This window comes from Edaphobacter sp. FHG110511_03 (assembly GCF_059115365.1).
This window is the reverse complement of sequence record NZ_JBZYWL010000013.1, coordinates 1-57,671: the sequence shown is the minus strand read 5'-3', so window position 1 is coordinate 57,671 and position 57,671 is coordinate 1. Positions and strand designations below refer to the sequence as shown.

Sequence of the window (57,671 nt, the reverse complement as noted above, 5' to 3'; positions counted from 1 at the left end):
CATGAATTCAAGCCGCACATTGAGTGAGGGCTAGGCGTCCAACAAGTTTTACACTTTGAGCTTTTGAAGATGAACCGAAGAGGGTGCAGGGAGAAACCGAAGCGGTGTCTTCCTGCGCGATTTTTGCAAGCAAACGAGGACGAGAGGCGGCAGGTTCGCCGCCCTCGCTGAACGGAGACTTAGGCTGCTTTCTTTGCGGTCTTGGTGGCTGGCTGTGCCGTCTTCTTGGCCTTCTCTTTGGCCGCGAACTCCTGCTGTACCTTCGTCGTGATGGCATCGGTATCGACTTTGTAGGTCACGGCTGCTTCCTTGAGGATGGTGGTGGGATTGCCGCGTGAAGCTGCCAGCAGGATGCTGGTTTCTACCAAGAGCCGGGAAAGCGTTCCTTCATCGGCACGGCGTACAAAGGCCGTGAAGGTCTTCTTCAAGCCGCCATCGTCTCGCTTCTGCCGGATGCCGTGCTGCCGCGCCAGCATCTCGACACGGCCCTCATCCATGAGGAATAACAGCCGCTCGATGACTGAAAGCAGGTCACGCTTCATCAGGCGCACCGGGACAGCAGAGCCGATGGCTGTAAGGACACGCAGCCCAACGGTATTCGCGATGGCCTGTTCCTTGCGCTGCTTCTCCTGTTCGGCCTTCCACTTGGCATCGTCACGGTTGGGGGCTTGCTTCGGATGATGCACCGGGCAAGAGAGATTGGCGCACACCTTATGGATGGTGCCGATGTCGGTTCCCTCGGTGATGATGGCCTCAGTGGTGTACCTGCACTCCTTGAACTCGGGACGCTTGGCTTCGTCTTTGGACTTGGGCCTGTCATCCCGAATCGCGGTGTACTTGTTGCGCGGCAACACCGGGCTACCTTCCTTCTGTGCGCCGAATCCCGTACTGATCTGCACCAACTCCGGCTTGGCGGCGATGCTCTTCGCAACGTGCGCGTCCACCTTCGACTGATAGCAGGTTGGATCGGTGCATTGGTCGCCCTGTCTGCCGAGGTCATCACCAAAGAGCAGCTTGTTATGTCCTGTGCGCTTGGGACAATCGGCGCAACTTCCGGCGGTCGGCACAAGGTGCGCGTCCCGCTTGTTGAAGGGTGCATCTTTGAGCAATAGCAGAATGTTCGAATCAATCCAGAATTGCAGGTTGCGGACTGGCAGCAGTATCCGCGCTGGTTTGTCGTCGCTAGATGTGTACATCTCTTTGAAGCAAGCCTTGAGTCCTGCGTGTTGCTGGTCGGGTGGAGCTTTGCCAGTAAGAGGGCGTGGCCGACGCCGATATGGTTCTGATAGAACGCTGCGGCAACCTCATCGCACAATTCGGTGAGTTTGAGCCGGGTGGTGATGTAGGCGGGTGTCTTCCCTACTTTGGCAGCGATTTGCTCGACGGTATAGATCGGTTCCGTCAGCAGGAGGAGGCGCTTGTAGCCTTCCGCTTCCTCCATCGGGTGAACGTCGCGGCGTTGAAGATTCTCAACAAGCTGTGCCTCCAAGACTTCGACATCGCTCATCTCGCGGACAAGTGTGGGAATGGTTTCCTTCCCGGCGAGAAGCGAGGCACGATACCGCCGTGCACCGAAGACGATTTCCAGCCTCTCTTCCTTGGGACGGGCAAGGATGGCTTGAAAGACGCCAGACTTGCGGATCGTTTCAGCAAGCTCGTTGAGGTCATCCTCTGCGAAGTGCTGGCGCGGATTGGTGGACGACTCCATCAGGAGCGAGAGCGGAATCTCCTGCGGTGCTGCGTTGGGCTTGATAGCTGTGGTCTGCATCACGATGTGCTCCTTTCGAGCGGTTGAAGGTGAGGTCACGGAGCGGCACACGTCGGGCATGGTTCCGCTCCAAGAGAGAGTGGACTAGCCGAGAATGCACTTTTCCGAGAAGACTTCCGCGAACCCCTGCAAGCGCAAGTTCTTGTCCCACGTCTTGGCGAAGCGCTCATGCTCTGCGTGAAGCGCAACGAGAAACACGTAGTTCCCGCGAATGATGTTGCGGCTCCATTGCTCGACGGCCACGTAGTCATTGCGCCAGTAGTACGGATTCAGGTGTGCGCCTCCCGCGAAGCCAAGCTCGAAGCACATCTCCGGGTCACGCATGGCGTCGCCATTCTGGAGGCCGTAGTGACACACGGAGAGCGAAGGCAAACCACACGGCCCGGACTCATCGACGGCCTCGATGACAAGCTCTATATAGGGCGGGTTCTCGATTTTGAGATAGAGGTTGTGCCGCCAACCTCCCGCTTTGTGCAAGATGTCGAGGATGGTCTTCATGCTGCCACCTCCGCAGGCTGTGTGCCGATGGCGGGTGAGCTGTCTTCGGCCTCGACGGGAGGCTCCAGCGCGGAGAGAATCAGGCTGGCGGTCTGCTGGATGACTTCCAAGCTCTCGGCCAACAAAGAGGCGTTGCCCTGATAAAGCTGGATGTAATCGGCGGAGGCGTTTTCGTTCTTGAGTCCAACTGCTTTCCCTACGACGAAGGCCACGGCCTCGGCCTCCAACTCACGCACGGTCTTGGTGGTGGCGGTGCGCCGTTCTGCCTTGTGCAGGAGTTCATGCGCTGTTTCGTGCACCAGCGTTGAAAACTCTTCGGCCTTAGACTGACCGGGCAGGATGGCGATGCGTCCGCCGTAGCTCATGCCAAGCGCGGGGGCGATGTTGGCGTTATAGAGAAGCGCGATGCCTTTGCTCTTCACAAAAGCGGCTAGACGATGGATGTTCTCGCCGGGGTCGCCGCTTACCTCGTGCATGGATGGAAGCTCTACGCCGTTGGTCTGGGAGACGTCGAAGACATACGCATTACGGAAGCCAAGCAAAACCCGCGTGTTTTGTTTGGTGATGTCCTTCTCGGCCTCCTCATCCTTCTTGCGGCGAACGCCAATGATGGGAGCAAGGATGCGGATGCCTTTCGCTCCTGCGTTGACGCTGCGGCCCATGTTCTTCCACCTCCAGAACCCGGTAACGCGGGTTGCCGTGGGCATCTGCCGGGCAATCTCCAGCACATTCCCAAAGCTGTAGTTATGGAAGCGGCTCATGGCTGTGAGGTAGTTGGTGAGGGCGTCGGACTTTCCGGCTTCAAGCTGCTCAATGAGTAGCTTGATGTTGGCCGCGATAAGTTCCTGTTTGGTGGCGGGCTTCTTGCCGTCGATGGTGGTGATGTTGGCGGTGGTGGCGGTGCTGCTCATGGTGTGTCTCTCCTTGGCTTTTGCCTTTGCTTTTCATGCCGTGCGCGGCATGTACCTACATGCCGAACGCCTCCTGGCGAAGGCGGGGGTAGCAAGTGCAAGGAGAGGGGAATCACCCACCCGGAGCGGAGCGAAGGGCAAGGGGCTGCACAAGCGGAGCGCGGAAGCCTGGGGAGACTCCTTGCGCGCGCGAGGGGCGGAGCCCCTTCCATGTCTTTTGTCAATGGTTAGGCGCAGGGGGCGTCAGCCCCTGCATCCGTAGAGGTGTGTTCTTCTCGAATTCCTATGGACTGGGGAACCGGGCAACATTCAGCGACAGTCGCTCAAACTTCCATACGCGGGTTGGATACCGCACGAAGGTGTGTCGTCGCAGGCTTGCCTCGGACTTAGCGCGGGCGTCGGAAGGTACTCCGGCCCAAGGGGCTCTCGAGGATCACCATGACCGGTTGCCCGGCTCCCCACTCCATAGGCTGAACTAACTCCTTTCTGCCGTGGGCCTGATATCTTTCTTGCATGGTCGCGTTGTTACTTACCCTTGCGTTCGTTGGGCAAACCGCTCCATCGACGCCGTGCGATCTGCGCGTGCAGGTTGTCGACAACGCAACTGGCAAGCCTCTTCCCAAGATCGCCATCAATCTGAGACTTGGTCTTGAAAATCGACGAACGGTGCAGCAGGAAACCGATTCCCAAGGATCCACTTGCTTTACAGTCGCAGCCTTGGCGCATCCCGTAACTTCAGTTGACGCATTTTCGACCCATTACCTCAGTGTTGCCGCAGACCCGCAGATCACCCATCTTCCGGAAAGCGTAACAATCCGGATGCGTCACCTGAGCTGGTTAGAATCTCTTCGCTATATATTCCAAGGCGACTAGGTTGTGAGAGCTGCCGTACTGCATCAGCTGGCTAATGACCTCATCTCCTGACCGATGGCCCATATGAAACCGGCAAGCTCTCTCGCGATCGCAGCAACGACAACAGTTGGCTTCTTACCTCTGGCAACCATAGAACGATAGCGGGTACACAGCCTGGTCTGTGCCTTCCAAGCGATATCTCGGACGTTCTTGGGCAGGCGTACTAGGATCTCGGCTTTTTCCTTCGCAACGCGAGCCGGATACTGATAGCTCCATGCTGCTTCAATCAGCATCCGCCGAGCCTCACGGTTGCCAGTCTTGGTGATGCCTCCGCGACGGATCGTCCCGCCGCTGGAGTGCTCAGAAGGAACGAGACCGAGATAACCCATCAACAGGCGCGGGGACTCGAAACGGCTGAGGTCGCCGGTAGAAGCGATGAAAGTAGCTGCGGAGATCATGTCTATGCCACGCAGTCCCCGCAACGCCTGAACAAGCGGTCCGAGGGACCAGCTTCCGACCATCGCAGAGATCCTCTCGATCAGGGCATCTCTTCTCTGTTGCGCGGTCCACACCGTATCCAAGTAGTCCTGAAATACGATGCCGTGGGCGTACTCCTGGAAGGTCTGCCCTGCAAGCCAACTGCGATGGCGTTGTGTCCAGTGCTTCCCGGTCGGGTAGCTGCGGCCATGCCGAAGCAGGAAGGCTAGCAACTGCTGGCGTGCACGCATCAGGTGCATCGATGCATCCACTCTCGCTCTGACCAGATCACGAAGCGCCTCGTGAGTAGTGTCTGGAACCCAGACTGGTGTCAGGTCCCCGGAGCGGTGCAGGATGGCCAGCTTCTCTGAATCGCGCCGGTCGGTCTTGATCCGTTCCCCTGGCTTGCGCGGGATCATCGACGGCGCGGCTACTGTGCACTTGTGTCCAAGTCGCCACGGGCCAACCTGGTCCGTCTGTGGATACTGCTGGAGCGATTCAGCCTTTACCCATCCGAAGCGCTGGTTCGCCGGGTCCTTCGCCTCGGCGTTAACAAAGGAGAGGTCTGTGGCATGAGGAACTTCCTCGAAGAACCAGCTCTTCGACGGATCGTCCTTGCCCACAGTAAAAGTAAGATCGTTGGGAAAAAGTAGCGCGTAGCGCAGATTCCATCCCCAGAGCCAGCTATTATCGCCGTCCCCTTTCAAAAACTCACGGGCACTCCGGTCGGGAAAGCCGATCTCCCATAACTGCTTTCCGAAGCGCACCGGTTTCCACTCCAGCTTGCCCAGATCAACTTTCCTGCCCGGCTCGACAGTTACATATGTCTTCTCGAACTCACCCAAAACACCATCGGCATAGGCATGTAACGTATACTTGCCCGGACGGATCTTAGAGATGGTGAATTTCCCATCCTTCGAGCCGTCCGCGATGAACTGGTAGAAGCGTGCTTCGTGAATCCAACTTCCAGCTCCTCCCGTTGTGCGCGGGCCAAAGACACGAGCGCCCATTCCTTTGTCAGCAGATCTCGCAACTACGCCGGAAGCCATCCTCATAGGTGGGAGTTCCCTGAGTGGCTCATCGGGGCAAGAGAGGATTACGGTCAAATGCTGAAGCTTCGTCGAGGATCCTTTCGGCGCCATGGGGTCATTCAGCACGATGCGTCCACTAACAGTGCCGCGCTCCGCCAGTGGCGGGTAGTCCACGCCTTTAACCCAGTCATAGGGCCACTTCGAGTTCTCCTTCTTTGCCTGCGCCAGTGCGTCCTCCCACAGCGCGTTTGCGTTTTCGTACCAGCTGGCAGGGACTCTTGGATTGCCTTCTGTCGCTTTCAGTTTGTCGAGCGCTGCCACCGAAGCCGCCTTGGGATGCTCCAGATGATTTACGTAAACAAAGATCGGCCCAATCACCTTGGTCCACTCTTCACCAGCCGAGATGTTGGCTCGGGTTCCGCTGGCGTAATGCCCGCTGTGCCAGTAGTCGAGAATGATAGGCGGCGGATTGTTGTCCGCACCGAAGTGCGCATCGAGATCTAGACGACTTGCGCCGCCGCTCAGATATTCAACTGTAGGATTGATGAACCATACCCCATAGTGCGTCTGCGTACTAGACCAGCCATACGCCGGAGTGTGGTATTGCTCACCGGAGTAGCTGTACTTGTGCTCGACAGAGTTCTTGTAGATCCCCTTGTCCATGATGCGTTGCTCTTTGGCATGCACCACGACACCCGTACCCCAATCGATAGGTCTAGCCTCAAGCATATTGCGGTCTCTGTCGACCGTGATCCAGTCGAAACTCCGGTCCAGATAGTCGATGAAGCGGTCTTCCGCGCCGGTACCCGTCGCGGGGTAGCTGGCGGGATGGCTGAAGATCGAATAGGTATAGATGCCATGATCGCCGCGGCCCAGAGAATAGCGCAGTTCGATGTCGCAGGTTGTGCCGCCACCGGGGGCGCCTGCCGTGAAAGTGAATGTGCCTCGGCCTACTCCCTTGATCGAGACTTCCGCACGCTCGCCCTTGTTATTTGCAGGATCGATCGTAACGGAGTTCGTCACCTGTGGCGCTCCCTGTGGAGTGTGCTCCCATACGCCGCGGCTTCCGGTGTCGAACCCGTTATAGACCAGCGAGGTGAGAAACCCATTTTCTTTGCTGATCGTGGCCTTCACGATGCTATTCTCCAACGTCCAGGATTTGCCGTTGTCCGTTAACGTCACGTGCGCCCCCGCAGTCGTTGCGGATGCGGAAAAGCATGTGTGAGCGATGCCTACTGCACCAACAAGCACAACCGATCGGATCAAAAAATGCAGACGAAGCATCTTCATAACAATCTCCAAGTGAACGAGGGGCCAACGTAAGGTCTGACGAAGGTTGTCGGGCTGAGGTTTCACTTCACTCTCAGCAAAGTTCGAGAGATCACCGCCCTTTGGGCAAGTGGCTAGTTCGTCAGACAGCAGCTGAGAGCGTGGCTCAGTTTATTTGCACAGCGAGGTGGAGTCGAACGCCTTCGCTCGTTTCGGCAAAGAGAGTTCCTGAGCCTTGGCTACCGAGGGCAACGACTCTGGTTTCGCTAGAAGTGATCGATCGAACGTCCTACTATTGATAAACTCGAAGCGTTTTTTTCTTATAGGGGGAATGAATAAAATAGCACGACAGTGTGCCAAGTCTTCCAGATCTCATCTCCATCAGATCTGGAAGAGGAAGACATAAGTGGGGGGCGGCCGCCCCCACTTACATGTCTAGAATGTGATGCGGCCGGACAACTGGAACCTTCGGTTGCCGCCCGCGCTAGTAAGTTTTCCGAAAGAGGTCGATCCAGGATTTGTTGCGTCCGCAACTGACCACGTTTGATTCTGCCCCATTGAGAAGCTGACCTTGTTCGTGACGTTGAGGCAGTCGGCACGAAAGACGAATTTGACCCTCTCCGTCCCAAGATCAAAAGAACGTTGCAGCGACGCATCGAGGTTATAGCGACTGGGGTTCCTTATCCCTAAGAAGCGCGGAGCCGTACCGATTTTCGTGACCGGCACTGCACCAGTCTTTGCCCCAGAAGGGAGGGCAAAGCTGTTTGGTAGTGAGAAAGCGGTTCCATCCAGATAGGACGTCTGCGAATAATTCTTGTACGTTGTTCCCGCACCCGCCCAGTCGCCATTCTTACCAATCGTGTCCTTGCGGCCTTGTACAAGATCTGGCATGCACTGTCCTGTTGACGGGAATGTACATCCGGAACCGATGATGTAGATCGGGGAACCCGAGGTGAAGCTGAATATCTCAGAAAACTGCCAGTCGCTTGCGAGATCGCGAACAAGCCAGTTATCGCCCCCGATCTTGTTTTTGCCAAATGGGGACCTGAACACTCCATAGAGGTTCATGTTGTGAGTGATATCCGTTGCGACGACATCGCGGTCGGCACGATTATTGCCCGGAATCGCTAGACCTGTTGACGAAGCCGAAGCTGGTACAGGGAATGCACTCCGAGTCGTTCCATCATCTCCGATGTTTCGTGACCAGGTGTAGTTCATCGTAAAGTTCATGCCCTTGTATTGGCGCTGTTTCACGGTGACCTGAAGCGCGTTGTAACTGATGTTGCCAATGTTGGCGAAGGATGAACTGGGAGCGCTCGAGTATTGCGGGAACGGCTGCAACATACGACCGATCGTCGGCCTGGTATTGATGGCAGCAGCCGCAGCATACCCAGGATAAGGCACAGTGACACTCGCATCCGCCTTTTGCGCAATTGCGATGTTAGCCGGAGTTGCCTGAGCGGTCAGGATATTTGTGGCTCCGTCACTTGCCAAGGTTGATCCCAATGTCGCGACGTACTTAGGATCCAACTGTCCTGACCAAACACCCGGGACCAGAGCGCCGTCTACGAAGTGGGACTGGCTTCCCGAATAGTTGATGGTCAAGGTCAGATCCTTGGTGAGTGCCCGCTGCACCCCGAAGTTATAGAAGACGAACTCAGGAGCACGACTTGCCAGATACGGGTCAACGTAAGGAGGTGCAGAGCCCGGAGTCACATATTTTCCACTCGCGTTCACATAGTTGCCAGTACTTAAGGTTAGAGCGGATGCGTTCGGCGAAGACGGTGCTGGAATGGAGTATCCCGGTCCGCCGAAGTTCGTGTTTGCAAGGCCTGCAGTCTGGAACTGCGAGCTATTGTTCAAGTAGTACGACGGGCCTGCGTCGACACCAGTGTTTACTGCAGCGGGCAGAACAATGTTAGAACCGAAGCCGAGAAGGCTGGGACCGCCTGAACCGCGCCCTCCTACGCCACCGGCGTGGGAGTAAGCGACAGCAAAGCCAGCCTTGAAGACAGTGTTTTCGTCGGGAGCATATTCAATGCCAAGCCGTGGCCCAAAGTTCTTCATGTAAGTGTCGGCCGGAGTGTGGCATTGGCAACTGATATCCGCTCCCCGAAAACCAGCAAATTGAAGCTGCCCTGGACTGCCGGTGAGTGGGTTGGTCGCCGTCGGATTGAAGAAACTAAAGCGGTCCTGCACTTCTTGATAAGGGGGAAGGTAGTCCCAGCGCAGGCCGACATTCAGGGTCAGCTTTGGCGTGATCCGCCAATCGTCTTGGATGTAGGGTGAGATCGGATGGAACCGGCTCCCAGTTTCACTGACCAAAGGCACACTAGTCGAACCGCTGTTAACGGCTCCAAGAAGGAAACTCGCATAGGCAAATCCGGTTGGAGCGCCCGCCGTCCCCACGTTCAGCGTGTTGCCAACAAAGTTGGCAGTGGAGATCGGAGAGAACGACTGCGTATAGATTCCCGAAGGACTGGTCTGCGATGTGGCATTACTTTGCAGCCACTGTGTCATAAATCCGATCGTGACATTGTGCTTCCCTTTTGTCCAAACAAAGTTATCGACGAGGGTGTAGGCATTGGGAACGGTGAGATAAGAACGCGAACCATCTACCCAGGGAGAGATCGCCGTTGAGAATCCCGCAGACGTTGCGAAGGATGACCCCGGGAAATTTCCCGAAGCTTGACCCGCCGGTAACCCTGCAATGCCAACGTCTGGTCCGCCCCGGTAGGGCGCGAGGTTATCAGTTGGCGCATTCACAGGCATCGGAAACCGCGTGAAGCCGTACGTGACCTGATTTACCATCCTCGGGGTTAGAGTCCAGCTATGCTCCGCCAAGATGAAGGTCGGGGAGATCGCCGAGTTCGTCGAACCGGTATACGGCATTGGGAGGTTGGCCCCGTATCCTGCCGTTTGGCGTGTACCGTGAATGTATGCAAACGACAAACGCTGCGAAGGGGTCACATCATAAGTGAACTTCATCACATACTCGTGGTTGTCGTAACCAGAGATTCCGCCGGTGATGAAGTTGTTCACGATACCAGGAAGGTTCGGATCTGGCATGAACTTTTGTTGATACTGCGAGATCGTAGAAATGTAGCCCTGTGGGATCACATTCGCAGTTGGAATACCATTCTTGAGTTCGCGGAACGCCTGACGAGTGCAGGTTGAACCGGCGCACGAGGTCGTGAGTGGATTGTAGATGTATGTACCGCTTCCCAGTTCCGTGAAATCGCCGGCTTTCATGAGGGCCGTTGGAACAGTAAAGATCGAGGGATTTACACCCTGCCGTCCGTGAAATCGGTCATAGTTGAAGAAAAAGAATGCCTTTTTCATAAATGGGATTGGACCTCCCACAGATGCTGAAATCTCTACTTGGCGCTCGATATTTTTGCCTGCGGGGACCTGCGTCGCTTTATCGTTCACGATCTGGGTCTTCGTCAATTGATTACCAGGAAATCCCCATGTATCGAATACCGTATTCCTGACGACTGAAACCAGTTGGCCATGATAAGCGCTTCCGCCCGTCTTGATGGCAAAATTGATCGCACCCGCACCTTGATATTCCGCCGAAGGCGCACTGGAGACGATGTGGAGTTGTTCCACCGATTCGACGGGAACAGCATTGCTGACGACACGATTGTCGCCCTGCTGATTGATGGTCGTCGTTGGAACACCATCGATGTAAACCTCCGCGAGATAATCACCCGTGCCGGAGAAGATCGGCGCACGGGCTCCGGATTGTGCACCTGGAGCGAGTGTTGCGAAGGCGGTGGGATCGCGCTGTTGATTATTCATTACGAGCGGTAAGGACTCATAGGTCTCATTCGTAATGACAGCGCCCACAGTCGGACTGGTGGTCTGCAAGAGTGGAGGAGCATCGCTCACCGTGATGACCTCGGACGTACTACCGAGTCGCAATGTCAGGTTGAGGCCTGTCACAGTAAGGCCGTTCACTTCAATATTCTCTTGCGTGAGCTTCTGGAATCCTTGCGCCACAACCGTCACGGAATAGATGCCCGGGATGAGCGGAGTCACGCTATAGAGCCCCGCTCCGGAGCTCTTTCGAATAGTGGAGGTGCCATTCGCCCGGTTAGTTGCCGTCACCATTGCATCGGGAATAACCGCCCCGGAAGAATCTAAGATGGTCCCCTCCAGAGCTCCCTGGCCGGTAGTCTGTCCGGGAGAGGCGACGCAGCAGAACAAAAGCGAAAATAAGAGGAGAATTTTAGACTGACTTAGTACCGTATCTTCGACATGCTTTGACGCCACTTATGCCTCCGAATCACACTGCACCCGAAACATGACCTCTGGACACGGCTCGTTCTTCGAGCTGACGTCGTCAGGTTTGCTTCTGTACTTGTTTGCTTGCGAAGAGAAGTCTAGGGAATCGAAGATACGATTGTGATCTGACTAAAGTCAGATTGTGAAAAGTTTTCTTATTGAATCTCACAGACGAACATACCCTCGTCGTAGTGCGGCCAGCACGGCCTGAGTACGGTCTTTGACGCCAAAATGGGAGAGGATCACCCCGACATGGCATTTGACTGTACCCTCTGTGATACTAAGCTTCATGGCTATATCGCGGTTGCTCATACCCTCTGCCATCAGTGTCAGAACTTCTCTTTCTCGCGAACTTAGATCGACTACCGGCCGCTCACTGACCGTACGAGATACTTCCGGCGGGACATAGGTCTTTCCAGCGTGGACTCGGCGGATCCCCTGAATCAGTCGATCGTAGTTCATCCCCTTGATGATGTAGGCGGCGGCTCCGGCCTCCATGGCCTGATGGATATCCTCATCTCCCTCATACGTGGTGAGCACCAAAATTCGTGGTTTTTTAAGGCGATTTTGCAATACTCGAATGGCGTCCAGACCGCTGATTCCCCCGGGCAAGCGAAGATCCATCAGGACAACATCAGGACACTCCCGATCGAAGCTGTCGAGGGCCTCTCTGGCATTTCCGTGTTGACCAACCACCTCCATATCAGGTTGCGAACTGATAATTGCGCTGATTCCGGCGCGAACTACAGGGTGATCGTCAACCACCATAATCTGAATACGATCGTCCATCCTCGTCGCTGCTCCCTTCTAGCTGCACACCATCGCCGACGTTAGGTGTAAGAACAGTTCCACCGAAGTTCCGGAATCGGCAGATGATTCGATTTTCCAGACTCCGCCAGCTTTATTCATCCGCTCGTCAATGCTTGAAAGTCCGAAATGTAACCCAAGCCCATTGCGGGCTGCAGCATCAAACCCGACCCCGTCATCCACAATCGTGATTGTTAGCTTGCCCGGGCTTATTCCAACTCTCATTGTTATGTGTCTTGCGCGAGCGTGCGATATGGCATTCAGCAAAGCCTCACGTGAAGCCATAACGATCTCATGTTGGATCCGGGGTTGCAATCTCCGAGATAGCCCCGTATGTTCGAAGAGAACTTGCGCTGTGCTCTTCGGTCTCAGCAGCTTTATTTGCTCTGCAAGAGCATCTTCCAACGTGTTCTGTTGCTCAGGGTTTCGCAAGTCCCAAATCGCTCCACGGGCGTCATGAATCGTTTGAGCAATTTGTTCGCGGGCATACTGCAACACAGGAAACCATGGCTCAGCATCAAAAATTTCTTTCTTCAAGACCTGCTGTTCCTGGCTGCTCGCCACAGCCTCAAGAAGTGAAGAAACTCCAATGCATCCTTGGAGAAGGGTGTCGTGCATCTCACGCGCGACCCTACTGCGCTCTTCCGCCACAGCCTGGAATCGCAACGCTACCTGGCGAATTTGAAATTGATAGTAGAGCCACGCGATCAGACTGATGGCAAGCAAACATGTTGCGATGAACCAAGGATGACGATAAAAAGCGCTCTGCTGAACAATTTCCAGGTCTGCATAGGAAGCCCCATTCTCTCCCGGCCAACTCCCTTCGACCTGAAATTTGTACTCTCCGGGTGGCAACTTGCTATAGATAGAGGATGCGTTAGGCTCTAGGTCTACCCAACCTCTGTCGAAGCCTCCAAGGCGCCTTCGCAAACGAAGGTCCGTGCGTGCGCTCAATAGAATTGGCGATGCCTGAATCTCCAGATTGCGAACCGATGGCCCCAAAACAAGAGGACCTTGGTCATTCTCTTTCAATTTTCCATCGATAAGAATCTTCTCGATCATGACCGGAGGCAGTGGTACCTTTTGTGAGATCGAAGAAGGCAGAATGTGGACGAGGCCCAAATCAGTCGCGAACCATGCACCCCCAGCATGGTCGGGTACTCCCGTCGCAGGGAGTCCCGCAAACATCTGAGCACCTGTTTCTTTCGCTAACGCGAAAATTTCAGGTGGATTATCGAGACGAAAGTTCGGAATGGATTGTGTAGAGAGGTCAGCCTGCTTCGCAGCACGTACGATCTCATCCCGTTTTGCCCGGTAAACCAAAGTAGGTTCTGCAACGAGTACTCGGCCTCGTGCGTCCTGAATCACCGATATTGCAGCACTGCTCGCTGACGATCCGTGCGGAAGCAAGAGATGTCTCAGCCGCCCTTCAACACTCGCATAGAGACCTGATTCAGCGCCGATCCACAAGAGATGATCAGATGTAGTCAATAGCGACCATATAAGACGCTTCCCTAGGGCAGCCGAAGTCGTATTCGACCGATACTCACCGTCCCTGAGCAGAAACAGACCTCGCGAGGTTCCTACCCAGAGTCCGCCATCAGGAGCATTCGCCATACTCAGTACTGCATCGTGGGGAGCGCCTATTGCCGTCTGGTAGCTCGTCACTTTGCCATGGTCCCACTTCGCTACGCCACTGTCCGTAGAGATCCATACAGCACCGTCAGGAGAATCGAGAAACCCCGTCACAAAACCTGTCCCTAGTTCTGAAGAGTAGTTCTGTACGCGCATTCCACGGATGAAACGGTATGCCCCGTGTCCCATGGTGCCTAGCCATACAGCCCCTGTGCGGTCACGAAAGAAAGCGCGGACGCGCAGTCTGCCGATGGCTGGAAATTGCATCACATGTGAATTGCCATTTGCAACGCGAATTAATCGACCGCAACTTAGAAAAATAGACTGGTCGTTATCAATAAAGACGGAAGCAAATTCAGATGCAGATGCAGCTCTGATTCTTTGCAGGGCCACGCCTGTATTGCTGAATCGCTTGAGTCCCGATTGAGTGCCAACCCAAAGATCTCCCCCCGCATCGCTGGCAAACGCGAGGACTATCCGACTTGACTGTGGATCGTCATCGCTTTTTTTGAACGAATGTTCGCTGCCATCCCGAATAATGAGACCTTCTCCAACCGTACCAATCCATAGGCGGTGTTGGGAATCTAGATGCAAGGCACGGATATTCCAGGGGAGATCCTGTAACTCACGCACAGCGCCATGAGGAAGACGCTGCAGCATACCATAGGGGGTACCAATCCAGAGGATTCCCGAAGCATCTAGGACCAAGCTGCGGATTCTGATGCCGCTCTTCTGTGGAGGAAGAGGAACGTCAGTGTAGGTCTTTCCGTCGTAGTGGATGAGGCGGTGTCCCGCGAACCAGAGGCCGGAACGTGCATCCGCCGTGATCGCGAGGACACTGGGGTCACCAAGGTGAAGAACGCGGACAAAATGATCGTTGGCATAGCGGTAGATGCCATGGTCGGTTCCGGCCCAGATAGCTCCTCCTGTGTCTTGATAGACAACACGGATAGACAACGTTCCAAGTCCGCTCTCAGATCCATACACTCGGGCTTTTCCAAGCGACAGATGCGTAATTCCGCCACCAAAGGATCCCACCCAGAGGCTGCCATCTTTCGCTGCGAGCAGTGAAGAGACGCCGAACTCATGAAGCAAGGAAGAGAGATTTCCTCCGTAGTCGACAAACCTAAAGCCATCGAATCGTACTAAGCCATGCGGAGTACCTAGCCACAGATAATTGTCGGCCGTCTGGACAACAGCCTGAATTTCCTGGTCGGGCAGTCCGTCCGCGATCCCCCACACGTGGCTTGTGAGCCCTTCCCTGTCTGCTTGTGCGGAACAATAGATTCCCTGGCTGATTAGGACAATGACCCAAAAAACCAGGCATTTCACTCGCGTGCATCGCATGCCGGTCCTATTCGTCGCTGAAATGCTTGAACCCATGAATCTTCGATCCGAAGCGAACGCTTCGCTGTTTATCTACTTCGAGTAAACCTCGACTTCGACGATACCCAGAATCGGCTTGCCCTGCTTGGACTTTGGTTCCACTTGGTCGATCTTCCCATTCACTTCAACCAAGGAATGCTTCTCTTCAACGTTGAATGGCGGGGCAGTCAATTGAATTTTAAGTTTAGTTCCCTCTCCGGTCGATGTCAGAGGCAATGTGACGTACCCTAGGCTTGTCGACGTTGTTCCTTCAAAAATAGTGGCCCCATCCAAGGTGACACGGAGTGGATAGCGACGAAGGCGGAACGAAGACAATTTGAATTCAAGTTCTTTCGGCACAGCCGGGCGCGCTAATGTGTATTCAATCCAAGCGGTTTCTAGTGATCCCTCTACCGTGCGGCTATCGGGTATCGCATGACGGATAGGTAGACCATCTGAGTCAATATCCGTTCGCAATACAGACGCATTGGTCCAAGCAGTCGTTTCGTTATCATCGTACGACTTCGGAGCATCCCCGGAGTTCGCTCCTGCGACCGCAGAGATAATGTCGATCGGGACGCGCGTTCGCGCAAACGATGGCGTAGAGGGTGTCTCCCCACGTTGCAAGTTCACTGGTAACCCGGCGGCGGAATCAAATGTAGAAAGCTCGCCATTCTGGACAGGTAGCGATTTTAGAGTGATCTGCGTCTCCTGCAGGCCGTCTGCCTTCGCCGTCAGAGTGATCTGACCAGCGTTCGTGGTACTGCGGAGAGAGATGCGATTAATACCACCTTCGACTGGCAGGTCTTTTGAAAGGATGTAGTTATCGTCATGTACAAACGGAGCAACTGGTGTCGCAGAGAGACCATGATTGTCCGTCGGAGTTGTATTGACGCCCACTAGATTTTTGGAGCCCTGTGCAATTCCGCCACGCCACTCTGCCGGTCCGCTCAAACTGAAGTGAATCAAATCCAGCGCTGTTGGAACACGACGACCCAGCGAATCTATCACTTCGACATCGATCAGCGCGATGTCTGATCCATCGGCATGTAACCCGCCTGGGGCTATGTGAGGTGTCAACCGGATCCTAGCCGGTGCGCCAGCAGTCTCAAGCATCGCCTCTGCAACCAGATGCCGCTCCGCATCGTACCCAATTGCCTCAAGCGTTCCGGCTTGATACGCCACCTCGGGAAAGGTAAAGAGGAAGTCGTGCGTCGGATATTTTTTTCCAAGCGACCTGCCGTTTAACTTCAACTCGACGGATGCAGTATTCGCCACCACATAGAGTGTGCGAACGGCACCCGCGGAGTAGTTCCAATGCCCCAGGATGTGCAGTCGGGGATGCTCCGGGTCGACCCATCCATCCCACATAACCTGATGAGCAAAGAATGCGTCCTTCGGTATGCGCATTGCGTCTACTTCGCCCGAACGACGATAGTTGTTATCACCACGGAAGTGTGAATTTTCATCAATCCAACTGATGTTGACGCCACCGGCCGAAACGCGCTTGCCTGTGCCGGGCCGTATGCGGAAGTAGTCATCCCATCGGAATATATCCTCAAGAGTGAAGCTTTCTTGATTGCGATTGTAGAGCGGAAAATCTTTGTGGAATGGGGGCGTCTGCTCGTTCCAGAACTTGCGAGCGCCTTCGTCTCGGTTGTATTCATGCGCCCACAATGGCTTGTAGCTGGATTTATCGATGTAGAGCATCTCGCCGCCGTACTCGGCTGTGTGAGAGGCGAGCATCTCGCGTGCGCCAATCGCCCGTCCGCCATGCGGATCGAATTCATTGCGTATCGAGAGCACGTCTCTCATGTGCTCTTCACTTATGCCCTTGTTCCCCGATTCGTAAAAGATAATGGATGGGTTGTTCCGGTTGTACACGATGCCGTCGCGCATCAACTCGACACGTGCCTGCCATTGGCGTCCTTTAGAATCACCTTCGGCATCGCCGGCCGGCATGGAGACGAGCAAGCCCACGCGGTCGGTCGATTGGATGTCCTGCTTCGCAGGTGTAACGTGCATCCAACGCACCAGATTGGCGTTGTCTGCGACCATCAGGCCATTCGAAAAATCAGAGATCCAAGGCGGGACATCCGTACCAAGTCCAGGCCATTCATTGGTGCTGCGTGCGGCGTAGCCGTGGATTTGCAGAACCCTGCCGTTGAGATAGAACATGCCGTCGTGAAACGCTGTTTGGCGAAAACCGGTCTTCGTCATGACCTGATCTCCCGGTTTACCGTCCACAACAATGGTTGTCTTAACCTCGTACAGATATCCATAGCCCCAACTCCAGAAATGAAGATTGTGACCTATGGCCTGCGTGGAGAGGGTTTGCATGGCATGTGGCGCCAAACGCGCTAATTCGGAAGTAGTTTTAGCAGCCTCTTTTCCGTCGGGACCGGTCACCAACGCTTGGAGGCGGACGGCAACTGTCTTCTCGGTGTCATTTCGCACCTGCGACTCTACATGAATCGTCGCGGCGTGCTCGCTGATATGGAAGTCGTCCGCCCAGATATATTGCCCCGTCGTCCCGAATGAGGAAAAGAGAGGCAGTGTTTGATATACGGCAGGCTTAATGTGCAGCCAGACTCTCTTATTGATGCCCCCAAAGTTGGAATAGAAATTGCCATTGTTCCATTGCACGGTGGCACCACTTACCTTCTCCCGGTAGTCCCAGCGATTGTCGCTACGCACCGCCAGTACGTTCTCACCCTGCAGAAGATGGGGTGTCAGGTCGAACCCGAAAGCCATCACACCGTTCTCGCTAACTCCGAGCCGATGACCATTCAAAAAAACTTCTGCTGCCTGTCGGACCCCCTCAAACTCGACAAAAACCTTTTCGCCCGGGGAAGTTTTCGGGAGATGAAAGTGCTTGCGATACCAGGCGATTCCGATAGGCTGGTCGTGTATCGACACGCGATAAGCGAAATCTTCGTTCCAGGCTCGCGGAAGCGTGACCTTGCTCCAGTCCCCATCGTCGTAAACCGCTTGCGCGGCCTGTTCGACATCGCCGGCATGCAAAAGCCAGCCATTATCGAAGTTGTAACGTGATGGCTCAGCAAATGCGGAAAGACAAAAAGATAGCAACAGCGTAAGGACGAAGGCTCTACAGCGCATGATTGAATATGCTCTCAGGATTGTTTGGTTGAGCAGAGATTCTCCGCATGATTCCGGTCCAATCTTCCTGTTCTATCGTAGGCGACGGAGTCTGTCATCCGACGAAAGTAAGAGCGTTATCGCATTCTCTCAATAACGTAGCTGCTTGAGCATTTCCGCCCCTCCAACCATCCAACTGGCGCCATTCGATACAGCTGACCAACCGGTCCACGAGGCTGAGCATAGGATGTTCTTCTCGCGCGTCCCAAATGCTGCTCGATGCACTTTGGAGAAGCAACTCAGTCGGTGATCACATGCCGACCTCCGGGTCGGCCGCTTCTATGAACCGCCAATCTTCTATGAACTGTCGGATATAACGTGGCGACGGGGTCGCTGCGAGCAGAGTTGACGTCAGTATGGTCAGGAGAGTAGTGAGGATGTAGATGCTGCGCACGAATGCTCCTTGAAAGAGTGGTTGGAGATGCAGGAGACCAAGCAAGAACGCTTTCGCATCCTGGACTGCAGGCGATGCAATCATCTGCCGGTGAACTCCCGAGAGATCGTCGTAAGAGCATCCTGCGAGTCGGTCCGGAATGGAGCCGCGGGAAGTCCCGCACCGTTGACCAGGTTCGCCCCTTGCGGGTAGTTGTCCCATGCATAGCGAACGAAAACGGGGCTAGGCACCTGATCGCTGTGGACTACGACTGTTTTACCATGTACGGTTGCCGTGGCATCCATGTACCTGCCATCCGCGCCTGCGATCTGGAACCACTGGAGTGGCCCGTCTTTACCGGTGAGTCCCTCCGCATGTTTAAACGTAACGACGATGTTCGACCCTTCAACCTTGTTACCGCTGTAGACGGGCCCCGAGAACTCGACCTTCCTGCCATAGACGTTAGCTAGCGCGATACGGCTGAGCCGATCCCCTACGGGCTCCTTGTTCTTCGGATGTACATTCGTCGGATCACCCACGTCGAGCGTCACGGCCATGCCGGTCTGGGGCAGAGCCAACAGCGCTGCCTGGCCTTCGCGCACCATCGGGTTGTTGCTGGTGTTCTTCAAAGGCGGAAGCTGCACGCAGTAGAAGGGGAAATCACCCTCGCCCCATTCGGCGCGCCAGTCCTTCACCAAGGTTTCCATCACATGCGGATAGAGCGCAACACCGGCCTTGCCGCCCACGATCGATTCGCCCTGATACCAGATGACGCCACGCATCGCGAACGGGAGGATAGGATGCAGCATGCCGTTGTATAGCACGGTGGGCTGGTGTTGATCCTGCACCGGATCGCGAAGTGGCCCCGGCTTCCTTGGCCGCGAGTTGATCGTCTGCGGAGCGAGGGGCGCCTGATCCGTGGTTGCCCCGGGATGTGTCTTGTAGAAGTTATAAAGATCGTCGAAGTGCATGAGCATCGGCTTGATCTTGGGATCAGCTGTAAGGGCTTGCCGTGAGATCCATGATTCAGCCGTGCTTGCCCCGAAGGCGACAACGACCATTCCTACCGGCTGCTTGAGCGCATGGTTCAAGTCGCGCCCGAAAAGGTACGCCACCGCCGAGAATGCAGGCGCGTTCTCAGGCGTCGCAATTTTCCACTCACCCTGAATCTCGTTCTGCGGTTCATAACTCTTCTTGGTTATTGCCATGAAGATTCGCAACTGCGGATAGTTTGCCGCGGCTATCTCTTTGTCTTCATCCAGCATTCCCGCGAACGATGCGGCTTTGGCTGAGACTGTGAACGCCATATTCGACTGCCCGGAACCGATCCAGTCCTCCCCGATCAGCACGTCGTTAGCTGTGACCGTGTTTTTGCCAGCGATTGTCATGACAAAGGGGCCACCCGATTTTAGTTTTCCCAACTTCACCATCCATCTGCCGTCTGTATCAGCAGTCGTGGAGCGCTTGCGTTTGCCGAGCGTCACTGTCACTTTTTCGCCAGGATCAGCCGTGCCCCACACCGGCAGGGGCACACCGCTCTGCATTACGGCGTGATCACTGAAGAGTGCGTTGGGTTTTACGTCAGCGAAGGCCGTCGCAGTAAAGACGACCAGGGCAGCAAATCCTTGCGCGATCCTCATAGAGAGTCTCTTTTCCTTTGCTTTCCAATAAAGAAACAATTTCTATTCGAAAGGAACATAACGAATAGACAGCGATGCAGTCAACCGCTGCTTTGGGTTTTTGCGCTAATAGGGAAAAAGGTTCTCTGTGTTTTAAGTGATGTAGACACGACACTTCGCCCGGAAGACCTTTTTATAACTCCTTGTTTTGAGTTTTCCTTTGCCGGCAATTCAACTCTTTGTTTCCAATCTGAAATTATTCTTGACTTGCAAGGCAGTGCTCGGATATGAATGTGGGCGCGAAAAAAGACCGCCTCTCCCTTCAAAGCGCGGCGACCAATCAACAATTTCGGAGTCCTTGTGCGAAGCTTCCCCAAGTTGTATCCCACCCTGTTTTTAGTCCTTTCTTTGCTTTCGACTACCTCGCTTGTGGCTCAATTGAGCGGACGGGGCACGATCCAAGGCACGATATCCGATCCGACGGGAGCCGTCGTTCCGTCCGCGCAAATCACAGCTGTTCTCGAGACTACCGGCGAAACGACGAACCAGAAGTCGACTGCGGCGGGCTTCTACTCCATGCCTCAACTGAAGCCAGGCATCTACACCCTTACCGTGACAGCTCCGGGCTTCCAACTCTACACTCAGAAGAACATCTCCCTTGATGCTTTGCAGGTTTTTGGCCTCAACATCACGCTGCACATCGGCACAAGCACGGACACCGTCACCATCACAGCTACGCCGCCTCCGTTGAACACGACTAACGCCACGCTTGGTACCACGATGGAAAACGAAACGTATCAGGCTCTTCCGCTGAATATGGGCGGGGCTCCGCGCGATCCTACCGCCTTCGTCTATCTCACGCCCGGCGTTGTCAGCGACGGCCACTATGGCCAGTACAACGGCGGCCAAAGCTACCATAACGAAACTTATGTCGAAGGTCTCGCTATTACCGACCCTGCCGTCCAGGGCAATAATGCCAGCGTCAACCGCGGAGCTTCGGTGGACGCCGTGGACCAGTTTCAGGTGCAAACTGCGGGAGCATCTGCCCAGTACCAAGGGCAGGGTTTCGCTAACTATACCTTGAAGTCGGGGACTAATAAGTTCCATGGGCGAGCCTTTGAGTTCTTCCGCAACACGGTGCTGGACACCTGGGGATGGGCTCCAAAGAACCAGATCAATCCGGTTACAGGAACTGCCATCAAACCCGTGGAACGCCAGAACGAATTCGGAGGAACTTTCGGCGGTCCGATCCTACGCAACAAGCTCTTCTTCTTCTTTTCATACGACGCCCAGCGGTATCTACGAGGCTCCAACCCCAGTCTGGTCTCGGTTCCAACGGAGGCGGAGCGTAACGGCGACTTCACTGCTCTGGCTCCCATCTATGACCCCACCACAACGGTGTGCTCCGAACGAACCTGCACGCGGCAGCAGTTCAGCTATAACGGGCAACCCAATGTTATCCCGCCCTCACGTTTTACTCAGGTTGCCAAGTTTTATCAGCAGTTCATTCCAAAACCGACAAACGGCAACCTTGTAAACAATTATTTGGGCGGATTCAACACCGGTTTCAACTACATCAAATACAGCAACAAGCTCGACTGGGACGTTTCCAACCGCAACCGGATCAGCTTCCTCGTAATGTACGGCAACCGCGCCGCGAATCCCGCCTGTTGTGATTCCAGCGGTCTGCCCCAACCTTTCACAGCGACAGTGGGCAACACCCAGTATCAGCTGCTAGGGATTATCGAAGACACCTACTCGATCACGGATCACTGGATTAATCAGTTGAAGTACGGCATCAGCCGTGGCGGCGGCGTTTCCACGAATCCCGGCGAGGGGCCCCAATGGGCCGCCAGTGGATCCGGCATCGCCAATCTTCCCTCCGGCCAGGCCTCGGATGCTGCTCCGCGCTTCGGATTCAATGGAACCAATGCACCTGCATCTCTGGGCGGGACCGCAAACTCTAACAATCAAGGCAACTCTGAGTACGGAACCACGTATCTGCTTTACGAATCCATGCAATACATCAAGGGCAGGCACTCAATGAGTTGGGGAGGCCAGTACCAGTGGCTTAATGACAATGACACCTCCCTGACCGGGGGAACCTACCTCAACCTCAACTTCTCCAACAACGAGACCGCGACCTTTAAATCCGGGACTACGCTGAATACAGCTACGGGCGCTTCCTACGCCAGCTTTCTGATCGGCGCCGTCGATGGCGGAAGCATCTCGGATTCCCGTCAGGCGATCACCACCGGGGCACGTTACTACACCTTTTCCCCATTCTTTCAAGACGACTTCCGGGTCTCCAAGAAACTTACACTCAATCTCGGGCTCCGCTGGGACCTCTATTCACCCTTCCGCGAGGTTCAGAATCGTCTCTCGTTTATTGATCCCACGGCCATCAACCCGATAACTGGAACTCCAGGCGCACTCAACTTCGCCGGTACTGGTCCTGGAACCTGCAACTGCACTAGCCCGGTTCGACCCTGGTACAAGAACTTCGGTCCCCATCTCGGGTTTGCCTATTCGGTCGATGAAAAGACAGTGGTTCGCGGAGCCTTCAGCATTGCCTATACTCATGCCGGCGGCGTGGGTGGACGCGGCGGCGGTCGTCAAGGCACCGGACAGCTCGGCTTTTCAGGCGGCCTGTCCATTGCAACACCGGACGGCGGCCTTACGCCGGGCCTCTATTTGACATCGGCCAACGGCTATGCGATGCCGTCGTATGCGTTAGCCACTCCCTCAGCGGCCTTCGGCACCGGCTACACGACCACAACCGGTTATACCGGCGCCCCCAACGGCGTCAGTTATGCCGATCCGTATTACAGCCGGCGCGCCCCTTACTACGAGAACTTCAACTTTGGCATCCAGCGCCAGATCTTCAAGCAGGGTGTCATCAACGTTGACTACTCAGGCAGCAATGGACGCTTCCTGGCTACGGGGATCGGAAACGGATACAAGTCCAATCAGCTTGACCCTCAGTACTATTCCCTGGCCAGCACGCTTAACCTGCCGGCCACCCCGGCCAACGTCGTTGCCGTGCAAAAGGCCTTTCCCGGATTCAAGCTGCCCTATCCCAACTACTCGCCATCCGCAACGATTGGACAGTCACTGCGGCCCTTTCCGCAGTACAACGGGTGGTCGGATGTCTGGGGGGATGTTGGTATGTCCAACTATAACTCGCTGCAGATCTCGTTCGTTCAGAAGTCTCTGCATGGACTTACCTACACCATCAACTACACCTACTCCAAGCTGTATGACAATACGGGCACCGGGCGCACAGCTTACGGATACAACTCTCTTCGAGAATGGTCTTTGTCGACGACCGATCAGCCGTCCAACCTCTCCGCGTATGCGGTCTGGGAAGAACCCTTCGGTAAGGGCAACGGCAATCGCTTCCTTAATGCGCTTATCAAGAACTACGCGATCTCGGGAATTTACCGCTATACCTCCGGATATCCGATCGTTCCGACGACTACCGGCTGCGTGCAACCTTTCTCGGGAACCTGCATGCCGAGCCTCAATCCGAACTTCTCGGGTTCTGCCCGTATCAACGGCGGTTACGGGGCTTCTCTCTATAACGTCGCCACAACCACCCGTTACTTCGAACCAACCGCTTTTCTCACGGCCGGTTCCGGTACCGGCATGACAGATGGAGTGACGGGCAAATCCTCAGGAAGCTATCCTGCATACACTCTCGGCAACTCGCCGCGCACGTATCCCTATGGCCTTCGCGCATCCGGTGGCGACGATACGGATGTTAGCCTGCGCCGGAAGTTTGACATCACCGAGAGGTTGAGCTGCACATTCCAAGCCGACATCTTTAATCTCACCAACAACGTCCGTTTCTCCGCGCCCAACTCGGTCGTAGGCAATGCCAACTTCGGCCTAATCTCCGGCGTGTCCAACTCCTCGCGTGATATTCAGTTCGCGGGTAGAATCGATTTCTAGATCTGTCTTTACTCTTGCTACGATAGTGAACGGAGCGACTGCAGCGCCTCTCCAAGAGAGAATCAAGATAGCGTTTGCTCCAAGCTGTTCGCCTGCACTCTCGGCTTTAGTGCGCGCAAAGTCGGGTTATCGGCAAGTTCGGTGGTAGTCTCCCAAAACCCCCGTTTTGCGGGAAGAACACTTTGAGAGAGGACAGCATGAAAACGACCTACATGGAAGCCCGGCTTTAATACTTTCTATTTCGATTCACTTCGAATCCATCCCCCGTACGACTGGACGTATCGAGGAGATGTGGTTTTGGCGGAGCTAGTCGCAACGTTCCCCGAGTTCGAATGGAGAACGCGATCGGTGCCCTCCCCCAGGATCGTTCTGAAAACTCCAACACGCAGATCCATGGAGGAACATGGTTCGGCATCACGCAGACCTACGTCATCTATCCACAGCGGTCAGGCGACTTCCACATTCCGCCCGCACAGCTCACTGAGCCGTATGCCGTCGCCCCGCCAAAGAGCACTCTCTGCCTGACCTTTTCTCGGCCGCTCGCGAGATCGAAGTGATAGGAAGATGTACTGGAAGTCGATGGCTGTTCCCTGCCCCGTTCGTACATCGATCCACTGTGGCTCTCACTGCATCTGTGGAACAGTCTTGGCGCGTCACTCGCCGATCCCAGTAGTTCTTCTAAGTTGCGGAGGAGAGAAAGCATCTAAACGATCACTCCTAGATTAGCTATTCTGGCTCCTTTAATGAAGGCCTGATGTCGAACCTATTGTTAGCAGCTGGCTTCGTAGCAGGGGGTGAGTCTGTTGTTGTAGACAATGGCCCAGTTCTTCCGGGTATATATCCAAAAGGGATAGGCGCCGAGAGCGTCTGCATTACCGGGGTCGAGTGGGCTAAAGAGGCCGAAGGTATTGGTGTAGTCGTGTGAATTTCCAACGCAACCTTCGTTCTGATAAGAGGTGTAGACCGGGGCATAGGTGCCCCATTGATACTCATATGGAAAATTGGGTGGGGGCTGATTGTTTGGGTCCCGCGTGTCCGTATTAGGCAGGCCATTGGGATACCAGAGGAAAGAGCGGTATTGCTTGAAGTAGCTACGAAGATCGCAATCTGTTCCGGCGCCGTTGTCAGCGTTTTCGATGACATTGTGCGTATCGCCTGTGTAGGGCATGTACTGGACGACGTTGTTGGCTTGGAAGAGCTTGGTATAGAGCTCTCTCTGGTACAGGCGATCGAAGGCTGCTAACAGCCTGCCCGCGGAATTGCCATCCCAAGAGACTTGTCCTGCATTCAGCGGGGCTCCCAGCGCCTTGAGACGCCCCCAGTCAGTGACGAACGCGATCGAACTCGCCGCCGACGGATACGAGCGTTGCAGAGAACTCGTTGGCAGCGGTGGCTGCCAGTTGAGAAGCCGTAATCTCCTCGTTTTCGATCGCTTTGAGCGGGCTGCCTGTAGGAGTGTTGGTATGAGAGCCACTTTCGGAGGCGATAACGGTGCCGAGAGAGATCGCAGCACGAACGGCATTGGTCACCGGGCCCACTCCACCTCCCCCAGGGATGATGCCCAAGAGTGAGCTTTCAACGGTGAGTACCGAATTGAGAATATCGATCCAGGATGCTGGTTTTGCGGGTGTGCTGAGAGAGACGTTGAGATTCTGGAGAACTTTATTTGAATCTTCCTGCAGAAGGAGAGATATGTTGGCCTGCTGATCCTGATAGAGCGAGACGACGTTATTCTGGAAGTTTCGAACGAGGGCGACGTATTGAAATTCGGTGGAAAGCTGTTCCACCATGGCGTCGAAGTCGGTCTGGCTGGAGTTCGGGACTTTCGAGGAATCGTACTTGAGGTTCTGTATCTGCGACAGCCAGATGGTGGGAGAGATGTTGAGGTTGACATACGCGGAACGGATATCGGAACAGCAGAGTTGGAGGCTGATCCAATTGTCAAAGGCTAAAGGCTCATAAAAGTGTTGCTTTGCAAGTTATTTCGCGTAAATATTTGCACGCTATTTGGCGTATATCGAGCGCATGCAAACGGGGCTGCCCAGTGCCGAAGGTTCGGGCTGGTGGCTCTTGCGCGCAAAATTCCGCGAATTGAGTGCAGCGTGACAGATACATTGCGGACTCGCTCCTCACGTCCCGCAGAAAGTATGACTCACATACTCGTCAGGGCTAGCTGGCGTGGCATAGCGCAGCAACTCCGACCTATCCTTGTATGGGCGCGATACCACATTCACAATCTCCTCGAACGGCTGGAAGTCTTGTCCCTCAGTGGCGGCGCTGAGGGCCTCCTCCACCAAGTGGTTGCGCGGGATGAATGCCGGACTTGCCATCCGCATTATCTCCGTGCGTGATTGCGGTGCAATGGACTCTTCCTCAAGACGGTGGCGCCACCCAGCAGCCCATGAGTCATATGCGACAGGGTTATCGAACAGCTTACTCACCTCCCTGTCCCCTAGCGGGTCTGCTGCTGCATCGCACAGTCGTCGGAAGGTCAACGTGAAGTCGGCGTGGTTGGACGCCATACGTTCCAACAGATCTTCGACCAATGCGGCATCGCCTTGACGTTCTGTCAGAAGACCTAGTTTACGGCGAAGACCGGCACTTCGAGCCGCCTCGTATTGAGGATCAAAGGCTGAGAGCGCCTCTTTAGCCGACTCTAGTGCGGCTTCGTCGTCGCCTACCTCTTCCGCCATAACCGGTAGCAGCGCTTCGGCCAGACGTGTCAGATTCCAGAGCATGGCACGAGGTTGGTTCGCATAGGCATAGCGTCCCTGATGGTCGATGGAGCTGAAGACAGTAGCAGGATCGTATGCCTCCATGAAGGCACAGGGACCATAGTCGATCGTCTCTCCCGAGATGGAGGTGTTATCTGTGTTCATGACGCCGTGGATGAAGCCGAGGAGCATCCATTGTGCAACCAGGTTTGATTGCCGGGCGATCACGCCGTCCAGCAGGGCCCGGTAGGGTTGTTTAGCCTGCGATGCTCCTGGATAGTGCCGGGCGATCGCATAGTCTGCCAGCTGTCGCGTTCCTTCTGTGTCGCCTTTTGCAGCGAAGTACTGGAAGGTTCCTACGCGGAGATGGCTCGCCGCTACCCTGGTCAACACAGCTCCAGGCAAGATCGTTTCGCGATACACGCGCTCCCCTGTCGTGACGGCAGCGAGAGCCCGAGTGCTTGGCACACCCAACGCCGCCATGGCCTCGCTGACGATATACTCGCGCAAAACCGGACCGAGCACGGCTCGCCCGTCGCCGCCACGAGAGAAGGGTGTCCGACCAGATCCCTTGAGTTGGATATCGTAGCGCACACCGTTAACCGCAATTACCTCGCCTAACAGGTTGGCACGGCCATCGCCGAGCTGAGGTACAAAATGCCCGAACTGATGTCCGGCGTAGGCCATCGCCAGGGGCTCGGAGCCCTCGGCGACACGATTACCAGCCAGAATCTCGACTCCCTGCCTACTCTTCAGGGCATCCGGATCCAATCCCAGATACCGGGCCAGTTCCACATTGATCTTCACAAGACTCGGGACAGCTACCAGCGTTGGATTCACGCGTGCATAGAAGCGTTCCGGCAAACGCGCATAGGTATTTAGGAAGTTGAAACGAACTGCGAGGGGGTCGGAGTCAGAGACTGCGGAGCCTCCAATCTCGGGAACATCCTGTGAACTCATAGTTACTTGGATGTTGGCACGGGCTTTAAGTTCCGCGCAAGGTATCGACCGAACGGTACTCAGAAAATGCGACGCCGGCTGCGATTCGAAGTGGATCTTGCGCTGTTCGAGTTTGGCGAAGGGCCATAGATCTAAACACATGGAACGAAGAATTATTCCCTCATGCCAGAGACTGCACACGCGATGACACGCACGACGGGTAGGAAGATAGAGCAACAGCAATAGGCTTCCCCCATGGATACGCTATCGTTTAGGAAACCATTCCAACTCATTGATTCTAGGCCTGTATGGTTGATTTGTAGCTGCAAAGTAGGAATGTCCGGTTTCTGCAAGGTTGAAATGTCCTAACTACCTTCCGATACATATCGGCGGCGGGAGATTGGGATTTTGACGATGAGCGGAAACGAATTGCCTTATTTCAACTGCCTCACATCGAAACCAAGCTCCGACGCGGTGATGCGTCCGGTCCAACAACCTCGCCCCGAGTTCCTCTTCGAGAGCGCGCACTCGCTGGCTCAGAGGCGGCTGTGCGATATGCAGTTTGCGCGCCGCTCTGGTGAAGCTCAGTTCTTCAGCGACAGCGACAAAGTAGCGCAGGTGGCGAAGTTCCATATTCAGTAGATATCACAAACAGACCAAATAAATATTTTACATATGACCGGGTGGGTCCCAACAATGGAAACCATGGTGTCCCGTATAGCGGAAGCGGCAGCGGCGGCCGAGAGCGCCGTAGAGATCCGTCATGACGATCCACCTGTCTGGATAGTCATGCTGGCAGGGGCTTGCGCATTCCTGACTCTGTACGCAACCCAGCCGATCTTGCCGCTACTCGCACCAATCCGTGGGCGTATGGCAGCCGGGGACTGGAAGCATTACGGGACTCGGGCAGCCCGAACAGGTTAATACGGTTCTGATTACTGATGGCGTTCTCCAGACGTTGGGTGTGCCTGCCGCCGCAGGGCAATGGCTGACCGTTGCGGACCAGGACCCGCGTGGAACCGGGAAGCTCGCAGGTACACTCTCGGGTCCTTCTTGATATCGTTGTGTCGTCGTTGGAGTGAAGAGATTGTGTCCTCTCCACTCGATCTCTAATCGTCGGAGGGCTTGACCGAAATGAAGAGAAAGGACTCCTTCGGGCGTCGCGAATTTCTGAAGAGCACGGCGGCCATCGTCGGCACGGCTGCACAGATGGGCGCATGGTCTTCGGCGGCTGAGGCGGAGTTACAGCCATCGGCAACGATTGCCACTGCAGTCAAGTCCTCAACTGCGTCTCAGGCGATCGACTTTCCGCGCACGTTCACCGGCGAGCACCTGAAGACCATCGCCTTTCCCCTCGGAGGCGTTGCGGCAGGCAGCCTGAGCCTGGGCGGCCGTGGGCAGCTTCGTGACTGGGAGATCTTCAACCGCCCGAACAAGGGCTTCGCACCATCGTATTGTTTTCCGTCGATACGGGTGCAGTACGGCAAGCAGAAGCCAATCGCTCGCGTCCTCGAAGGACGCATCCTGCCACCGTATGACGGGCAGGACGGACTCGGCTCGAATAACGCGCCGGGGCTCGCTCGACTCGCCGAGGCTGAGTTCATCGGTGCCTATCCGCTTGCTCGAATCCGGTTCCACGATACGCGGCTTCCCGTGCAGGTGGAGCTTGAGGCCTTCAGCCCGTTTATCCCGCACGACCCCGACGGCTCAGGTCTTCCTGTTGCCATCCTGCGGTATCGCGTGCACAATCCGCGGCCGACAACAGCTGAGGTCAGCATCGCTTTCTCCATCGATAACCCGGTGAAGCCCGAGCAGACAGACCGTGCCAACCCCAAAGCGGACACTCGCGCCAACGAACACCGTGCATCGGAGACGCTCGAGGGAATCTCGATGAGCAATCCGGCACTGGCAGCGGACGATCCGATGCGAGGCACTTTTGTGCTGGCCGCGTTGCGCGACTCCGCGGCACGCAACACGAACTGGCGAGGATGGCCGAAGGCCCGCTGGTGGAACGCGCCGATGTTCTTCTGGGACGCCTTTTCCCTCCACGGGGCGCTGACGAACGAGCCTGCAGACTTCGGCACGGTGGGCGCGATTTGTATGCAGCGGTCCATCGCCCCCTACTCGACCGCCACATTCGCCTTTATCCTGGCGTGGCATTTTCCTCATCGCACGCCGGACTGGTGCGGCTGGACAGCGCCCAAAGGAGAAGGCAGTACGGTCATCGGCAACCACTACTGCTCGCGCTTCAAAGATGCATGGGACGCGGCGCAGTACGCAGCCGACCACCTCGATCGGCTGGAGTCGCGCACGCGAGCCTTCGCTCAGGCATTCGCCGAGAGTACGCTGCCAGCCGCTGTGAAGGATGCCGCCAGCGCGAACCTCTCGACGCTGGCCACCACCGTCTGCTTCCGCACTGCTGACGGTGAGTTTCACGGCTTCGAAGGAGCGAGCGACCACCTGGGCTGCTGCTTCGGAAACTGCACGCATGTGTGGAACTACGAGACAGCAACGGCACATCTGTTTCCTTCCTACGCGCGGTCGCTGCGCCGCGCCGCGTTTGGCTACAGCATGGACGAAGAGGGTGGCATGCGCTTTCGGCAACTGCTGCCCGATGGAAAAGAGCGCTTCAATACTGCTGCCGCCGATGGACAGATGGGCCAGATCCTGCACGCATACATGGACTGGAAGCTCTCCGGTGACACGCAATGGCTGAAAGCGATGTGGCCACGCATCAGGAAGGCCATTGAATTTGCATGGATAAGAAACGGCTGGGACCCCGGACGCACAGGAGTCCTCACCGGTGTGCAGCACAACACCTACGACATCGAATTCTTCGGCCCCAATCCATTCTGCAGCGTCTATTATCTCGGCGCATTGCATGCCACCGAGGAGATGGCCCACGCACTGGGTGATGACGCCGCGGCCTCGCTCTATCGCCCGATCTTCGAAAAGGGCAGGCGCTGGGTTGATGAGCATCTCTTTCAAGGCGAGTTCTATATCCAGCAGATACGCGGCTACGGAACCGATGAGATTGCATCGCAGCTCCGCGCGGGCATGGGAGGCGAGGACACGAAAGACCCTCAGTTCCAGGTTGGGTCCGGCTGTCTGGCCGACCAGCTTATCGGCCAGTACCTCGCGGCTGTCGCGGGCCTGGATACTCTCGTCTCCCCACTCAACATCCGCACGACGATGGAGTCCATCTACCGCTACAACTACAAGTCGACGCTTGTCGACCATGAGTGCGTGCAGCGGACCTATGCGCTCAACGAGGAGGGCGCGGTGATGGTCTGCGACTACGGCAAAGGCGAGCGCCCGCGTGTTCCGTTCCCCTACTTCGCGGAAGCATGGACCGGCACGGAGTATCTCGTAGCGTCGCTGCTATTCTACGTCGGCATGATCGAAGAAGGCATTCATGTCGTGAGCACTGCGCGTGCCCGCTACGACGGCAGGAAGCGCAACCCATGGGATGAGGAGGAGTGCGGACACCATTATGCGCGCGCGATGTCGTCGTGGTCGACAATCGTGATGCTGAGCGGCTTTCATTACGCAGGCGATCGTGCGGCCCTCACGATAATGCCCCGACTGCCAGCACGCCCCTTTCGTAGTTTCTGGTCGACAGGCACGGGATGGGGAACATTTTCGCTGGAAGGACAAGCGAACGGCATGATGCTCAAAATCCACGTCATCTCCGGCAAGCTTCCCTGCGGCTCGTGCATTGTCGCTGGACCGGCAGCGCAAGCCTGGCTACGTTTCGGCACCAAGACCTATCCGCTTCGCGTAGAGCAGGAAGATCAAAGGATCGAGCTGCGTTTTCCTGAGACGCTTACGATCCCTGAAGGGATGCGGATCGAGATCGAGGTAAAGGCATGAGCGGCGAACACGAAATGGCGATCGTCATCGTGGGGGGCTTCCTCGCCGCAGGTAAGACGACCCTGATCCTCTCTGCGGCGCAGGAACTGAGCAAGCGCGGCCTGCGCGTCGCGGCCCTCTTCAACGATCAGGGGCATGATCTCGTCGACAGCCGCTATGCGTCGAGCGTCGGCGTTCGCTCGGGTGAGATCGTCGGCGGCTGCTTCTGCTGCCGGCTCTTCGACCTTGTGGAGCAGATCGAGAAGCTCAAGGAGTTCTCGCCGAACGTCATCTTCGCTGAGCCGGTGGGAAGCTGCACGGATCTTGCTGCTACCGTCATTCGGCCGTTGCGCGAGCTTCGCTGGGAGAAGAACTTCGGCTTTCGGCTCGCGCCGCTGTCTGTGCTCGTCGATCCGGAGCGCGCTCGGGAGCTGCTCGCTGACGACGGTGATCCCTCGATGCGCTTCCTCTTCGAGAAGCAGATTCAGGAGGCCGATGTCGTCTGTTTTACCAAGTCGGATGTGTCCGCGTCGTATCCCGAGGTGAATGCGGCCCACGTGCGTCAGATCAGCGCGCGGACCGGACAGGGCATGGCAGCATGGCTGGATGAGGTGCTCGGCGGTGCGATGGCTGGAGGCGAGCGGGGGCTGACGATCGACTACGAGCACTATGCAAAGGCCGAGGCGGCGCTAGCATGGTTGAATCTGCGCTCGGAACTGAGGTTACATGAGGCCCGGTCACCGGCAATGTTGCTCGGGCCTTTCTTGGATGCTGTAGCGGAAGCGTTGCATGATGCGGATATGCCTGTTGCGCACCTGAAAGCAATCGTCAGCGGGCCGACGGGCTTCGTGAAAGCCGCCATCGCCGCCCACGGACAGGAGCCGGAGCTCGAAGGCAACCTCGATGCTTCGCCTGCAAATGAGTTCGAACTGCTGTTGAACCTGCGCGTGGTGGGAGAGCCCGAAAAGGTGCAGGCTTTGGTACAGGAAAAGCTCCGACCCCTCAAGGAGGAGATCACGGTGATGCACCTCGATTGTTTTCGCCCCGGTGCACCTGTACCGGAACGCCGACTCCCTGTCTGAGATCGCACTGTCAAGTGATGCCAGCAGGACTTAGCGTTCGCTTTGACGAATGCATTATCAAGTGATGACTTATTTAGCTGTGAGGGAATGAGATTTATTTATGATATGGCATATGAGACGATTCAGCGGAATTACAGTTCATTCAGTGCTGCAATTGTCGGCATCGGCCGGACCTCACCCGAGAGCAATCACACTTGGGCAGATAAGAATGGACTCACTTTTCCCTTGCTTTCTGATCCGGATCACGCGAGCGCGAAAGCCTACGGTGTTCAAGCGGATGGCTCAAACAGTACCACAGGTGGGTGGCTGTACGAAGTCATTGTCGCGCCGAGTGGAAAGGTGAAATTACCTCGCATTCTGACGAACGATATCGATGAGGAGAGCGCTCATTTGTTAGCGTCCTTGCAGTACTTCAGGGATCATCCAGAACATACCGCCAGGCGGTAAATTCTGCCTTTATCGGATCAATCGGAAGTAGCTTCAGCCCGCTATTTCGATAAGGTGTTCCTTAAATCATGATTTCGAGATGACGGCTGGCAGGAAGAGCGGTTGAGGACTTTACGCTTAGCGTTTAAAGGCTCTCAGCGGCGATCCTCCGGCTGCCATGCCCAGACGGGCAACGGTCCCTTCACCACGCGGGGTGCAGCTCCGGGAGGAGTCGTTACACTCGCAACATTTTCTTTGAGAGATGCATAAGCCTGCTGGACCTCCGGGGGAAAGGTCATGATCTCCTCCGTCAGCGTCGCCTGCAGTCGCTGAACGATCTCTGGATACTTCTTCGCTACGTCATAGGCTTCAAAGGGATCTGCATCGAGGTTGTAGAGCTCTGGTTTTGCCAGGAGGTAATTCCCTTTCGATCCAGGGCGATCATTGATGTAGATCTGGCCATCGCTTTGAGCGACACGAAGCTTCCAGGCATTCATCCGAATACAATGAACGGTCGTATTTCCTACGGGAGTAAAGTAGATCACCGCCTTGGCTGGAGCAGTTTCACGCCGCAGGAATACAGCCGATGCATCAAAGCCATCCAGCGGAAGCCGCGGGGGTTTTAGCCCACACCATGCTGAAAGCGTAGGCAGGATGTTCAGGTGGCTTATCCACTCCTGACAGATTATCGGCGATGGAACCTGACCGGGCCAGCGGATGAGAAAAGGTACACGCACTCCGCCTTCGAAGGTGGAGCCTTTACGTCCACGCGTCTTTCCCGGTGAGCCCTGAAACCAGGGTCCATGATCGCTGGTAAAGATCACGATTGTGTCTTTCGTCTTGCCATTTTTCTCAAGTGAGTCGAGCAGCCTCCCCACACTCCAATCGATCTCTTCGATGGAATCGCCAACATCCCCGAACTGCGATCTGCCTTTGAACGCTTTGGAGCCGCGTGCTGGATCGTGGGGATAAGAATAGGCGCAGTAAAGAAAGAAGGGTTGATCGCCCGCTTTCTCCAGAATTTTGACTGCCTCCTCCGTATAGCGGGGAGTAAGTTCGTCCCGGTCAGTATCGGCCTCCAGAACAGTGGTGTTCCCGATCAGCGGCAACGGTTGCATATCATCGCTATAGGGAACCCCAAAGAAGGTGTCGAACCCACGGTCGACCGGAGTGTAGCCTGGTTCGTCTCCCAGATGCCACTTCCCGATCGCGTGAGTACGATAGCCGGCATCTTTAAAGAGATTTGCGAGAGTCTGCTCTTCTTTCGCCATTGCTACAGCGGCGTGAGGAAACAGCGCACCCGGTGTATGGCTCCGTGGTGCGTATCGTCCCGTCAGGAGAGCGGCACGCGATGCACTGCAGATGGGATGAGCAGAGTTATAGTGCATGCAGCGCGTCCCCTCTGCGGCAAGACGATCCAGATTTGGCGTCGGAACGGAAGAGCCATAACAGCCCAGGTCTCCGTAGCCGAGGTCATCGCAGATCATCAAGAGAACATTCGGCCGTGACGGCGTCGCGCGCTGCTTCTGATTGCGTGCTGTTGACTCCGTTTGCCCGGGGACGCTGATAATCCCAGGCGTAAGAATGGAGGCAGTCATGGTCTTCAGAAACATTCGACGGTCTTTACTCATCATTCCTCAAGAAAGTTATAGGATGTTTGGCACCCCCGAATATCGTGCGGGACTATGCCTTCGATCTGCTAGAAGGTGACCTTAGCCGCGAACTGATATTGCCGTGCCGCAGAGCCCGCAGCTGTCGAGGTACTGATGCCGAAATTGCCGGCGCCCGTCGCCACGATGTTTCCGTTCGCGTCTGGAGTTCCATAACTATTGATGGTGCCTCCCGGTTGCGCGAAGTTAGGCGTATTGGATATATTGAAGCATTCAGCGCGAAGCTGCAACGCCAGCATCTCGTGAATTGGAACCGTCTTGAAGAGCGACAGATCCGCACGTCGCTGATGGGGACCATAGACAATATTCCGACCTACGTTTCCGGCTGTGCCGATGGGTTGTCTTGAGAACGCTGCCGGGTTGAGATAACCATTTGTAGCGCTACGGCTCGACGAGTAGAGGGATACGCCGGACACACGATTCGGCCTGTCTGAAGTAACGGTGGGCAGATTGATGTAGGCACGCCCGTTTTGCGTCACACTGCTTGTAATCGCAAACGGGGTTCCCGTCTGCCAGAAGACCAGAGCGTTCACCTGCCAGCCGCCCAGCATCGATGTCGCGAGATGGTTGCGGCTCTTGAATGGAATGGCATAGTTTGCGGTCATGGCGATGCGATGCCGCACATCAAGGGTGGAGTTTCCGTAATCGTAGCGGCTTACAATCGCAGGTTGCAATCCATAACCGCCATCGCCCTCCGTGCCCTGGTTGTTCGTATTATCGATGGCGTGCGCGAGAGTGTAATTCGCGTTGAGAGTCAGGCCGTGGTTCAGCCGTCGCTCAAAGCTTGTCTGAAGCGAGTGGTAAGACGAAATAGCGAAGCTGCCAAAGTATTGAATCGTGTTGACGTTTGGAAGCTGTGCTGCATAGCGCAAGGCAGGCACAGTGACACTTCCACTGGGAGCCGGCAAATTATAGTTCGGGATCTGTGTATTCAGATGGCGGCCTAGCTCCCCCACATAGCCAATGGTTATGACATTGCCACTGAAATCGCGCTGCAGCAGCAGATTGAACTGTTCTACGTAAGCATTTTTATAGTTGTATGGCTTGGCCCACACCGCACCACTTAGAGCCGTTGTAGAAACTGACGGAGGAAACGCAACGACGCCTGCGGAGACAGGAGTGGTTGATGTCAGTGTGCCCGTCGCAAAGGCGTAGGGAGGATTCTGCAGGTAAAAAGCATTTTGCACATCGTTGGCGTAGAAGCTCAATCCAAAGCCACCACGAAGAACCGTATTAGGAGTGACGGTATAAGCGAAGCCGAAGCGTGGCGCAAAGTTCGTGTGATTCGTCTTCACCCCACCTGTACTGTTGATCGTCAGCGTAGCCGTATTGAGATCAAAGTTGCTGAAGTAGCCATCCTTCTCGTTGGGCGCGGTGAAGAGGTCATAGCGCAGGCCAAGATTGAGAGTCAGATTCGGACGAGCTCGCCAGTCGTCCTGAATAAATGCACTCTCCTCCCACGTGCGCACGTGCGGACGGCGTGTGAGTCCCTGACGCTGGTAGTTGAAAGGCTGGCCGTGAAAGAAGTTCGTTATGGCAGCGATCGGTGTGGCGCCATTGAAGCTGATCGCAGGCTTGCCATAGTTCTGCTGCAGGTTGCTGACCAACCTGCGGATGAGTGCATCGCCAACTTTAACGGTATGGGTCCCGTGAACCCAAGTGACGGTGCCTGCATATTGATAGGCGCTCTCGTTGAGCAGAATCGGCAAGAATGTGGCATCGCCGAGTCCTGTCCAGCCTCCACCAGGATTGACCGGGGCCAGACCATCGCACCCAATGCAACCGTTTGCATTCGGGATGTTATATTCGCCGCCCGTATTAAAACTCTGCCCGGCGTTGAGCTGGTTCACGTGATCGAGAAAAAGCGTGTAGCCTGTGCGCAGATCTAGAAGAAGGTTGGGGGTAAACGTATGGATGTAGCCGAGTTGCCCATTATGCGTTGTGATCTCGGAGAGACCGGGATAAGTACCGGCCTGGCCACCGGGACCGATGTTCCCCACCGAAGGAAGCTGACCTGGAACAAAGGTATTCACCTTGTTGTAGGAATAACGACCAAAGAGAGTATCCCGGTCGGTGAAGTGGTGATCGATGCGCAAATCGCCTAACGTGGTGTTCTGGGTTCGAGCCGGGTTATAGAGGTAATTATTGGTCGGGACAGTAGTGCCTGATATGAAGTTGGACCCGAGCTGATTCGGCTTTGGATACAGCTTGAAATAGGCCAATGCGGTTGGATCCACGCTGGAAAGGACCGGGCCGCCAACATCTGAAAGATCTCCCGGGTGATCGATCTGGTAGGCCGTGGGGACGGTGGAAGTATAGACGGTTCCTGTGGCATCGACCTGACGGAACTCTTCGAGATCAGCGAAGAAGAACGTCTTATTCCTTAGAATAGGTCCACCAATGCTGCCGCCAAACTGGTTCTGTCGCAATTCAGGCTTGTGAGGGAGAACGCTGGTCCGGGCAAAGTAGTTGCGCGCGTCCGTAACGTCGTTACGGAAGAACTCATAAAGGGAACCGTGGAACTGGTTGGTTCCCGACTTAGTGAGAATCGTGATGGCAGCACCGGCTGTACGGCCCACTTCTGCGGTGTAGGTGTTGGTGTCCACCTTCACCGTCTGAATAGCCTCAACCGATGGCCGCAGCAAAATCAGTCCCTTAAAGCGTTCATTATTGTCCAGGCCGTCGATCAGGTTATTGTTCACCAGTTCGTACTGGCCGTTTGCCGAAACCGAACTCGATTGCCGGCGGTCGTCCGGCCGGGTGCCGCTGGTCAGCGAGTTAGGAGCTCCCGCATTTACGCCCGGAGCGACCTGCACCAGACCGTAGATGTTTCGGCCGTTTAGTGGAATATCAGCAACGGCCTTGGAATCGATCGTCGAGCCGACGTTTGTACTATCGGTCTGAAGAGCGGAAGGCTGAGATATGACTTCAATGGTTTCATTGCTTCCGCCGATGCTCAGGGCAGCATCGACTCGAGCACGGTCACCGGCCACCAGACTGAGGGAGGGATTACTGAAGGTCTTAAACCCCTGAGCCGTGACAGAGAGAGAGTAGTTTCCGGGCTGAAGCTGCGTCAAGGCATAAGCGCCATTGTCGCCCGACGTTGTCTCTCGAACGATGTGGGTTCCAGTATTTTCGATATGGACCTTTGCGCCCGGAACAGCTGCACCACTGGAGTCTGTCACTGTTCCCAGAACATCACCCGTAGATACCTGAGCACTCAAGAAACTGCATGTGCTGGCCGTCAGGATCGCGAGCAACGCAACTCCATAAAAAAACCGGTTGGCCCGTCTCAGCATGGCAACACCGGGCCTCGCGGAACTTAGCGCAGCGTTCAATCTCACCTGGAACCTCCAAAGAGTCTGCAATGGTCAATCCTCGCCCCGTTGATTCGTGTCGAAGGTCGGTGCGGAAGATCGACGGATGGAAAAGTTCAGATAATCCTTATGAATTTGTCCGACGTTTGAAAATGGGAAGCAAAAGAAAAAGGCGCTTTTTCCCCGGGGAGGTCATCTAACCTCTTGTCAAGGAACCGGTTATCCCTTCTAAGAATTGCCAAAACGACATTTCTTTTCCCGGGGAAATGGTCTCTGGACGGTTCAACATCACAACCGATATGCTTCCTAACAGTTACAAAATGGTCTTGAGGCCACAAGGAATGCTCAGAAGCGATGAATAAGAGACCATGGCCGACCTCACGAGGACATTCCAGATTGCCAACGAGCAACCTGCTTGAACGATAAGAGATGCCTTCCCCTTTGAGTGAACCAGACGCTGCAATGCCGCCCGTCGAACATCGAGAGACGATGCGGCGGCTTCTGGAGAGTCAAACCTTCGCGGCGACCCCACGGCTTCGCGCTGTGCTTGCCTATCTTCTTCGAATGCTGGAAGAGGGAAAAAGCGATGACATCACAGAACAGAGTATTGGTCAGGTTGTGTTCCATAAGCCGGCAGGCTACAACGCCAGCGAGGACAACATCGTCAGAGTTACCGTTCGGCACCTGAGAACTCGCCTGGAGGAGTACTACTCCTCGGAGGGAGTAGCCGATCCGGTCGCCCTGGTGATCCCCAAGGGAAAGTACATTCCCGCCTTCGTTCCTCGTGAACTTGCTCCCCTTCAGCTCCCCGCCGCTACGACACTCATCCCCGATCTACAGCCCAAGCCTCCCTTGAGAGACATTGAAACCGAAGTGTCTCCCTTAAAAAAGCTAAGGATCCGCTCCTGGCAATGGCTTGCAGCCGCATTCCTTCTCATCTCAGGATTTGTGATTGGTTATCAATACCGGTCTTATCGCAATCTCTCGGCCCGCCCCAGTGGCATCATAGGAGATCTTTTCCGGCCCGGGGCCGACGTCTCCCTGGTCACGGTCGATGCGAATCTCCAGGCTTACCGTCAGATCTTCGGGATGCAGGTTAGTCTTGAGGACTATATTCACCGCACTTACACCAAAAAGCTCCTCGATAGTACAGATCCACGTCTCGCCAACGCGCAGCAATTCTCAAGCGGCACCAATGAGACCAACGTCTCCTCTGCCATCATTGCGGCCTACATGAGGCAGGCGCTCGATGGCCGACGGCTTGTGATTAAGCACCCGCACGATGTCTCTGTTCGCGACTTTCAGAATCAAGGAAATGTCATCCTGCTTGGAGGCCCATGGAGCGATCCATGGGGACAGCTTTTTGAGAGCCGTTTCAACTTTCGAATCGTGCCCCAGCAAAACGATCCATCGACTCCAGAGGTCCATAATCTCCATCCCACCACGGGCGAGGCTGTCATTTATCGCCCTCATATGGATGGAAACCTGAGCGTAAACTACGTTCGCATCGCAATCCTGCCGAACCTCGACCATACCGGCCACGTGATTCTTCTGAGTGCGACCAGTGCCGAGTCGCTTGAGGCTGCCGGGAACTATCTGTTATCCAATGAATCGAAGCGCCAGCTTCTCGCAAGGATTCATGTCTCTTCAGTCGAAGCTCTGCCTCCCATTGAGTTTTTACTCGAAGCCCGCGGCCTAAATGCGGCACCCGAGAGCCATCACATTCTGTCCGTTCGGACCATCCGATAAAACCGGAAGAATCTTCCTTGCTGTCCTGCACACCGGTCCTGGACACTAGCACCGCTTTAAACGTCGGGAGCAATAATCCCGTTTCTCGTGTTCGCTTAGAGATGACCATTCGCGAGCTCCGCTTGAAACGATGTCTCCGCACGGGCACTGATTAATTCCAGTCCCAAGCCCATACCAACTTCGGTTTCAAGATGCTTGGGGCGACTGATGTGGGATGGAGTCATGCCTACTCCGGGGTGATTACCATCTCCTTCTGTTGAATCTTCGCCAGAAAGTCCTCGCCTACCTGAATGTGCTCCTCCACCAGCCGTGAAGGCGTATGCGCCAGCCACTCCGCCAGCGAAATATCCTCGTAGAACGGCGTCGGGAAGACCTCGATAAACGTGAGATCCTCGTCCCCCGTATTCTCGATATAGTGTGGCATCGAGATGTCGATGTACCCCACATCGCCTCCTTCGAAGTCCATCGTGCGCGCCAGTCCACCTGCCGCAAAGACCGTCATCCGGCCCTTGCCCTTTACGTAGTATTGCCATTCGTCCGAGTTCGGATGCCAGTGCAGCTCCCGCAGGCCGCCCGGCTTCAGCGTCACGATCGCCGACGCGATGTCAGTCGCAGGGAAGTTTTTGCGATCAACGATCTTTACCTCGCCCCCCTTGGACACCTTGCTCGGCCGCATCTTGCCCGGAAGGAACGCAAACGAATTCGGCACCGCTCCCGTCACCGCCTCAACCTGACGCTTCTCTTCGGCGAGCGGACGCGGCAATTCCCGCTGAAAGATGAACAGCTCCCTCTTCGGCACTTTGTCGAATGTGGACTCCGGCACATCGAAGTTCTTCGCCAGCACCTCCTTCGGCGTATGGTGCAGCCAATCGGTCAACAGAAACGTTCCGAACTCGTTGAAGTTGCCATCCTTGAACACCAGCAGAAACTTGCATCCATCCTCCCCCAGGCCCTGGATCGAATGAGGAATGCCTCCGGGGAACAGCCACAGGTCGCCTTCATGCACATCGTCCACGAAGGCCCGTCCCTGCTGGTCAACTGCCGTGATGCGCGCTGAACCGTACAGCATCAACGCCCACTCCGACGCAACATGCCAGTGCAGTTCGCGGATGCCGCCGGAGATCAGTCGCATCTCCACCCCGGCCATCGTTTTCGAAATCGGCAGGTCACGTACCGTCACCTGTCGCGTCCACCCGCCGCCCTCGACCCGCTTATGCGCCAGCGAAAACGAATACTTGAACGGAGGCTGGCCTCCTGAGTCAGTCTCTGGCGGCCACGCCGAATCCTGGTTCTGGCCATCCAGAACCGCGTTATTTTTCGGTCCTGGCTGGCTTTCATTGACCCCGGTATGCGGGTCCGTGGGATAAATCTTGCTCTGCTGACCCTGAGCCTGCACCCCCGCTGCTGCGACCAGAACGGCCGACCCGGCCTCCAGAAATCTACGTCTGCTTAACTTGGATTGGTCATTTCCGTCTGACATGTTTGTTCCTCTCTTTTAAAAGCTCGAAACCCTTGCTATATGAAAATACGACACTCGAACCGATACTCCGCAAAACAAGCCCTATGCGGGACACTTAAAGAAACGGAACGCACCATACGCCAAGGCGAATTCAGTTCACCTAAGCGCACGGAACCTTCCCGTGAGCTGCCACCAAGCCGGTTGAGGACGGTTTCCTCAATGATCAGGCCGGCTCCGGACAGAAAGCCACAATCTCCGCGAGCAGTTTCTCAGTGAAATGAGTCCCACGCCGGCTACAGCGATCGTGGTCAATGCGAGACCGGCCCACGCTAGAAGTCTCTCGTCAACCCCTGGAACGTGTTGGCAATAACGAATCAGAGCGGAAGCGAGCGCCGCACTGGGAAAGGTGTAAGCCCATCAGGCGGCCGATACAGAAGTGCTCGCACCGCAAGCTGCCACAAGCGCAGCACAAGCAGGGCGAAAAACAGTGGCGTGAACAAGATGAACCGATAGACCGCGTCCACGCGGCCTGTAAGTTGAAGCCAGGACAGACACCCCGACCGCGGGCGAGGCGACAAAGATCGCTAGGCTCGGGGCGAGACGCTGCAGCGACTTGTCCTCACCGAGGATCAGCCGGTGAAGCAACAGCGGCAGGAAGGCGACCCAGGAAAGAAGTCCAACGGCCTCCAACTCTGCGCGTTCTTTTCTGCAGCATCGGCTAGCACTTTAGCCCCGTCCTGAACCCGCGTGCGGATTGCCAGTGGCCATCCGATTCCGCTGCAAGGTGAACCACACCCTGGCTCCTGAAAAACATGGAGCTACGACAGATCACGGATGATGGGCGAGGGAATCAGCCCGGTCGCGGGCACGCGCCGCCTGATCCTCCTGACCGGTGGCGGCGTACATCGCCGCAAGCACCTGCCAGCGCCCCGCCACGTTGGGCGTTTGTTGTACGGCACGCCTCTCCGCCGAAATCGCGGAGGCCCAGTTGGAGAGCCTGATCCACGCGGCAGCCTCCAGGTCAGCGAGCTCTGCGCGATCGGCCGCCCGATCAGGAGTATCGGGGAGAAGACGGGAGGCATCGCTCACTGTTCGAAGAGCCGCCTTCTCCTCTCCGGCAAGAAGTTCAGCCCGCGCGAGCGAGGCTTCAATCGGCACACTGGGCTGGTCTTCGAGCGAGAGAGCGCGGCGAAAGGCGTGGACTGCCTGCGGATACTCTCTCTGCCTCGCATTCACAAGACCAAGCTGGTACCACGCAGCATCGGATGGATGCAGGGCAAGAGCATGGTGAAAACTCTGCTCAGCCGCGCTTAGATCATTGCGCGACGCCTGCAGCTCTCCATCGAGAAGAACAAGGGAGTCGTCTCCCTGGAAGAGACTCTGCGCCCGCTCAAGCGCCTGCTGCGCCTCCTGATTGCGACCCAGAACGAAGAGGATGACAGCCGCGTTCGCCAGCTGTTGGTATTCCCCGATGCGCGAATGTTGGATGGAGGACATAAGGGACTGACGCTGGCAATCGATGCGCAGGGCATCAAGCCTCTCGGGCTGCAATGCGTTGTTGCGAACGAAGACGACAGCGGTCGTATCGAGGTAGACGGGAGTCCAGTAATGACTGGCACAGTCCTCGCGCAACGGAACGGATTGAATGCCGTAGAAACGGGCAAGCGGCAGGATGATGCTTCGAATGTGCCACGTATCGGCAGCTTTGCTCCATTCGTCGGAGTCGAGCGGAAGCGCGGCGAGGTGAAGTTGCTCCGCGACGATGCGGTCGCCAAACGGGAGATAACGCCCGTCTGCAAAGTCACGATAATGTGGGCCAAGGCGACTGACAACATAACTACTGAGATTGAACGAAGCAAATAGCTCCGTCGGCAGGTGATGCTGCTCGATGAAGGCAGCAGCCTGCTCGGGCAACCACCACGAGGCTCCACGCCCGAAGACCGTGATCTGATCTTCATGAAGGTAGGACCGGTCGCTGACAATGTTGACGCAGCGTACGGTGACAAGAATCAAACCTGCTAGAGCAACTCCCCACGGAAGAGCCTTCCATCGATTTGTCTGCGTAATACGTTGGAAAAGACCGTATGCGTTCGCGAAGGCGTCACCTGCGATAAGACAAGCCAGTGATAAAAACACGCCCTGACTGCGGGAAGAGACGAGGCAAGCTACCACTCCGATAGAGAGAAACACCGCGAGTCCAACGCGCCTTTGACGTATAAGAAACGGCAGAGAAACAGCCGCCAGCACAATCATCCACCAGATAGCACTGAGGGAGTCGAACGGGTTCAGAGTTGCCGATGAGAGATCGCGGTACAGCGGATTGAGTTCGCGAATAACTCCTGCCTGAAACACGGAAGGATGCTCCTGTGCGGCGACGGCTCCATACATCCTCCATCCCCACGGATTAATAAAAGTGGCGAGCACGGAGGCGAACATCCACGGCGCGGCATCTCGGATGCGGCGAAGGATCTCCGGACGTTCATCGCGAACCAGCAGAAAATCCGTCGCCTCGGAGACGAGATAACCGAGCATGAGCGCAAGACCAGCGATAGAACCCTGATGCAGATTGACCCACAGCACCATAATCACCGGCAGCAGCCACAAACGGCGACTCGACCCGCTCTTATACGCAAGGAGCAGGCGCGCTGTTGCCGCCGCGAGAACGACGGTAAAGAGACCCGAACGGGGAAGCATCTGTTGCGCGAGCGCAGGCATCGCGACCAGAAGCAACACGAGCACCGCTGTCTGACTCCGAAACACAAGGATCGCCACGGTGATGAGCAGAGCTGCGTCGCAAAAGAGAGAGATGGCGGCATATCCTCCCATACCAAAGAGGCCGCGGAAGATGAGACCGGAGAGTGACGGATAAATCCACGGTGCTCCTGGGACCGTATAAGAGAGCGTGTCCACCGAGGACAAGGGATGATTGGAGTTCGCCATCTGCCATCCAAGGTCGAAGTCCGCGACGGTGCGCAGCCCGGCGATAGTGGCGTAAAGGAAGACGAGCAGGAGGAGTTTGGGGCCTCTGAACACATGCACCAGCATGTCTTCACAGATGATGATGGAGGCTACAGGTTGCCGCGAGTCTTGCTAAACCTGGCATTTTCTCGAGAGCGAAGATGAAGTCCTTTGTATTGAGCGCACTGCTCAGGATGGAGTAAAGTCCCGGACGGCGTGCGCTGAAAGAGCGTCGCGACGAAGAGTTCTGCATTACCTCGCAGAACGTGTCCCGGTACTGATCTCGCTTCGCGGACGAAAGTTCCAGGCGAAATTAGATATTTCTCAGTAGATATCGTCGAGGCCGAATAGTTATCCCTCATTCAACCAGACGCCTAAATGTGTGGAATCGGAGACAGTGATTCATATGAGTTTCACTACGAATTGAAGTTGGCGAATGTTTTCGCATGCGCATCCAAGATGCATGACCATACCTAAAACATCTTCCCTCAAGCAGAGCACGCGGCGTTCATCGAATCGATGGAATGCTTGCCGGTGGTGAAAGTACCGGAGGGGTCCCGAGTGGACCTACGAACTGTGCACGGCCGGCGGTAACACTCACGAGCTTGATCGAGCTGAAGCCGTATGGAAGATGACTGTCACAATGGCGACGGCGAGCAAGACAATCGTGGGAATACTTACCAGAGAGACGAACGCCAAGGAGAATGGCGATTCCGCTGAGGATTTCGGTACCAATGGTGAGCCATGCTCTGGGGCAGGGTCACATTTGGAGCGTAAAATCAATCATCCAGACAGTCGTGCGGTTCCGTTTGTGCCCCGCAAGGAGGTGTCATTATGGCTGAGTCGGCTCTCTTCCAACCGATCCGTATTCGTAACCTCGATCTGCCCAATAGGATCGTGATCGCACCTATGGATCAATACTCAGCCGAGGACGGGTGCATGAACGACTGGCACCTTATCCACCTCGGCCACCTCGCCTTGTCGGGAGCGGCTCTATTGACGATCGAAGCAACTGCAGTTCTTCCCGAAGGGCGCATAACCTATGCCGACGTCGGACTGTGGAACGACGAAACCGAAGCCGCGATATCTCGCACGTTAAAGAGCATTCGCCGCTGGTCCGACATTCCGATCGCGATTCAGTTGAGTCATGCTGGTCGCAAGGCTTCGACCGAGGTCCCATGGAAGGGTGGCGTTCAGTTCTCCCCGGATCATCCGCTCGGGTGGCAAACGGTGGCACCGTCCGCAATACCTTTTGCTGAGGGCCAGGTCGCTCCAGTCGCACTTCACCGGAATGGACTTCGACGGGTGCGCGATGCATTCGCCGCATCAGCCGCCCGCGTGGCGAACCTCGGGATCGACTTGATCCAACTCCATGTCGCTCATGGCTATCTGATGCACCAGTTCCTGTCGCCGCTCTCCAATCGGCGAGACGATGAATATGGCGGTTCCCTGGAGAACCGGATGCGGTTCCCGCTCCAGATCTTTGATGCGGTGCGCGGCGCATTCCCTGCCGACAAGCCGATTTCCGTGCGAGTATCTGCGACAGACTGGGTGGAAGGCGGCTGGGATATTGAGCAGACGATCGCCTTTGCTGAAAAGTTAGAGGAGCACGGCTGCGATGCCATCCACGTCTCGAGCGGTGGCTTGCATCCTACACAGAACATCCCAGTTGGGCCGAGCTATCAGGTACCGCTTGCTCGCGCGGTCAAATCCAGAGTCCGGATGCCTGTAGTCGCCGTCGGACTGATCAGCGGGTTTGAACAAGCTGAGGCGATCGTGGCAACTGGCGATGCCGACATGATCGCGTTAGCGCGCGCGATCTTATACGACCCGCACTGGCCATGGCACGCCGCTGCGAAGCTAGGCGGGCAAATTCGCGCGCCCAAGCAATATCTTCGCTCCCAACCACAGCGGTTCAAAGATTTGTTTCAAAAATGAGTAGCATACCCCGAGTGGCATGATGAGCGACTCCCGGCCGGATTTCCATTGCATTTGTACATTCACTCTGTCTGGTTCCAGATCGCAGTTCTCGCCGTCTTTTGTTACTCGCTGCAGAGATCGACCTAGCTTGGAAATCGCCCTTCACCGTGATCATATCGTGCGCTGTTCCGGAGCGCCCTGGTCACAACTGGAGACATAGGTCGATCTTGCATCCGTGTGATGGCTTCCGATGGCGCGCAAGTCTCTTATAGGGCTTGTGTCGCCTCAGATTATCTTCGCGACGCTTTCCGATGGCAGTTCAGCGAAACTGTCGTCCCGCAGGATGGCCTGCAGTATCTCCAATCCAGTGACCAGCCGTGGCCCTGGTCTTGAAAAGTAAGCTGTACCGTCCACTGCATATACTCGCCGGTGCCTAACGGCTGATACGTTCTCCCAATCCTTTGGGAAGCAGGCGTTCCTATACTGTGCTATCGCCTCTTCGAGATGGAAGCCGCACGGCATGACAACCACCACCTCAGGATCGGACTCCAGGACCTGTTCCCATGAGATATTGGTGCTTCTCTCCCCTGGAGTCGCCAGTAGAGCATCCCCGCCGGCAATTGCCACCATTTCAGGTATCCAATGGCCCCCCTGGAAGAGAGGAGAGAGCCATTCGAGACAAAGTACCCGTGGCGGCGGCTTTACCTGCCTGACGTTGCTCCTGACGCGTTCGATTCGCCGTCGGAGTCCGTCGATAAGATCTCTCGCTTCGGATTGGCAGCCGATTGTCCCACCAATGGTCTCGATACTCTGAAGGACCTGCTCAAGCGTGTGGGGCGATAAGGAGATTATATGCGGCCGGGAAGGCAGTTCGCTTATAGCCTTTGCCAAATCGGACTCGCTGATCGCGCAGACGTGACAAAGATTCTGGGTGACAACTACGTCCGGATGGATCGCCTTCAATTTTGGCAGATCTACGAAATAAAGACTCCCGCCTGCGACTGCCTGCCTTCTGACGGCCTCATCGATTTCTTGCGGCGTAAGGTCACCATGGATCAAGGTATCCACAATAATGGCCTTCTGCCTTGCCTCCGGAGGATAGTCGCACTCGAAGGTCACGCCCGAGACGCTTTCGCCCATTCCGAGAGCATAGAGAATCTCCGTGGCTGATGGGAGAAAGGAGCATATCTGCATGGCAGTCCCAGAATATATGAAAGCTGGAGGATGCAGCCTTCTGGGAGACCACGGATGATGAACTCATGTGCGTGCAGAGCCGGAGAAAGTCTTTCTTCAGTCCAGTTCTTCCCTTGATGCCAGGATGGCACGCAGTTTGGATATGCTTGGGAGAAGGCGTTACGCAACAAGACCATGAGCCTTCACCCAACCGATATCCATCCCAGTCCGGAGCAGCAACGCGCACGGGAACTGTTCCTCAAGCAGGAAGGCCTCCGCATCGATGCGTACGCAGGTTCGGGCAAGACCACGACTCTCCGCCTGCTCGCGTCGAGTACGAACGGGCGCGGACTCTATCTGGCATTCAATCGAAGCATTGCAGAGAATGCCCGTGGAAAGTTCCCAGCACAGGTAGCTTGCGCGACCAGTCATTCCCTCGCTTTCCGCGCCATAGCCCGGAGCTTCGGATATCCGGCGTGGAAGCTGACAGGGACTCTCACTCCAAATACGGTGGTGGAAGCGTTCCGAATGCCGGAGAACTTGACCTTCCATTCGGGACTGACGCTTTCGAAGTGGTCGTATTGCTCCGTACTGCTCGACGCGGTGAAGCGTTTCCTGCTGAGTAATGATGAACATCCGCTGCAGGCGCATATTCCACGCTACGGTTGTCTTGAAGCGCTCGATGCCGAGGGCTTCGCTCAGTTCACCGGCCAGTCCATCTCACACATGCAGGCTTTGTGGGATGCCATGCGCCACAAGACCGCCGGTCTTCCGCTTGGTCACGATGGCTACCTGAAGCTTTGGGCACTCTCTCAACCGAAAGCGCGGGTCGATTACATCCTCGTCGACGAAGCACAGGACCTGAATCCTGTTCTGCTTGGCGTCCTGAAGCGGATGGACTGTCCTGTCGTGTATGTCGGAGACCCCTATCAACAGATCTATGAATGGCGGGGCGCGGTGAACGCAATGGCTCAGGTGTCGACACCTCACCATGTTCTCCTTTCCCAGTCGTACCGGTTCGGCCCCGCAATTGCCACTGCTGCAACTGCGATTCTTCGTTCACTTGGAGCGAAGCATCCGGTGCGAGGACTGGAAGCGATCCAGTCCCATCTCGCTGTGGTCCATCCTCAGATCATTCTGTCCCGCACCAACGCCGGCGTTATTGGGAATATTCTAAAGTGCCTCTCCAGCAGGATGCCCTGTCATGTTCTTGGCCGAACCCGTGGCCTGGAGATGTTGTTGACTGATGTTCGTCGCGTAAAACAGGGACAAGCGGGACAATCCCCTGAATTACTGGGCTTCGCTACCTGGAAGGACGTTATGTCGTTCAGCACCCGCACCGAGGGGGAATACCTCCGTGGTCTGGTCAACCTCGTCCAGGAGTACGGGGAAGAAACGATGCTCAGGGCGATCGCCGGCTGTGTTCCCAACGAGGGGATGCCCGGGTCATCTGCTCAACGACACATAAAGCCAAAGGCAGAGAGTGGGGGTACGTCGAAATCGATCCCGATTTCCTCTCCGCGCGTCCACCATCAACACGTTCCGATCAGCAGGAATCCGTCGCGGCGGAGCTGCGACTCCTCTATGTTGCCGTGACGCGCGCAAAGTATGCAGTCGACCTACCGCAGAGACTACTCAGGCGTTTCGGACTGAACCGAACGACGAGTGAGGTCGTCGGCGCTCCATCTGTGGCGGCCGAGGCCATCGTCGACAACGGTCCCACCTCGGAAGATCCACGCCTGTCCGGTGTAGTGTCTCCTTATCATTCGCCTGCTAAGGGAGAGTCGCGAGACATGGCATCGCTGCGGCGCAACTTCGGCTGAACGTGCCGCTACTCACCTGCTAGGGGAGGCTGAGGGCGGCAGTGAAGCTGTCGGACTTGTCGTCAAAGGGAGGAACTAGGGCTCTCCAATCTCATGGATTCTGGGGTTCTGGACGATGATCAAAACCTTACCCTGCGCCGCCCAGGCAGAGGTTGTTGAGGCGAGAAGGAGGGAGGCGAGGAGCAGTCGTTTGGCCATAACAATTCCTGAGGGCCGACTTCAGAAGATGAGACGAGTGTGGTGCGAAAACTATCTGAAAAGAGTGAGGAGATCGGCGCCTTATTAATCTATTACGACAAATGGCTTTAGGACCGGTGGCGGCGTTATAGAACGCCGGAAACTCACGCTGAGCATTCAGATCCACAGCCGACTCTGAACCGCATCTCCGGTTTAAATACTACGTGGATCGTCAGTGTTGTAACGTCGCAAATCGACTGGCAGACCCGGAAAGATCTTCCCAAGCGCGCGCAAGGGGAAGTGAACACTCATACAGTGAGATCTCAATTGGCGATAACAGACGGGACGAGGCTGCTCCGCTAAATGGAGTGAATGACGTCAAACGGGAAATTTTCGGGATTTGAGTGCAGCCCGACATCTGCTGAGGGTAAATCCTCAGGACGACGATTGAGCTTAGCGACATTCACACAGGTCATGACCCTTACGCGGTGTAGGGCCCAAAAGTACCGCTCGGCGTGTCGCTCTCATCCTTATTCGAGAGCACAAAGATGTTGTAGGTCGAGCCACCCGGTGCGACGCGCACCACAATGTGCCCAGCGCGGGAGAGCATCTTCTCAGTGCCCTTATTCGCAAGACGATTGTTTTCATTTAGAAATGTGGCAAACACATCGCGTGGACCGGGGTAGAGGTTCTTCGACATCAGTGTCTGCATCGTGTTCACGGTCGGATGAGCTGAATCCCACGCCTCAATGATGAAGACGCGCGGTTGCAGCGCACGCACCCACTCTGGACCATCCGCATCGTAGTAACCGTGGTGATTCAGCAATGCGACAGAGACCTTCCCGCACACTTTTGCGACGGCCGTCTCAATGTTCCACCATGCGGGCAGACCGGTGGGCACACCATTGGGCAAGTCTCCACCGGTGTAGTAGGCGAAGTTGCCATAGCGCACACGGATCGCAGCCGAGCAACAGTTCTCCGATGGGTACTCCGTCTTCCTGAGAGTCGCGATATCTGGAAATGTCTTCCGCGTGGCGGTGCCTTCACCTGTCCACACCTCGCCATTCGCGGCAAGGTTGCGCACTTCAAAGCCTGGATACTTCTTCGCATCATGTCGGAGCGCGAACTGCTCATTCACACCTGGTTGAAATTTCTCAACGGCTGCGCCTTTGCTCTTCAGAAACGCCTGGTAGTTTTCCTGCGGACCAGCGTTATAACCTTCCACCCCAGCGGCGGGATAACTGAATGTAGGATCACGATCGACGAAGCGGGATATCGGCACAATAGCGTCTACGTCGGATACGCCACTTGGAACAAAGCCTTGCCGATTTTTCACGACATCAGGGGGCAGGGCTCCCATGTGATCATCATGATGGTGCGTCAGCATGAACGCGTCGATTTGATTGGGCAGCCCTGCCGTCTTGAGATGTCGCTTCGCATATCGCCCGATCCACTCGCCAGGGCGACGCTCTTCTGACGGAAGCGTGGATACCAGATATGGAGTGTGCGCGTAGAGTGCCCCAGCATCCACCAACAGCGTTGTACCGTCAGGCTGGATCATCAGTGTGCTATTACCGCGATTGGTCGCTATGTGGTGAATGTCGAGCGTACCTGGAATCCACGGCGTGAATGGCTGCGGGTCGGCTGCAAGTGCAAGCGTGCTTCGCAGACATGCAGAGGCACTGGCAGCGAAGGAGCAGGCGAGGAAGCGTCGACGATTGAGCATTTGACTTTCTATCACACAGGTAAGCTTCACCGGACCGCTCTCAGCATTATCTCCTTAGACGCAGTCTTCCCTCAAGCGAACGCAGCTGGCTCAGCCGTTGGGCATCCGCTGGAGCGAGCTACCAAGACCGCAAAAGGCTAGGCAAAGCGGCAGAGTGGGTGTTCTCGGTGCGTTTCTCACTATCAGCATCTCTCATTCAGAGTGATGCGATCCGACACCTTTGCCCAAGACAGCTTGCCGTCTCTGGCAAAATCTTGGGTGGAGTTCCAGGCTTTCGCTTCGGCATCTCGCGCCGGACTGCGAGACGACAAATAACGATGCAATCTCTACGTGTTGCTTTGGGAGTTATGTGGCGTAAAGATTTGAGCGATAAGTGGCGTAAGAGGCACCCACAGAAACTGGCATTCAGTAGGACCTGCACAAAACAGCAGGATCGAGTTCCTCTACGGAATGAGGCACTTGCCGAATGCCCACTAAAAAACGCCAGGGCGGCGCAACAGAAGCTTACTTGGTGCATTTGAGCCCATCTGCGCCACATAACTCCCTAAGATTTACGCCAATTTCCGATCCAAGCTACAGGTTGTGTCACTACAGTTAGGCCGAAGCGCCGCCATCCACCCTCAAACTCGCGCCTGTGATAAAACTGGCGTCAGGGCCCGCGAGGAAGGCGACCAGCGCCGCCACTTCGCTGACGTCCCCAAAACGCTGCAAGGCAACGCCGGCTTTTATTTTGTCGGCTAGAGGGCCAATTGCCGTCATCAGCAGTTCGGTTGCGATGCGACCGGGCTGGACGTTATTGACGGTGATACCACGCGTGCCGAGATCGCGCGCGAGGCCCCGCGTTAGGCTCGCCACTGCTCCTTTGGTCATCGCGTAAACGGCATGGTCGGCGACCGGCATGTAGTCACTACTTATACTGCCGACGTTGATGATACGGGCGCCGGCGGACATGTGGCGCAACGCCTCCTGGGTCATCAGGAACAGCCCCCGAACATTGACGGCCAGCATGCGGTCGAGCTTATCCAGCGGATAGGACTCCACAGCACCCGAAAGCTGTAGTGCCGCATTGTTTACCAGAATATCGATCCGGCCGAATGCGTCCAAAGTTTCCCGTATCGTGGCCGCCACGTCCGCCGGCTCTGCAACATCGCTGCAAACCGCCCGTGCGCGACCGCCACCTGCGCTAATTGAATCCACTAGCGCGCAGGCATTGTCGTGCGATTGGACATAAGTGAAAGCGACCGCAGCTCCGTGGCGGCTCAGCCTCTCGCAGATGGAGGCGCCTATCCCCCTCGCGCCGCCAGTGACAAGAGCAACCTTGCCATCCAAGGTCATTGTCGTCATTTTAACCTCCTTCAAACCACAGCACCAAATGCCGGCACCGAAAGATTGTTGGCACACAGGTGTGCCACATCTAATGAAATAAACCCCAATACCTCAATTAAATTCCCGCCTTAAGACGTGGTGTGAGTATCAACTTGTACTTGAAACATTTCACGCATGATAATGTCGTTTCAGCCGAGGACGATCGGCCCAAATGGGCGGGTTTCGTTAGCCATGACAGATTTGAGATTGATCTCCCCGGTCCAAGAACTCGTCGAGATGGGTGGTTGATGAGAGGGCGATTTGCACTAACTGGGGAGTCTTCCCGCGCAACTTCTCTACTGGCCAGCCCTACCGCGGCATCAACGTCATGCTGCTATGGGGCACCGAATACAGCTCGCCTTTTTGGTTGACCTACAAGCAGGCCCACGAACTGGGTGGGAGCGTGCGCAAGGATGAGCGCAGCGAGCGCATCGTCTTCTACAAGCAGTTGCAGAGCCGTGAAGAGACCGAACAGCCCAACGAAGAGAACACCGACAGCAAGCGGCAGCCCTTCATGCTGACCTACTACAACGTCTTCAATGTGGAGCAGTGCGACGGGCTCAATGTACCGATGATTGAGGATCCGGAGCTTGCCTCAGTCGGCTTGGACAAGGCTTGCGAAGACCTCGTCAACAACTGGAGCGGACGGCCCGCGATCCGTACAGAGGTCAAAACCGAAAGCCGTGCTTATTACCGACCCGAAACCGACTCCATCCATCTTCCTGCCCGTTTCCGTTTCGTCGATACTGCTCACTACTACAAGACGCTCTTTCATGAACTGATTCACAGCACTGGCCATGAGAGCCGGCTGGCCCGGACCTTCGGCAAGCATTTTGGGGATGAGCTTTACAACAAGGAAGAGCTCATCGCGGAGACTGGGTCCGCTTTCCTTTGTGCCATGGCTGGAATTGAGACGGAGCATACCGAACGGAACACCTCCGCATACCTTCAACACTGGATCAGTGCTTTGAAACAGGACAACAAACTGGTTGTCGAAGCTGCGGCAAGCGCTCAGCGGGCCGTCGACATAATCACGGGACCCCTTCGAACCTGCCGGAAGTAATGTTGAACCGGAGCGGTCTGCGACTCTCACTGCACAAGAAATTCATATGCAAGGCGATTCGCTAGTCGCATGCGTTCAATGGTTTACAACCTCAAGGCATCCCTATATGTGATTCGCTTACAGGTCGTGCCTCATACAGAGGAGCGGCAGATTATGGAGCAAACGAGAGATAAGAGTGAGAAAACCGTACGTACCTATATACGTAAGGATACGTAAGGGCAACCTCTTCCGCGATAACGTGGCCGCGCCCTCGGATTTTGAGGGAGATATTGTCATAAACGGCTGCACCGAAGCCGCACGAGAGCTAATCGGGACAGTCTTCGACTCACGCGCCGGATTCGCTCTCGGGCAGCACGAGCAACATAAAGACGATACCGATGGAGGCGAACATACGAAATGCCTCTTCCTGGCCGTTCCAGAGCTTCGATTGCCACATCAGGAACCACTCGCCGCCTACACTGATAAAGGCGAAGAACCACAGCAACAACCCGAGGGTGAGAGCGAGGGTTGAGAAACACTTGGCGGCGTTGAAGGCTGCCGCCGGTTTGCGAATTACCCGCAGGAGTTGAACGACTCCGATCCACGACAGCACCGTGACGACTGCTTCCCACGCGATAATTCCGTCATAGAATATCATTTGGACGAGGGGTGAATGGATCGCCCTCCACATGCCATGATTGCCTGGAAAGGTTGTATCCATCAGCAGAACGTGGTGCACGAATTGATAGTTCGATCCATAGTCGCTCAGGTTGTTGAAGACGACCAGCGTGTAAAAGAAGGCAACGGCGGCGACTAGTGCAACTTTCGCGAGACGCAGCGTCATCTCTGCTGTTCCGTCGCGAAGGTTTTGAAGTAGGCGGTCAACGCAGAGAGAGTCGCTTTGTCATACATCGGGAAGCCCGGCATGTGAGCGAAGGCATTCACCGATCTGGGGTTCCTGATGTAATTGGCGAATTTCTTGGGGTCTGCCATCGCGGTGTGACCAATCGTAGTCCATGGTATACCGGCCTTGTGGCCACCACAGGCTCCTTCGTTGTGGCAACGGAGGCAATTACCCCGGGCGATGCGATAACCCGATATTTCGGGCGAATTCAGGGGAAAGCTCTTGGCCGGGTGAATGGCGCTGAAGACCGCAGTCTCATTCAGGAAGCGCAGTTCGACGACGCCGTTGGGAATCTGCGACATCTCTGAATATGCAAGGACCCGATAACGGGGAGCGAACGACGCATGTGAGATTAAGTATGGACCGTAGGTTCCACCGTCACTGTTTCGCTCCTGTGCGTTCAGCTTTTTCCCGTTGATACGCAGGACAAGGATGGGATGGTGTGTCGCACGATACTCAAAGGTATAGTGAGCTTCGTACTGATCGTCGCAGATGGCAGCAACAAGGGTATTTTGCTGGGGTATGTTCAACATCCGCAGAATATCGTCGAGATAGATGCCGGTTATCTCCGCCTTCCCTTTGAAATTGGAGTCGTCTTCAACCGTGAAGGTGGCTTGAGGAAGTTTAAGAAGGTCAGAGTAGGCGACGTAGCGCTGAGATCCCGGAGGCAATTCGGACAAGTTAAAATTGATCCTCCGGCGTTCCAGATCGGCTATGAGCCTGACCAGATCGGCGAGATTGCGGCCCAGCCTGTCCATTCTCCACACGACCAGGGTGTCTCCTTCACGCAGGCTCTTGAGGCAGCCTTCAAGTTGCGGCCTGCTAGTGTTCTTGCCGCTAGCCTGCTCTTCGTAAACTTCTCGGCATTTTGCCCGCTTGAGTGCGTCCTTCTGCAGATCGAGGGTTTGGTCGTCGGTCGAGACGCGGGCGTAGACGATACGCGTGTCCCGAATCTTATCAAGGCTTAGGTATACAGGACACAGTTTCCCGGACAAGTTGTGAGACACTCTTGACCAGCGAAACAGGCCGCAATTGGGATAGGCTGGTGTTGTCTGAAAACCTCCGTATTCGCTACACTCCCGAACGATGCCTCGTCGCGAACTGCTGACCTCCTCAGAGCGCCTTCAGTTGTTGGCTTTCCCGGAAGACGAGGGAGAGCTGATTCGCCTATACACGCTGACAAAGGCGGATCTGGCTTTTGTCCGGCAACATCGCGGGGATCACACATGGCATACCAATAAACGGGTAGCCAAGGGTGGCTTCAAGCCTCTCCGGAACTCTAAAAATGCCTCCAGCGGTCCTTAGCGTACATAAATTTCCTTTTCTTGAGGTACCCCGCGCGCCCGCTAAAAGGTGCACTCACTGAGAGTCTATGGATTCAACGGCAGAAAAAGAGTATGCGGACAGCTCTTCGGGAGGCATCTAAACACATCAGTGCCTACGAAGAAGAAGCCGCCGGTGATGACAGAGTGCGAGGTGAAGGTGCGTGGGCGTTGGTTCCCATGTACCCTCTACGAAGCCCTCACAGAACGCGATCAGATCATGCGCTGCAAATATTGCCGTGGCCCAGTGCAAGCGCTCAAAGAATCCAGCAACGGAGCCCGAGCCCACATCGAACACCTGCAAAGACACACCGGCTGCCGGTTCCCGATTAGTACGTTCAGCGGAGTCGAATCGGAACATCCCCTCGCGTTGAAATAATGCGAAGCGCCATAGATATAGTTGCTATCGGTGACTACGCTAAACGCGCCTATTGTCACCTTCGGATCGCTGACGAGAAGCCGACTTTCTATGAGCAGGCCCGTATGGAACGGGTTGCGGCTGATGTTTAAACTTTGGGCGTGGATACTGTTTGGTTGGATCCATTCGATCTGGGTTAGTGAACAACTCCGGGAATTGGGCCACGATGTGCTCGTTGCGAACGTTCGCGAACTACGCGCGATCTCGCACAGTGATCGGAAGAGTGATCAAGTGGACGTAGAGAAGCTGGCCCGCTATGCCCGACTCGATCCTGAGATCCTGCGTCCGATCTCGCATCGCACGGTCGCCCAACAAGAGACCCTTACTCTTATCCGTGCCCGGCACCTGTTGGTCCGCCTTCGCACGGCGGCAGTGAACGCTGTACGTAAATATCCAAATGCACATGGCATGAGGTTATTGTTGAGCGAGTATAGTCTCGGACTGATCTCTAAATCTTATCTTTGTATTTCAGTGAGGGTGCCACCACGATGCCATTTCAAGATTTTCGTGAATTTCTAGATGCCTTGCGAAACGCCGGCGAGCTTCTCGAACTGGATCGCCCCATCTCTCCGGAGCTGGAGGTCGCGAAAGCGATGCGGAAGAGTGCGTCCGTGTCCGGTCCGGCACTGATCTTCAAGAATAATGGGACCAAGTTCGGCTTGGTGGGCGGCGTCTACAACACGCGCGCGAAATCGCTGATAGCCCTGCAGACTACGGAAAAGGACGCTTTTGACAGGGTTCTGCACGGAATGTCGACTCGCATCGCGCCCGTTGTTGTGGCAGATGGCCCGGTCCATGAAAACATCCTTACCGGCGACGCGATCGATACTTCCAAGTTGCCAATTTGCAAATACAGCCCTGATGATGGCGGACGTTACATCACTGCTGGCATCGTTGTCAGCAAGGATCCTGAAACGGGGATTCCGGACATTGGACATTACCGCTTCGAAGTGGTGGACAAGCAGACACTGACCTTTCTCGCTCTTCCCAACCATCGTTTTGGCCGCAACCTCGCGAAAGCGCGTCGCATGGGGCAAACGATCTTTCATGCTGCGCTGGTGATAGGCGTGGATCCGGTGATGGCCTATACCTGTCCGATCCAGGTTCCCGACGGGACCAACGACTTTGAAGTGGTGGGCGGCATGCGGGGTGCGGCTCTGGAACTTGTGCATTGCAAAACCATCGATGTCGACGTACCCGCACGCGCCGAACTGGTATTCGAGCTAGAGGTCGATTTTACGCAGGAGGCCTTTGAGGGGCCGCTCGGAGAGTTCACCGGGTATTACACTCCAGGTTCAAAGAAGCCGATCGCACGGGTCAAGGCGATCACACATCGAAATGATGCGTATTTCCAGGCTCTCCTTACCGGAGTTCCGCCGACTGAAAATCATTTCCTCAAGCAACTGCCTTACGAGGCATCGTACTTTGCCATGCTGAGGGCGCAGCATCCAACACTTACGAACGTTGCAATTCCAGCTTCTGGCGGGGTCGCATTCTATATTGTCCTGGCTATGAAGCAACGCTATGCGGGTGTCGTTTTGCTAATTATTTGGCGAACTTCTGTGCTAATTATGTGGCACACTTCTGCGTGTGGACGCGCTCTCCGCAATCCCGCAATCGTCTCGCA

The 57,671-nt window shown here is 55.8% G+C and carries 36 protein-coding genes and 6 pseudogenes (1 of these 42 running past the window's edge); 17 read left to right on the top strand and 25 right to left on the bottom strand.

The features are described from left to right. Nucleotides 1-34: pseudogene (locus tag AC5S26_RS28055) on the top strand (protoglobin domain-containing protein); its annotated part reaches 461 nt to the left of the window's first position; the annotation flags it as partial. Nucleotides 35-179: 145 nt separating this feature from the next. Here the strand turns inward: AC5S26_RS28055 and AC5S26_RS28050 are convergent. The 11 genes and pseudogenes from AC5S26_RS28050 to AC5S26_RS28000 form a co-directional block, all read right to left on the bottom strand. Beyond that, the gene (locus tag AC5S26_RS28050; protein ID WP_494188260.1) at nt 180-1,196 is read right to left on the bottom strand and encodes a hypothetical protein; all 1,017 of its coding nucleotides are present in this window, start codon (nt 1,194-1,196) and stop codon (nt 180-182) included. A gap of 89 nt (nt 1,197-1,285) precedes the next feature. Further along, nucleotides 1,286-1,708, bottom strand: a pseudogene (locus AC5S26_RS28045) (ParB/RepB/Spo0J family partition protein); the annotation flags it as partial. Nucleotides 1,709-1,852: 144 nt separating this feature from the next. Beyond that, the gene (locus tag AC5S26_RS28040) at nt 1,853-2,266 is read right to left on the bottom strand and encodes a DUF6908 domain-containing protein (RefSeq protein WP_494188253.1); all 414 of its coding nucleotides are present in this window, start codon (nt 2,264-2,266) and stop codon (nt 1,853-1,855) included. After that, nucleotides 2,263-3,177 (bottom strand): ArdC-like ssDNA-binding domain-containing protein, encoded by a 915-nt coding sequence (locus AC5S26_RS28035; RefSeq protein WP_494188252.1) that lies wholly within the window; start codon nt 3,175-3,177, stop codon nt 2,263-2,265. Before AC5S26_RS28035 ends, AC5S26_RS28040 begins: the two co-directional genes overlap by 4 nt. Nucleotides 3,178-4,073: 896 nt before the next feature. Next, nucleotides 4,074-4,955 (bottom strand): annotated as a pseudogene (locus AC5S26_RS28030) (IS110 family RNA-guided transposase); the annotation flags it as partial. A gap of 99 nt (nt 4,956-5,054) precedes the next feature. Beyond that, nucleotides 5,055-6,821, bottom strand: a pseudogene (locus tag AC5S26_RS28025) (polysaccharide lyase family protein); the annotation flags it as partial. Between the two features lie 420 nt (nt 6,822-7,241). Next, complete coding sequence (locus AC5S26_RS28020) at nt 7,242-11,084, bottom strand: carboxypeptidase-like regulatory domain-containing protein (protein ID WP_494188251.1); 3,843 nt, start codon at nt 11,082-11,084, stop codon at nt 7,242-7,244. Nucleotides 11,085-11,261: 177 nt separating this feature from the next. Beyond that, nucleotides 11,262-11,885 (bottom strand): response regulator, encoded by a 624-nt coding sequence (locus AC5S26_RS28015; RefSeq protein WP_494188250.1) that lies wholly within the window; start codon nt 11,883-11,885, stop codon nt 11,262-11,264. A gap of 18 nt (nt 11,886-11,903) precedes the next feature. Then, entirely contained in the window at nt 11,904-14,780 is a 2,877-nt protein-coding gene (locus AC5S26_RS28010; protein WP_494188249.1) for a sensor histidine kinase, read from the bottom strand. 177 nt (nt 14,781-14,957) lie between these two features. After that, complete coding sequence (locus tag AC5S26_RS28005) at nt 14,958-18,023, bottom strand: glycoside hydrolase family 2 protein (RefSeq protein ID WP_494188248.1); 3,066 nt, start codon at nt 18,021-18,023, stop codon at nt 14,958-14,960. 513 nt (nt 18,024-18,536) lie between these two features. Next, nucleotides 18,537-20,075, bottom strand: a complete 1,539-nt coding sequence (locus tag AC5S26_RS28000) for a sialate O-acetylesterase (protein ID WP_494188247.1) — start codon at nt 20,073-20,075, stop codon at nt 18,537-18,539. A 339-nt stretch (nt 20,076-20,414) separates the two neighbouring features. On the opposite strand from AC5S26_RS28000, the gene AC5S26_RS27995 reads away from it, so the two are divergent. Both AC5S26_RS27995 and AC5S26_RS27990 read left to right on the top strand, forming a co-directional pair. Next, a complete protein-coding gene (locus AC5S26_RS27995; RefSeq protein ID WP_494188246.1) occupies nt 20,415-24,008 on the top strand; it encodes a carboxypeptidase-like regulatory domain-containing protein in 3,594 nt (1,197 codons plus the stop codon). 332 nt (nt 24,009-24,340) lie between these two features. Further along, nucleotides 24,341-24,565, top strand: a complete 225-nt coding sequence (locus tag AC5S26_RS27990; RefSeq protein ID WP_494188245.1) for a BatD family protein — start codon at nt 24,341-24,343, stop codon at nt 24,563-24,565. A gap of 212 nt (nt 24,566-24,777) precedes the next feature. On the opposite strand, the gene AC5S26_RS27985 is transcribed toward AC5S26_RS27990, so the two are convergent. The 4 genes from AC5S26_RS27985 to AC5S26_RS27970 form a co-directional block, all read right to left on the bottom strand. Next, entirely contained in the window at nt 24,778-25,176 is a 399-nt protein-coding gene (locus tag AC5S26_RS27985; RefSeq protein WP_494188244.1) for a hypothetical protein, read from the bottom strand. Nucleotides 25,177-25,330: 154 nt separating this feature from the next. Further along, a complete protein-coding gene (locus tag AC5S26_RS27980; protein WP_494188243.1) occupies nt 25,331-25,798 on the bottom strand; it encodes a hypothetical protein in 468 nt (155 codons plus the stop codon). Between the two features lie 339 nt (nt 25,799-26,137). Next, nucleotides 26,138-27,682, bottom strand: coding sequence for a protein adenylyltransferase SelO (locus tag AC5S26_RS27975; RefSeq protein ID WP_494188242.1), 1,545 nt, complete (start codon nt 27,680-27,682; stop codon nt 26,138-26,140). A 348-nt stretch (nt 27,683-28,030) separates the two neighbouring features. Then, nucleotides 28,031-28,294 (bottom strand): LysR family transcriptional regulator, encoded by a 264-nt coding sequence (locus tag AC5S26_RS27970; protein WP_494188241.1) that lies wholly within the window; start codon nt 28,292-28,294, stop codon nt 28,031-28,033. A 229-nt stretch (nt 28,295-28,523) separates the two neighbouring features. Between AC5S26_RS27970 and AC5S26_RS27965 the strand changes: the two genes are divergently transcribed. The 4 genes from AC5S26_RS27965 to AC5S26_RS27950 all read left to right on the top strand — a co-directional run bounded on the left by AC5S26_RS27965 (nt 28,524) and on the right by AC5S26_RS27950 (nt 33,042). Then, a complete protein-coding gene (locus tag AC5S26_RS27965; protein WP_494188240.1) occupies nt 28,524-28,718 on the top strand; it encodes a hypothetical protein in 195 nt (64 codons plus the stop codon). Nucleotides 28,719-28,795: 77 nt separating this feature from the next. Continuing rightward, entirely contained in the window at nt 28,796-31,534 is a 2,739-nt protein-coding gene (locus AC5S26_RS27960; protein WP_494188239.1) for a GH116 family glycosyl-hydrolase, read from the top strand. Beyond that, nucleotides 31,531-32,595: a GTP-binding protein gene (locus AC5S26_RS27955; protein ID WP_494188238.1), complete on the top strand. Its 1,065-nt coding sequence runs from the start codon at nt 31,531-31,533 to the stop codon at nt 32,593-32,595. The genes AC5S26_RS27960 and AC5S26_RS27955 overlap by 4 nt, the downstream gene beginning before the upstream one ends. 87 nt (nt 32,596-32,682) lie before the next feature. Then, entirely contained in the window at nt 32,683-33,042 is a 360-nt protein-coding gene (locus AC5S26_RS27950) for a redoxin domain-containing protein (RefSeq protein ID WP_494188259.1), read from the top strand. Between the two features lie 134 nt (nt 33,043-33,176). Here AC5S26_RS27950 and AC5S26_RS27945 read toward each other — a convergent pair whose 3' ends face one another. Together AC5S26_RS27945 and AC5S26_RS27940 are read right to left on the bottom strand one after the other, a co-directional pair. Next, complete coding sequence (locus AC5S26_RS27945) at nt 33,177-34,634, bottom strand: sulfatase-like hydrolase/transferase (RefSeq protein WP_494188237.1); 1,458 nt, start codon at nt 34,632-34,634, stop codon at nt 33,177-33,179. A gap of 86 nt (nt 34,635-34,720) precedes the next feature. Continuing rightward, nucleotides 34,721-38,035 carry a TonB-dependent receptor domain-containing protein gene (locus AC5S26_RS27940; RefSeq protein WP_494188236.1) on the bottom strand — a complete coding sequence of 1,105 codons (3,315 nt, stop codon included), beginning with the start codon at nt 38,033-38,035 and terminating at the stop codon, nt 34,721-34,723. Nucleotides 38,036-38,449: 414 nt separating this feature from the next. Here AC5S26_RS27940 and AC5S26_RS27935 point away from each other — a divergent pair, with 414 nt between their 5' ends. Continuing rightward, nucleotides 38,450-39,757 carry a hypothetical protein gene (locus tag AC5S26_RS27935; protein ID WP_494188235.1) on the top strand — a complete coding sequence of 436 codons (1,308 nt, stop codon included), beginning with the start codon at nt 38,450-38,452 and terminating at the stop codon, nt 39,755-39,757. A gap of 226 nt (nt 39,758-39,983) precedes the next feature. On the opposite strand, the gene AC5S26_RS27930 is transcribed toward AC5S26_RS27935, so the two are convergent. Together AC5S26_RS27930 and AC5S26_RS27925 are read right to left on the bottom strand one after the other, a co-directional pair. Beyond that, on the bottom strand, nt 39,984-41,237 hold the full coding sequence (locus AC5S26_RS27930; protein ID WP_494188234.1) for a cupin domain-containing protein: 1,254 nt from the start codon (nt 41,235-41,237) through the stop codon (nt 39,984-39,986). Nucleotides 41,238-42,044: 807 nt separating this feature from the next. Continuing rightward, the gene (locus AC5S26_RS27925; RefSeq protein WP_494188233.1) at nt 42,045-44,255 is read right to left on the bottom strand and encodes a tetratricopeptide repeat protein; all 2,211 of its coding nucleotides are present in this window, start codon (nt 44,253-44,255) and stop codon (nt 42,045-42,047) included. Nucleotides 44,256-45,008: 753 nt separating this feature from the next. On the opposite strand from AC5S26_RS27925, the gene AC5S26_RS27920 reads away from it, so the two are divergent. After that, nucleotides 45,009-46,112, top strand: a complete 1,104-nt coding sequence (locus tag AC5S26_RS27920; protein WP_494188232.1) for an NADH:flavin oxidoreductase/NADH oxidase — start codon at nt 45,009-45,011, stop codon at nt 46,110-46,112. A 267-nt stretch (nt 46,113-46,379) separates the two neighbouring features. Here the strand turns inward: AC5S26_RS27920 and AC5S26_RS27915 are convergent, their stop codons facing one another. Continuing rightward, a complete protein-coding gene (locus AC5S26_RS27915; protein WP_494188231.1) occupies nt 46,380-47,288 on the bottom strand; it encodes a BtuF-related (seleno)protein in 909 nt (302 codons plus the stop codon). A gap of 174 nt (nt 47,289-47,462) precedes the next feature. On the opposite strand from AC5S26_RS27915, the pseudogene AC5S26_RS27910 reads away from it, so the two are divergent. From AC5S26_RS27910 to AC5S26_RS27900, 3 genes and pseudogenes are all read left to right on the top strand, one after another. After that, nucleotides 47,463-48,221 (top strand): annotated as a pseudogene (locus tag AC5S26_RS27910) (UvrD-helicase domain-containing protein); the annotation flags it as partial. A gap of 335 nt (nt 48,222-48,556) precedes the next feature. Continuing rightward, a pseudogene (locus tag AC5S26_RS27905) lies at nt 48,557-48,817 on the top strand (hypothetical protein); the annotation flags it as partial. 42 nt (nt 48,818-48,859) lie between these two features. Further along, nucleotides 48,860-49,090, top strand: a complete 231-nt coding sequence (locus AC5S26_RS27900) for a hypothetical protein (protein WP_494188230.1) — start codon at nt 48,860-48,862, stop codon at nt 49,088-49,090. A 75-nt stretch (nt 49,091-49,165) separates the two neighbouring features. On the opposite strand, the gene AC5S26_RS27895 is transcribed toward AC5S26_RS27900, so the two are convergent. The 3 genes from AC5S26_RS27895 to AC5S26_RS27885 all read right to left on the bottom strand — a co-directional run bounded on the left by AC5S26_RS27895 (nt 49,166) and on the right by AC5S26_RS27885 (nt 52,337). Then, nucleotides 49,166-49,288 carry a hypothetical protein gene (locus tag AC5S26_RS27895; RefSeq protein WP_494188229.1) on the bottom strand — a complete coding sequence of 41 codons (123 nt, stop codon included), beginning with the start codon at nt 49,286-49,288 and terminating at the stop codon, nt 49,166-49,168. A gap of 460 nt (nt 49,289-49,748) precedes the next feature. After that, nucleotides 49,749-50,993, bottom strand: coding sequence for a ComEC/Rec2 family competence protein (locus AC5S26_RS27890; RefSeq protein WP_494188228.1), 1,245 nt, complete (start codon nt 50,991-50,993; stop codon nt 49,749-49,751). A gap of 594 nt (nt 50,994-51,587) precedes the next feature. Continuing rightward, nucleotides 51,588-52,337: a 3-oxoacyl-ACP reductase family protein gene (locus AC5S26_RS27885; protein WP_494188227.1), complete on the bottom strand. Its 750-nt coding sequence runs from the start codon at nt 52,335-52,337 to the stop codon at nt 51,588-51,590. Nucleotides 52,338-52,599: 262 nt separating this feature from the next. Between AC5S26_RS27885 and AC5S26_RS27880 the strand changes: the two genes are divergently transcribed. After that, complete coding sequence (locus AC5S26_RS27880) at nt 52,600-53,421, top strand: ArdC family protein (protein ID WP_494188226.1); 822 nt, start codon at nt 52,600-52,602, stop codon at nt 53,419-53,421. A 325-nt stretch (nt 53,422-53,746) separates the two neighbouring features. Here AC5S26_RS27880 and AC5S26_RS27875 read toward each other — a convergent pair whose 3' ends face one another. Then, a complete protein-coding gene (locus tag AC5S26_RS27875) occupies nt 53,747-54,244 on the bottom strand; it encodes a DUF2165 family protein (RefSeq protein WP_494188225.1) in 498 nt (165 codons plus the stop codon). Next, entirely contained in the window at nt 54,241-55,299 is a 1,059-nt protein-coding gene (locus AC5S26_RS27870; RefSeq protein ID WP_494188224.1) for a recombinase family protein, read from the bottom strand. The genes AC5S26_RS27875 and AC5S26_RS27870 overlap by 4 nt, the downstream gene beginning before the upstream one ends. A gap of 91 nt (nt 55,300-55,390) precedes the next feature. Here AC5S26_RS27870 and AC5S26_RS27865 point away from each other — a divergent pair, with 91 nt between their 5' ends. The 4 genes from AC5S26_RS27865 to AC5S26_RS27850 form a co-directional block, all read left to right on the top strand. Further along, a complete protein-coding gene (locus AC5S26_RS27865) occupies nt 55,391-55,609 on the top strand; it encodes a DUF4158 domain-containing protein (RefSeq protein ID WP_494188223.1) in 219 nt (72 codons plus the stop codon). 156 nt (nt 55,610-55,765) lie between these two features. Continuing rightward, a complete protein-coding gene (locus AC5S26_RS27860) occupies nt 55,766-56,005 on the top strand; it encodes a hypothetical protein (RefSeq protein ID WP_494188222.1) in 240 nt (79 codons plus the stop codon). 90 nt (nt 56,006-56,095) lie between these two features. After that, nucleotides 56,096-56,563 (top strand): IS110 family transposase, encoded by a 468-nt coding sequence (locus tag AC5S26_RS27855; protein ID WP_494188221.1) that lies wholly within the window; start codon nt 56,096-56,098, stop codon nt 56,561-56,563. Further along, nucleotides 56,533-57,671: UbiD family decarboxylase (locus tag AC5S26_RS27850; protein WP_494188220.1), on the top strand; the 1,139-nt coding region annotated here is incomplete at its 3' end. The genes AC5S26_RS27855 and AC5S26_RS27850, both read left to right, overlap by 31 nt.

Coding starts and splice junctions, on each gene's coding strand:
- AC5S26_RS28005 (WP_494188248.1), bottom strand. CDS start 18,023: ATGCGCTGTAGAGCCTTCGTCCTTACGCTGTTGCTATCTTTTTGTCTT.
- AC5S26_RS27855 (WP_494188221.1), top strand. CDS start 56,096: ATGAGCAGGCCCGTATGGAACGGGTTGCGGCTGATGTTTAAACTTTGG.
- AC5S26_RS27860 (WP_494188222.1), top strand. CDS start 55,766: ATGACAGAGTGCGAGGTGAAGGTGCGTGGGCGTTGGTTCCCATGTACC.
- AC5S26_RS27865 (WP_494188223.1), top strand. CDS start 55,391: ATGCCTCGTCGCGAACTGCTGACCTCCTCAGAGCGCCTTCAGTTGTTG.
- AC5S26_RS27945 (WP_494188237.1), bottom strand. CDS start 34,634: ATGTTTCTGAAGACCATGACTGCCTCCATTCTTACGCCTGGGATTATC.
- AC5S26_RS28035 (WP_494188252.1), bottom strand. CDS start 3,177: ATGAGCAGCACCGCCACCACCGCCAACATCACCACCATCGACGGCAAG.
- AC5S26_RS28050 (WP_494188260.1), bottom strand. CDS start 1,196: ATGTACACATCTAGCGACGACAAACCAGCGCGGATACTGCTGCCAGTC.
- AC5S26_RS27990 (WP_494188245.1), top strand. CDS start 24,341: ATGGAGAACGCGATCGGTGCCCTCCCCCAGGATCGTTCTGAAAACTCC.
- AC5S26_RS27980 (WP_494188243.1), bottom strand. CDS start 25,798: ATGGTGGAACAGCTTTCCACCGAATTTCAATACGTCGCCCTCGTTCGA.
- AC5S26_RS28000 (WP_494188247.1), bottom strand. CDS start 20,075: ATGAGGATCGCGCAAGGATTTGCTGCCCTGGTCGTCTTTACTGCGACG.
- AC5S26_RS27975 (WP_494188242.1), bottom strand. CDS start 27,682: ATGAGTTCACAGGATGTTCCCGAGATTGGAGGCTCCGCAGTCTCTGAC.
- AC5S26_RS27985 (WP_494188244.1), bottom strand. CDS start 25,176: ATGCCCTACACAGGCGATACGCACAATGTCATCGAAAACGCTGACAAC.
- AC5S26_RS27950 (WP_494188259.1), top strand. CDS start 32,683: ATGAGATTTATTTATGATATGGCATATGAGACGATTCAGCGGAATTAC.
- AC5S26_RS27875 (WP_494188225.1), bottom strand. CDS start 54,244: ATGACGCTGCGTCTCGCGAAAGTTGCACTAGTCGCCGCCGTTGCCTTC.
- AC5S26_RS27970 (WP_494188241.1), bottom strand. CDS start 28,294: ATGGAACTTCGCCACCTGCGCTACTTTGTCGCTGTCGCTGAAGAACTG.
- AC5S26_RS27890 (WP_494188228.1), bottom strand. CDS start 50,993: ATGCTCAATCGTCGACGCTTCCTCGCCTGCTCCTTCGCTGCCAGTGCC.
- AC5S26_RS27960 (WP_494188239.1), top strand. CDS start 28,796: ATGAAGAGAAAGGACTCCTTCGGGCGTCGCGAATTTCTGAAGAGCACG.
- AC5S26_RS27895 (WP_494188229.1), bottom strand. CDS start 49,288: ATGGCCAAACGACTGCTCCTCGCCTCCCTCCTTCTCGCCTCAACAACC.
- AC5S26_RS27885 (WP_494188227.1), bottom strand. CDS start 52,337: ATGACGACAATGACCTTGGATGGCAAGGTTGCTCTTGTCACTGGCGGC.
- AC5S26_RS28040 (WP_494188253.1), bottom strand. CDS start 2,266: ATGAAGACCATCCTCGACATCTTGCACAAAGCGGGAGGTTGGCGGCAC.
- AC5S26_RS28015 (WP_494188250.1), bottom strand. CDS start 11,885: ATGGACGATCGTATTCAGATTATGGTGGTTGACGATCACCCTGTAGTT.
- AC5S26_RS27930 (WP_494188234.1), bottom strand. CDS start 41,237: ATGTCAGACGGAAATGACCAATCCAAGTTAAGCAGACGTAGATTTCTG.
- AC5S26_RS27955 (WP_494188238.1), top strand. CDS start 31,531: ATGAGCGGCGAACACGAAATGGCGATCGTCATCGTGGGGGGCTTCCTC.
- AC5S26_RS27915 (WP_494188231.1), bottom strand. CDS start 47,288: ATGCAGATATGCTCCTTTCTCCCATCAGCCACGGAGATTCTCTATGCT.
- AC5S26_RS27920 (WP_494188232.1), top strand. CDS start 45,009: ATGGCTGAGTCGGCTCTCTTCCAACCGATCCGTATTCGTAACCTCGAT.